This is a genomic window from Parafrankia elaeagni, from assembly GCF_000374165.1.
In the GTDB taxonomy this organism is placed as follows: domain Bacteria; phylum Actinomycetota; class Actinomycetes; order Frankiales; family Frankiaceae; genus Parafrankia; species Parafrankia elaeagni.
Genome location: NZ_KB893745.1, coordinates 1 through 48,991 on the forward strand (window position 1 = coordinate 1; position 48,991 = coordinate 48,991).

Genomic DNA, 48,991 nt, shown 5'->3' on the forward strand with positions numbered 1-48,991 from the left:
CCGCCAGTCTGTCGGACAACGCCCTGGGTATACGGCTACTCGACCAGGTCACAGACACCTACCGGGCGATCTCCAAGACCTGGGTCGACAAAGGCTTCAAGAACACCGTGGTCGAGCACGGGGCCACCCTCGGTGTCGACGTCGAGGTCGTCTCCAGAAACACCGGGGCCCGCGGTTTCCACGTCGTGAAACGGCGTTGGGTCGTCGAGCGGACTCTGGGCTGGCTGATGTTCCACCGCCGTCTGGCCCGTGACTACGAGACCCTGCCCGCCAGCTCCGAAGCAATGATCCACATCGCCATGATCGACAACACGGCCAGGCGCGTAACGGGCGAATCGACACCAACCTGGCGAGATTCTCAATAGAAGAGAAGCCGCAATCAAGTCAAATCAAACATCCAGTTAGCCGCGTCGAGGACGGCCCGCGCGTCCGATGCCGTGAGCGGACGGACCTCGTCGCGGTCGACGGAGGGAGGATCAACCAGCGTCGCGACGTTCCGGGCGACCCGCCCCCCGCCGGTGCGCGGCCTTCAGCGCACGGGAGATGATCCGGTGCATCTGGAGCACCGTCGCCGCAGCGAGGCCTTCCTTCTCACCGCGGTGGTAGAAGGCTTCAAGGTTGGGGTGCGGGCCCACGCCGCGCGACGGCTGCGCGCGGCGACGGCTGCGCGCGGCGCCGGGGCGCCACGCTCGCTGGCGCGTCGACAGCCCACACCCCTCAGAGGCTCAATGGGTGTCCAGGAGCCCCGTCGGCCGACAGCGTTGAGGACGCGAGCCGTGGCCGTCAGAGCCAGACCCGCGCGTCCGCGGGAGGGTCAGTCGCAGAGCCGCTTCCATGTGGTGGCGCCGGGCCGCAGTGTGAAGGTCACGCGATGCCCGGGGTCATCCGTGAAGACGACCTCCGTCTCGCTCACGGGCGTCAGGATTCCGGTCTGGGATGGGTTGCCCCAGCCGTCCGGCGGGTTGAAGTTGCCGTCGTGCAGCGGCGGGACCAGCTCGTAGTAGCGGTCCTGGTAGTGCGCCTCGCTGATGCCGCAGTGCGTGGGGAGCCCGTAAGGCACCGCCGGGCCCAGTTGCTGGGGTTCCGCGGGCGGGGACCCGCAGCCGCCGAGCAGCGCGGTCAGGCAGGCGACGGCGACCGCGCTGGCCGCGTGCGTCTGTGCCGAGGTGAAGGCATACATCTGTCCTCCGTCGGTATCGAAAGGGAAAGGCTTCCCGTTCCGACGCAGCGCGCGCCACCCCGGTTCCCAGGAAGCTGCCGGGAAACAATGTCGGGTCTCGATCCGACTTGAGTCACGTCCCGATGTCACGCGGGCCCCCTCTGCGTCACTCTCGGGTGAGACTGCGCTCAGCTCCCACCAGACTGCTGCGACAGCCCGGCGAGGAGGTCTCGCACCTCCTTCGATTCCCAGCGCTTCACGGCGCACCCACGCCTCGTGGCGCACTCATAGGGCGCCCAGGCGTCGTGGACCACCACCCCATCGAAGTCGGGCAGCACGTCGAGGGCGTCGATCCCCGCGGTTCCCTGGTTCGGGCGGCAGCCGATGAGGGTGTACTTGTCGGTGCGGGCGCAGTGCAGCCAGTGCAGTTTCCCTGCGACCCGCAGCCCGGTCTCATCGGCACCGATCACCTCGGCGGCGGCGAGCAGATCACGCACGGCCTCACGGAAGCCGTCCAGTCCGGCGGCGGAGCGGGTGGTCATCGCGCCGACCGTGCCCGCCGACAGCGGGATCGGCGACCATCCGCGGCGTCGGCCCGGGATGCCCGCTCTGCCCACCGGGCCGCCGGGCGGTCTTCTTCCGCAGCGACTTCGGTGGCGACCTGGGCCTCCAACTCGGCGATCCGTTCCAGCGCCCGCGCGAGATCCGTCTGCAGGCTCACCACCAGCGCCGCGAGCTCGTCATCCGTCGGCACCGACGGTGCCGACGGATCATCAGACACACCCGGACCGTACGGTCCGATCAACCACAACACGCCAACACCCCCGGGCTGGCGAGCCATCGAACAGCCCCAGCCTGCCACGAAACCAAAAACAAGCGGTCTACGAAGCCTGGCCGACATCGGCCTGCTGCGCGCCGAGCCAGAACTGTTCGGAGCGGTGGCGTCGGACCCCACGGTGTCACGGACCGTCGACCGGCTCGCAGCCGATGTCGACCGGGTCCTGGCCGAGGTGTTCGCAGCGGTGGCGGCCGCGCGGGAACGGGTGTGGGCACTCGCCGGGACACACGCCCCGGACCAGACGGTCAGCGCTGACGATCCGCTGGTCGTGGACCTGGACGCGACCCTGGTCCCGGCCCATTCCGAGAAGGAACAGGCGAAGCCGACGTTCAAGAAAGGGTTCGGGTTCCATCCGCTGTGGGCGTTCATCGACCACGGCACCGACGGCACCGGGGAACCCGCCGCCGTCCTGCTGCGCCGGGGCAACGCCGGATCGAACACCGCGGCCGACCGCATCACCGTGGCCACGGCGCTCTCGCGCAGCTACCACGACGGCTACGCCGGAGCAGAAAGGTCCTGATCCGTACCGACGGCGCCGGGGGCACCCACGAGTTCGTCGCCTGGCTGCACCAGCGTCGGGTGGCCTACTCCGTCGGGTTCACCCTCACCGACGACCACGCCGACCTCATCGCCACACTCCCCGCACAGGCGTGGACCCCGGCCTATGACGCCGGCGGGGTGCCCCGGCCCGGGGCATGGGTCGCGGAACTGACCGGGCTGCTCGACCTGTCCGGCTGGCCGCCGGGCATGCGGGTCATCCTGCGCCGTGAACGCCCGCACCCCGGCGCCCAGCTACGCATCACCGACTCCGACGGCAACCGGATCACCGCGTTCGCGACGAACAGCCCCCGCGGCCAGCTCGCCACCCTCGAACTGCGCCACCGCCACCGCGCCCGCTGCGAGGACCGTATCCGCGGCGCGAAAGACACCGGCCTGGCCAACCTGCCCCTGCACGACTTCGCCCAGAACCAGATCTGGTGCGCAGTCGTCGCCCTCGCGCTCACCCTGACCGCCTGGGCCCAGATCCTCGCCCTGACCGGCCACCAAGCCCGCCGCTGGGAACCGAAACGGCTACGCCACCGGCTCTTCCGCCTCGCCGGCCGGATCGCCCACCATGCCCGCCGCACCGTCGTGCACCTACCCGGCCACCATCCCTGGGCATCACTCGCGGTCGAGGCGATCACCCAGCTACGCGCCCTGCCCGCACCCGGATAGCCACCGACCTCCCCGCCCCGCCGACCCGAAGGACCCGCCCCGGAACGTGGACCGGGCGTCCACCTCACGCGACAGTGAGGCAGCCGGCCACGGCCCGACCCAGCCGAACCCACAACTCAACATCAACAAAGCCGGGAGGACAGCCCACGATCAACGAACCCCAGCCCGCGAAAGATCGAGGCTATTCCTGTTGGCCGACAGGTCCTGAACTGTGATGCCAAGCCGCTTGTTCCGTCTGTTTTCGCGCCGCGCCGCGAGTAGATCTGGGTATATTTCGGTTCCGGGTGACGTCCAGGTGCGAGTTTTTGTCTCACCAAGGGGCGATCTAGTGTTTGGCTGCTCCCTTTAGGGGCAACGGGAATCTGTGAAATTCAAGGAGTCGATAGGCGACTCCCTCTGCTCATTGCGTAGCTTGCACGCGCAAAACAAAGAGGCCGTGTCGCTCGTTGCCGCGAACGCCTGCGCTCCGTAAGGTTCGACCTGCCTACCCAGTCGGAAGATTGTTAATCGAGGTCTTCAAGGAGACCTGCTGTGGGTGCGGCTAATGGTTGATGTGCTTAATGTCTAAAGGAGTGGAAATGTCAATTGGAAAGGCTGCGGCGTCGGGAAGTCTCGGAGCGCTGCTCCTCGCGGCGGCACTCGGCGCCACCGCGGGCTCGGCTCAGGCTTCCGTCACACCTGCCACGTACTGGTCTGGTGACAAGTACGAGCAGCCCTACGACAAGTACGAGCAGTCCTACGACAAGGACAAGCACGAGGACAAGGACAAGGGCAAGCACGGTAAGGCTGCTGACAGCCCTGTCGTTTACATCAACATCAACAACGACAGCACGGCTCTGAACGAGGCCAAGGCTGAGGCCGTGGGTGAGGCAGACGCCGAGGCTGAGGCCGAGAACGACGCCGTGGGTGAGGCCGACGCTGGTGCCGACGCCATCGGTGCGGCTGCGGCCGAGGCCGCCGGTGAGGCCGACGCCGAGGCCGAGAACGAGGCCACCGGTGAGGCTGACGCGGACGCTGACGCGGACGCTGAGAACGAGGCCGACGCCGAGAACGAGGCCACCGGTGAGGCTGACGCGGACGCTGACGCGGACGCTGAGAACGAGGCCGACGCGGACGCTGACGCGGACGCTGAGAACGAGGCCGACGCTGAGAACGAGGCCACCGGTGAGGCTGACGCGGACGCTGACGCGGACGCTGAGAACGAGGCCGACGCGGACGCCGAGAACGAGGCTGACGCTGACGCGGACGCCGAGAACGAGGCGGACGCCGAGAACGAGAACCAGAACGAGGCCGACGCCGACGCCGACGCCGACGCCGACGCTGAGGCCGACGCTGAGGCCGACGCCGAGGCCGACGCTGAGGCCGACGCTGAGATCGCGAACATCATCAGGCAGGAGATCGAGAACATCCTCAGGCAGCTCATGGTCGACTTCCTGTGACCTGAGAATGGGCCGAGTCGATCTCGAAACCGGTCTGAACGGACGATGTCGAGTGGGCCAGCACTCTCCGCTGTCATGGCGACCGGCCGCATCGGCGGTCATGACAGCGGAGATTCGAAGTGAGTGACCGGCGGTAGATGATTCCGCCCTGTGGTGGGCGGGATCATCTACCGCCTCGCGGGATAATGAGACTCCCAATCCGATGGATGATCCCCTGAAGTTCTTTACCTAATGTATGGGTCCTGCTTGGGATCTCGGCTCTCGTGGGATCCCAGCGACCGTGTACCCATCGCTGTACCCGAGCCGGTGGACGTCGGTGGACGTCCGTGGACAGTGCTTCGGCACGCTCGTGCTTTGACGGATAGGTCGGGTCGGGCTGGTTCGTGGGGATGGACACGGCCTGACGGCGTGTCGTTCACAGACAAGCAGGCGCGCCGCTTGCAGATCACGGAGATGTCTGAAGTCTGCGTGGTCTGGAGTGCGGCGTGCCTGTGGGCGCCTTGTCGCGCGCCGCGGCTGTGGTGGTGGGAGCCGCGGCGCGCGACGCGCCGACGGTGGCCAGGTCCATTCGCTCGCCGGTCGTCTCCCACGGGCCGGCCGGCTCGTGGGTCAGCGGGAGATCGACGCGAAAAGCAATGAGACCACCGAGTTCCATGAGCTGCTGGAGCCTCTGGACCTGACCGGGGTGACACCCCGCTGGTTGACAGCCCGGCGTCTTCGCCGAGCACCACGTGCTGCGCCCACTCGTAGTCACACCTGCGACGGCCGGCGACGCGCAGGGCGACGAGTTCCCGTTCGCGGTTCGACAGAGTGGACCTGTCGTTGGAGTGGACCCGTCGTTGAGCTCCGGCGACCAGTCCGACTTCGGTAGCGGCGATAACCGGGCTGTGGAACTCAGCCCCCCGCCTTGTCGCCGCCTCGCCCGGCTGGCAGCTCGATCTCGGCGGTGCAGTCAACCAGCACGCCGCCGTCCTGGTTGGTGAGCTTCAGCTTCACCTGGACCAGCGGCACGCCCCACGCCGAGTCCGCCTGCTTGTCGACGACCTCGGCGTCGAAGTAGGTGACGTCGCCTTCGAAGGCGGGGCCGCGGAAGTTGGCCCTGGTGTGGCGGACCAGGCCGTCGTGGCCGGCCCAGTAGGCGAGGTAGTCGGTGCACCAGGCGCCCATGGTGGCGCCGTAGCCGTAGGAGCGGGCCATGCCGACCTCGCTGGCCTTGTCGGCGTCGATGTGGCCGCGTGACGGTCCGACGTAGAGGCCGTCGCGCAGCCTCGGGTCGATCCTGGCACCTTCCTCGTCGAAGCCGAAGCCGTCGACCCAGCCCGGGTCCTGGTTGATCCAGGGGTCCTCGACGCCGGGCGGCGCGGTCCAGTGGGACGTGCCCCAGATGTTGAACAGGAAGGCCCGGTACTCGGTGGTGAAGCTGGCGATGCTGTGCGGGCCGATCACCCGGCGCGGCAGCGTGTCCCCGACCCTGACGTCCGCGAAGTGCGGCGAGACGCCCTCGCGGTTGCTGAGGAGCCAGTCGTGGCGGACCTTCTCGACCGCGCGCAGCTCCTGGTCCGTCCAGCGTTTCACGGCCCCGAGCTGGTTCGCGTACATGCCGCGTTTCTCGGCCTCGGAGGCGAGGTACCGGATCGCGGTCGAGCGCTCGCGGGCCACCAGGGCGCCGCGCTGGTTGGTGTGGACGGTGTCGCCGCGGGAGAACATCGTCGGGCCGGCGAACTTCGTCTCCACGACCTTGTAGTCGTGGAAACGCCGCTCCTGGAACAGCTTGTCGCCCACCCGGACCGGCACGCCGTAGAACCACCACTCCTCGCCACCGAAGATCAGGTGGCTGCCGGGGATGTAACCCACGCATGCCGGCTGGGCGCCGTGGCCGAAGTCCAACGCGACCGCGATGGACTGCGGGGCGGTTATCCCGCCGAACCGCGACGCGCGGGCGAACTGTTCGTCCCAGTGCAACGGGTTCGGGTAGTCCATCGCCATCACCCAGCGACGGACGTCGGAGGAACTGCACGGGTCGTACAACTGCCCGCCGCCGACCAGCTGACCTACCCGGTGGTCGACGTCCGACAGGTCGAGCTCGAGCTTCTCCGGTGCCGCTTTCTCTGGTGCTGCGGACTTTCCACTCATCAGGCGCTCCCGACTGTCGGTCGACGGCTACGACGATGCGCGGGGCCGGGCGCCGAGAGCCCGGGGCGCCCCCGGGGCAGCTCGGACCCAGGAGGTCGTCCCGTCAGTGGACTCCTCATCGCCGACGGCTAGAACCGTATGGTGGATATTGACACCGCAATACGGTCGCGTCCAGAGTGAGCGCGGCGGACGTCGGCCGGCCGCCTCACCGCTGCCGCGGCCGGGCAGCAGCGGTCTCTGGCACTCGCACCGGCTCCGAAGCGAGGAACCCGAATGCAGAACTGCGCTCCTACCGACACGCCTGAGGTCGACCACGATGCCCTCCGGACCAAGTACCTGTTAGAACGCGACAAGCGGCTGCGTCCGGAGGGGCAGCAGCAGTATCTGGTCACCGAGGGGGACTTCGAGGAGTTCTACGAGGCCGACCCGTACACGCCGGTCGTGCCCCGGACACCGATAGTCGAGGACGTCGACGTGGCGATTCTCGGCGGCGGCTGGGCCGGCCTGGTGGCCGCGGTCCGGCTCGCCGAGGCCGGTGTCACGAACTTCCGGATCATCGAGCTGGCCGGTGATTTCGGCGGCGTGTGGTACTGGAACCGCTACCCCGGCATCCAGTGCGACACGGACAGCTACTGCTACCTGCCGCTGCTCGAAGAGACCGACTACGTCCCCAGGGAGAAGTACGCCCGCGGTGACGAGTGCCTCGAGCACGCGCAGCGCATCGGCAAGCACTACGGGCTCTACGAACACGCGATCTTCAGCACGCTGGTGCGGTCGCAAAAGTGGGACGCCGAAGCCAGGCGCTGGAAGCTCGACACGAACCGGGGCGACGAGATCCGGGCTCGGTTCGTGGTCATGTGCCAGGGGCCGTTCAACAAGCCGAAGCTCCCCGGTATCCCCGGTATCAAGGAGTTCACCGGCCACACGATCCACACCGCCCGGTGGGATTACGAGTACTCCGGCGGCGACCTGCACGGCGGGCTGGACAAGCTGGCCGGCAAGAAGATCGCGGTGATCGGTACCGGCGCCAGCGGCGTGCAGGTAATCCCGCACATCGCGCAGACCGCCGAGCACCTCTACGTCTTCCAACGCACCGCGTCGTCGATCGACGAGCGTGGCGACATCCCGACCGACCCGGAATGGGCCGCCTCGCTGCAGCCGGGCTGGCAGAAGGAACGCCGTCGTAACTTCCACACCGCCGCGTACGAGGCGTTCGCGCCGGGCCAGCCGGACCTGATCTGCGACGGCTGGACCGAGATCAGCCGCAACCTGCAGGCGCACCTGGACGCCACCGGCGGCTGGGCCGCCATGGCGGACCCGGCGAAGTTCATGGAGCTGCGCGAACTCGTCGACTACCAGGTGATGGAGCGGCTGCGCGGCCGGATCGACGCGATCGTCGAGGACGCGGACACCGCGGAGATCCTCAAGCCGTACTACCGGTTCCTGTGCAAGCGGCCGTGCTTCAACGACCAGTACCTGCCGACGTTCAACCGCCCGAACGTCACCCTGATCGACGTGTCGGCGACCAGGGGCGTCGAGCGGATCACCGAGAAGGGCATCGTCGCCGACGGTGTCGAGCACGAGGTCGACTGCATCGTGTTCGCCAGCGGCTTCGAGATCACCACCGACCTCGACCGGCGGCTCGCGATCCACCCGTTCGCCGGTCGCGACGGCCGGTCGCTCTACGACCACTGGCGCGAGGGCTACCGCACGCTGCACGGGATCATGACCCACGGCTTCCCGAACCAGTTCTTCACCGGCTATATCCAGGGCGGCATCACGGCGGCGGTGCCCGCGATGTTCGAGCAGCAGGCCGTCCACATCGCCCACGTCATCAGCGAGACCCTCGCCCGCGGCGCGGCGACCGTGGAACCCACGTTCGAGGCGCAGGAGGAGTGGGTCGCCACGATCCGCGCTAACGAGATCGACAACACCAACTTCGCCCGCGAGTGCACGCCCGGCTACTACAACAACGAGGGCGAGCAGCGGATCCGCTCCGTCCTCGGCGACCCCTACTGGCCTGGCTTCTACGCCATGGACGACCTGCTGCAGGCCTGGCGTGACACCGGCGACCTGGCAGGACTCACTCTCGACGGGTAACGGCGAGGGCGGTGCTTCATCTCCAGCCCGGCGCCGTCCAGACCGACGTCTGGCTCGGCCAGGCGGCGGGGATGCGTTCCAGGATGCCGCCGGCGAAGGTGTGGGACAGTCCGAGCGGTTCCAGGTGGACGTAGCCGATGTGGCAGTCGCACCGGGGGACGGGACACGGTCGGGGGCGCAGCGCCGCGCGGAACGAACCGTCGTACAGGTTGCCCAGCACGGCCGGGACGAAGTGGCAGCGCCGAACCGTCCCCTCGCCGTCCACGGACACGACGGTCTCGCCGGTTCGGCAGGGCAGGCCGCGGCTGGGATGCGGGTGGCGGCTGTGGGCGAACAGCGGGTCGATCTCCGCCCAGCCGGCGGCCTCGGCGTCGGTATAGGTACGGCCCTCGGCCGCGTTCACCCACAGGTAGACCTCGCGGGGGAGATCCCCGCGCAGGCGGCGTGCCGCGTCCAGATGCTCGGGCTGCCCCACGACGCCGGCGCTGAAGCGGACTCCCCGTGCGGTCAGGTCCCGGCACCGGGCAAGGAAACGCTCGTACCGCACCTGGCCCGGGTGGTAGGTGCACCACAGAGCGAGCCGGGACGGATCCGCGTCGGCCGTCCAGTCGACCCGGTGACTGAGATTGGTCTGGATCGCGACCCGTTCCACCTGCGGGCAGTGGCTGAGCTCCACCAGCGCCCGCCGGTACCAGGAACGGGCGAGGCCCTCGCCCCACGGCGTGAACAGCACCGAGACACCGTGGCTCTGCTCCCGGACCCAGCCGACGAAACGCTCGAGCGCCGCCCGGTCCGCCCGCAGCTGCGCGGGCGTGTCCCGCCGTTTCGCGAACGGGCAGTAGGGGCAGTCGTAGTCACAGCTGGCCAGCGGGCCGCGATAGAGGATCGTCAGCTGCCGCGGGGCGATGCGGTCGTGGCGCTCGGGCACGGGCTCGGGCACGGGTCCGGGTGCACGTCCGGGTACGGGGCCGGGCGGGAGTGGGAGTGCCATCAGTGCGGGGTGTAGCCGGTCATCAGGGTGCGGACCTGCGGTGAGAACAGGGCGGGGCCCAGAGCGTCGGAACGGGCCAGGCCGTCGGGGGTCAGCCGCAGGGTGGTCGGGGTCTGCTCCAGCCAGCCATGGTCGGCGAAGGCGGTGAGGTCGAAGTCGGTGGCCGCGTCGGTGCCGAAACGTTCCCGGTAGGCGGCCCGGTCCAGGCCGTCGGCCTGCAGCAGTGACTGGATCAGGTGGCGGCGGCGGGGCTCGTCGCCGGTGAGGGCGAAACCGACCCGGGCGCTCGCGAACTCGGTCTCCCGGACGTAGTCATCGATGATCGCGCGCACGTGCCGGGCACCCACCGCGTACTCGAACGAGTAGTGCAGGGCCGAGGTGTAGGAACGGGCGCCGCACCCCAGGCCGACCATCCCGTCGGTCTGGCAGCAGTACTCCGCCCCGGTCGGGTGCCGCCCGGGAACGCGGTTCGCGGCGCCAGCGGTACCGGGGGTGTCAGTGGTGCCGGGGGTGCCGGGGGCGCCAGTGGTGCCGGGGGTGTCAGTGGTGCCGGGGGCGCCAGTGGTGCCGGGGGGCAGGCGGAACATGCGCATGGAGACCTGCTCGTACCCGTTCGCCAGGAGGTGGTCGCGGCCGAGGCGGTACAGCTGCAGGCGCTGGTCGTCCCAGTCGAGCTCGCGCCGGCCCAGGCCGGTCAGCGGGCGGACGTACAGCGGGTACAGGTACAGCTCCTCCGGGCGCCAGGCGAGGGCGGCGTCCAGGGAGTGCAGCCAGGTGGCCGGGGTCTGGCCGCCGATGCCGTAGATCAGGTCGATGTTGAGCGTCGGGAAGCCCGCGGCGCGGATGCGTTCCAGCGCGGACTCGACCTCGGCCCGCCGCTGGGGCCGGCCGGCCGCGCGGGCCTCGCCGTCCAGGAAGCTCTGCACGCCGATCGAGACACGGGTGGTGCCGCGTTCACGCAGGACGGCGAGGCGGTCGGCCGTCGCGGTGGCCGGGGAGGTCTCCACCCCGAGCGGGATGGCGCCCAGCGGGGCGAGGCGGGCGGCGATGTCGCAGAGGCGCCCCAGCTCGGGGGCGGTCAGGTAGGTGGGGGTGCCGCCGCCGAAGGCCGCCGTGGCGAACGCGGCGTCGCCGAGGGCGTCCGCGACACCGGTGGCCTGGCGTTCGAGTGCGTCGAGGTAGGCGCCGGTGAGCTCCTCGGGCGCGCCCGTGCGGGTGAACAGGTTGCAGAAACCGCATCGCATCTCGCAGAACGGGACGTGCAGGTAGAGGAACAGCGCGGAGCGGTCCTGGGCGGCCCATACGTCCCGCAGCGCGGGCCTGGGTGACAGCGGGCGGTAGGCGGTCTTGTGCGGGTACGCGTACACGTACTGCTGGTAGGGCCCGTTCATGAGAGCACGAACTCTCCGTAGGGGACGGTCCAGACGACCTCGTGGCCGAGGCGGTGGCCGGTGTGGCCGTCCTCGCCGTACGCCGTTCCGTGGTCCGAGCAGACGATCACGAGGCAGGGGCGGCGCATCAGGGCGAACAGGCGCCCGAGCTGCCGGTCGACGTGACGCAGCGCCGCGGCGTGGGAGTCGCGCGAGTCACCGTGGCCGCGGGTGGCGCCGGCCAGGTAGAACCAGTTCGGCTGGTGCAGTGCGGCCACGTTGAGCAGCAGGAACAGCCGCCGGTCGGGCGGAAGGCGCCCGACCACCTCGCCGACCCGGTCGATCTGGTGGCTGAGGGAGTCGGGATCGGCGACGCCGAAGCCGGGCTCCCAGTGGCTCTCGGTGAACAGCGACGGCAGCGCTGACCCGAGCGGGCTGAGCTTGTTGAAGAAGCCGACCCCGCCCACGCAGACCGTGTGGTAGCCGATCTCGGCCAGGCCGGTGGGGAGGTCCGCCGCGTCGAAGGTCCAGGTGCCGGGAGCGGTGGTCTCGCTGCCGGGGAACCGCGCGGCGAACAGGCGGGGGTGCGGGCCGGGCCGGGTCGGCGTCGGCAGGAATCCCGCGAGCATGGCGGTGTGCGCCGCGTAGGTGAAGCTGCCGGGGGTGTGGCGCCGTTCCCAGCGCCCACCGGGCAGCAGGCCGCGCAGGGTCGGGGTCTGCTCGGCGGCGGCGAGTTCGGCCGCGACGTCGTAGCGCAGGGTGTCGAGGGTCACCAGCAGCAGGTCGTGGCTGCCGATGACCTCGTTCATGTCGCGCACGCCGCCAGTGCCGCGTCGATCTGGGCGGCGTAGGTGTCCAGGCCTTCCGCCCGGGTGCCGGGCAGGCCGGTGATCCCGGGCAGCAGATCGCCGAAGGCGTTGACCTCGCCGACGGCCACCCGCCGCCAGCCGATCCCGACGAGGAGGTCGACCCCGACCATGAGACTGCCGGGGAAGCACGCGGCGGCCTGGGTGCACACGCCCAGGGCCCGCTCCCAGCCGGCGGGGCCGAACGCGTCACGCACCGCCGCGACCGAACCCCGCAGGCCGCCGAGGTGCAGGTTGGTCATCGGGGTGCGGCTCGTGCGGACAACCACATGAGTCGGCTCCCCGGCGATCACCACCACCCGCAGATCGAGGACACGGCCACCCAGCGCGGCCTTGGGCAGCCACCGCTCCACGTGCAGCCCGTCCGGTGCCAGCAGGTCGATCAGCCTGGCCACCTCGCTCTCGCCCTCGTGGACACGGACCCGCAGCGAGTTCACGAGACCGGTGCCGTTCCCGCCGCGGGAGCCGCCGCCGGTGCCGCTCCCGGTGAGCGCGGCGGAGGTGACGGCCCTGATCCGCCCGGCGGGCGTGGCCCGCAACGCCACGACACCGGACGCGGACGAGCCGTGCGCCGGTTTCACGAACACCTGGTGCAGGCCGGCCCGCACCATCCGGGCGCGCAGCTCGGCGTAGCCGTGCACGGGTGGCAGCGCCTCCGGGACGGGGACACCGGCCGCCGCCAGCCGGGCGTGGCAGAGTCTCTTGTCGCACATCACGGCGATGTCGTCGACGTCGCCCAGCAGGCGGGCACCGGCCCGCTCGGCCGCGGCGGCGACGCGCCCCAGCGCCGCGGTGAAGGCCGCGTACCACCGCGCACCGCCGCCGACCCGGGCCGGATCACCGGGGCCGCGCAGCAGGGCGTCCACCTCGGGATCGTCGCCGGGCGAGTCGATCCGCAGCGGCGTGCCGGGCCCGACCGGCACCTCACCGCCGCGCAGCACCTGAGCCCACGGGACGACACGGGGCGCGGCCAGGCCCGCCGTGCGGCACGCGGCGGCGAACAACCCGGTGCGCCGGTCGCCCGGCGCACCGACCACGGTGAACATCATTCGGAGACCGCGACGTAGAACCAGCCGTCCTCCGGCTTCTCCTGCTGCTCGAGGTCTACCTCGACGCCGGGCAGCGCGGCGCGCACGCGCTCGACCATGGCGTCGCCCAGGAAGTGGTGGTGCAGGTCGAGCCGGGCCAGGTGGGTGAGTGACTGACCGGACAGCAGCGACTCGGCGCCCCGGTCGGTGAGCGCCCCCATGGCGAGGCTGAGCGACGCCAGCCGCGCGACGACCGGCGCGCTCGCGACCACGGCAGCCACCTCGTCCGCGATCCGGGCGTCCTCCAGCCCCAGGTGCGCCAGCGCGGGCAGCCGTTCGCCGCCCAGGACGCCGGCCAGGTCGGCCGCGGTCGCGTCGCCGCCGTAGTCGTCGGTGCCCAGCCACAGATCGAGGTGTTCCAGGGCGGGCAGGTCACTCTCGCCCACGGCCCGCACCACCGCGGCGGGCAGCCCGCCCGACTCGAACCGCAGCCTTCTCAGCGCACGGCTGTGGACGGGACGCAGCCCCAGCCCCTCACTCCCGCGGACCTCCAGCTGCTCCAGCCCGGGGAAGGCTTCGAACAGCGGCGTGACGTCGGACTGCTCGATCCAGGAGATCTCCGACTCCTCGAGCACGATGTCGCCCAGGAACAGCGCGCGGAGCGCGGGCAGCTGCCCGGCGGCCTGCACCAGCCGGCCCACGGGACCGACGGCGTCCGTGGCCTCGTAGGAGGCGCCCCAGTAGCCGATGACCAGATGGGTCACCGTGGCGGTGTCGACCTCGTCGAGGAACGCCTGGAAGACGTCGCCGAAGCTGGGACCGTCGAACCAGGTGGCGACCCGCCAGGCGACATCGCCAGGGGAGGCCGGGGGAGCGGACGTGGCGGACCGATAGTGATCGTCTGACGACTCACCGTCCTGCTCGTACCGGAAGCCCCACACCGGCTTCCCGGCGAACTCGGTGAGATGTTCGTTGATGGTCATCTGGTTCCCTTCGGGACGCCCCCTGCGGAAACCGTCCTATCAGCCGCCACCGACACGACCAGACGGCGCAGGCCTGTCATGAAGCCTGTCATTGGGCGTGGCAGTGCCCGGTCCCGACCTGCCGGCCGCCGTGACCTGCGAGTCCGTCGCCGCGGCCGGTGAGCTGCTGACGGGCGGGTCCCCGGGGCGGCCGACCGCTGTGGCTTCTCGTAGCCTTCTCGGATGACCTGGCGAGCGCTGCATCTCTCCCAGCCCATCGAGCGTGCCCCCGAGGAGGTCGCCGCCTTCGCGGGGAACCCGGAGAACCTTCCGCTGTGGGCCGCGGGACTCAGCAGCGGCATCCGGCGGGAGGAAGGGCGCTGGGTGACGGACTCGCCGATGGGAAAGGTCGAGGTGTCCTTCTCGGGTCCGGTGGAGCACGGTGTGCTCGATCACGACGTGACCCTCCCGGACGGCACGGTGACGCACAACCCGCTCCGCGTGCTCCGCAACGGCGAGGGGAGCGAGGTCGTCTTCACGCTCTTCCAGCCTCCCGGCGTGGCGGATGACGCCTTCGACCGGGACGCGGCGCACGTGCGCGCGGATCTCGCCCGGCTGCGGAACCTCCTGGAGTCCCGGGGGCGGTAGGTACCTCCGGCCGGGACGGAGCCCGTGGCCGGGCCGGGTGTGCAGAGGGCGGTGCGCAGGCATCCCGTCGTCTACCGCCAGCACCGACACCGCCAGCAGTACTGCCCGCTGACCGCACCCGCGGGCCCACGGACGAGCGGCGGGTGTGTCACCGGCTCAGCTGCACTCCTCGGGCTGAACATCGAGATTTCGGTGTTCGTCAGTCTCGTTTGAATGCCTCCCTGCGCAGCATCTGGAACAGTGTCGGGGCGCCTTCGGAGGTGGTCACGGCGACGAACTTCCGTAGGAACCGGATGTCGGTGGCCTGCCCGAGCATGCTGGCGGCGAGGTCCGCGCGGCTGGTGAAGATGCCGGGCGCCTGGTTCTCGTGAAGGTCGTAGCCGGTCACACCGGGCGCGTCGAACAGACCTGACGGCCGCATGATCGTCCAGTCGAGATCGCTGGCACGTGCGAACTCCTCCATGCGGCGCATGTCGGCGTAGGTGGTCCTGCCGATGGTGGCGGTGAGTACTGGCTGGAGAATCCGGTTCAGCAGAAAGCCGCCGTCGGCGTGATGGTGCGGTTCGGTGGCGCTGGAACTCACTGCGACCAGGCGCCTGACCCCGTGCCGGCGCATCGCGGCGTCGATGGTGTGGATGCCGGCGCTGTAGACGTCGACAGACCGGCGGGTGAACGGCACGCCGAGCGTGGACAGCACCGCGTCGGCTCCCTTGACGGCTCGGTCGACGGCCGGCAGATCGTGAACGTCGGCCTCCACGACGTCCAGGCGAAGGTGCGTGATCGGGAACTCCGCCGGTCGCCGGGTCACCGCGGCGACCTCGTGGCCGGCGGCGAGCGCCTGCTCGGTCAGCAGCCGACCGGTGGGCCCGTTGGCTCCGAAGACGGCGATTCTCACTGTGTCGCTCCTCCTCGTTCAGGTGCGCCTGTAGGCATGTGTGGGTCCGGTTGTTCCGGTTGTTCCGGTTGTTCGCGGGGCTCGACGGCGTCGAGTTTCACCGGATCGAGGATCAGGTTGATCTCGACGACAGTGGCGTCGACGACGGTCATTCCGGCGACCGCGATGACGCCGTCCGGCCCTCGAGCGATGATTCCGGCGGCTCCGTTGACCAGCGCCGGGTGACACAGCTGGGCGAAACGCGGTCCCACCGTGGCGGCATGCCTGGCAACTGCTTCGCGGCCGCTGATCAGTCCGGGCAGCGGTATCGGCATGGGGCGGGAGCCGATGTCGATGCGGAAGACCACGTCGGGGTGAAGAATGTCGAGCAGCGCGTGGAAGTCGCCGCCGCGAGCGGCCGCCAGGAACGCCGTCACGACCTCGCGTTGCCGGGCGGGATCGGTCTGCGTCGCGGTCGGGGCCCCGCGGACCCGGCGGCGCGCCCGACTGGCAAGCTGGCGGGCGGTCGCGGGTGTCCGGTCAAGGATCGCCCCGATCTCCTCGAAGGGGACTGCGAAGACGTCGTGCAGGACGAACGCGAGCCGTTCGGCGGGTGTCAGGGTCTCCAGCACGACGAGCAGCGCCATCCCGACGGCGTCGCTGAGTTCGGCCTGCTGCTCGGGCCCGTCCTGGGCGTCGGTGACGACGAGCGGTTCGGGCAGCCAGGTGCCCTGATGGTTCTCCCGGCGAACCCGGCGGGAGCGCAGCATGTCCAGGCAGATCCGTCCGACGACCGTCGTGAGCCAGCCCCGCAGGTCGACGATCGTGCCCGGCGCGCCGCCATTGAGCCGCAGCCACGCATCCTGGACGGCGTCCTCGGCATCTGCGCGCGAACCCAGCATCCGGTAGGCGACCGCGAACAGGTGCTGTCGCTGCGCCTCGAACTGCGCGGTCGTCCACGCCTGGTGCGTCGTCATCGCCGTGAGACCTCCGCCGCCGTTGTTCCTGCCCTGGTGGACGCGCAACGCCGAGCGAATGTGACATGACGTCCGGCTCGGCCGGCCGTGGGGTGATGGCCGGGGCCGCTTGCCGAAACGGCAAAGAAGCTTGGGGGCGAGGGACGTCATGGACGAGAGTGGCCGAATGATCGACAACGCTGCGGCCGGATCGCCCACCTCCCACGCCCCCTCGCCAACCGATGCCTTCCTCGGGGACCCCGCGGTGCAGGAGCAGTGGGACAGGCGGTACGCCGAACGGGAACAGCTGTGGAGCGGCCAGCCCAACGGCGCACTCGTGGCCGAGGTCGCCGGCCTGACACCCGGCCGGGTGCTGGACGTCGGCTGCGGCGAGGGCGCCGACGCCATCTGGCTTGCGAGCCAGGGCTGGGACGTGACCGCGGTCGAGGTCTCGGCCGTGGCGCTGGAACGGGCGACCAGGCACGGGCGGGACGCCGGTGTCACGGTGCGGTGGGTGCATGCCGAACTCACCGAGGCGGCGTTCGCCCCGGCGTCCTTCGACCTGGTCTCCGCCCAGTACCCGGCCCTGCTGCGGACGTCCGACGCCGCGGCCGAGCGGGCGCTGCTCGCGGCTGTCGCACCGGGAGGTGTGCTGCTGTTCGTGCACCACGCCGGTGTGGACACCCTGCCCCAGCACGACGGCGGCTTCGACCCGGCCGACTTCGTGTGGCCCGCGATGATGGCCGCGCTGTTCGACGACGACTGGGTGGTGGAGGTGGACGAGCAGCGGCCGCGCGTCGCGCCGGTGGGCGGAGCCGGCGCCCACCACGTCGACGACGTTGTCCTGCGCGCACGCCGGCTCCGTTGAGGTTTGCCTGAGGCTCCGGGATCCGCCTGGTCTCGGCTGGGATCCGCCTGAGGTTCGCCTGGGTTCGCCGCCCCGGGAAGGGGTCCCGGGGCGGCGGGTTTCTAGAAGGGGGTCAGCCAGAGGGCCGCCGACGTCGGCGCCGTGTCCTGGATGTAGGAGGCGAAGCCGGCGACGTCGTCGAAGGCGAAGCCGTAGGCGCGGCCGTCCTCGGTGTGCTCGTGCAGCGCCCGGGCGTAGTGGTTGGTGGTCGGGTCGCGGTAGAAGCCCGCCGGGTCCGTCGCCGGCTGGACGGCCTGGGTCAGCAGGGTCGACCGGTTGAAGCCGGCGCCCAGCACGGCGGCCACCGGGCCGGTGACCCCGTCGTTGGGCGCCGCGAGCGCGCCGTCGCAGAACAGGACGTCCCGCGTGCTCGGCCTCGCGAACGGCGCGACGCCGCCATCGAAGCGCAGCAGGCCACCGTTCACCGTGCCGGTGTGGGTGCGCGTCCCGATGTCGACGGTGAGCGGACGGGTGGCGGCCTGGCGCCACACCGCGTCGATGTAGCCGTCGTAGTAGGACGCGGGGAAGACGCCGGCTTCCAGACCGTGCCCGGGCGCGATCACCCGGGTGTCGCCGACGACCAGGGGAGCGAACGTCGGATGGGCCCGCAGTGCGTCGAAGACCGCGGCCCGGCCGCCCGCGGCCAGCCGGCCGGTCGTCAGGTCCGTGCCGACGACGTAGAGCCAGATCACCTGACCTCGCGCCACGAAGGTTGTCCGTCGGGGTTCCGCGGGATGCCGGACCGTCCAGCCACCGACCTACGGACCTACGGACCTACGGACCTACGGCGCCCGCGGCGGGGAGCCGGATGTGCTGACGGGTGGCGTCGGTGTCGGGGTGCCGAGCCAGAGAAGGCCGGGCGCGTCGGTGGGAGACGCGTCGGGATCCGAGGGGCTACCGGGGCTCGCCGGGTCGGGCGTGGCGGTGCCGCCGGGTGGGGTGAGGCTCGGGTCCGCCGAGACGGTCGGAGTGGGGTCCGGCGTGGGCGTGACGAGCCCGGTACTGGCCGGGGAAGTGGCCGGCGTCCCCCGCCCGGACGGGTCCGCGGTGGGGGTGGCCCTGAGCTCCTGCTGCTCGTTGAGCTTCTTCGTCGCCTGCTCGACGACGGTGTCGACGATGGCGGCGTTGGACGCGCGCGACGCTGGTAGCGACTCGGGTCGGACGAACACGTAGAGGGCGAACACGCCGGCGAGCGCGACGCTGAGCAGCAGCGTCGAGCGCCGCGCCGGGATCCGGGTCAGGGGGTTGGTCATGAGGCGGTCGGCGGGGCCGCGTCGAGGACGGCGGGGATGCGGATGCCGGCGCGCAGCAGCGCGCCGCTGATCCTGGCCCGCAGGGCCCGCCCGACCTCGAACTGCTTGCCGGGCAGGGTCCGCGCGACGATCTGGACCTTGAACTGGTCGAGGTCGATGCTCTCCACCCCCATCACGGTCGGCTCGTCCAGGAGCAGGCCGCGCAGCGACTCGTCGGCGTAGGCGTTCGCCCCGACCTCGGCGAGCAGCGTGGTGACCGTCGTGACGTCCACACTGGAGGGGATCGGGACGTCGATGACAGCTCGCGCCCAGTCGCGGGAGAGGTTGACGACCTGGATGATCTGCCCGTTCGGCGTGATCACGACCTCGCCGTCGAGCGTGCGGACGCGGGTGATCCGCAGCGTGACCTCCTCCACCGTCCCGGTGATGGCGGTCGGCGAACCGAGCACGATCAGGCGGACGAGGTCACCGAAGCCGTACTGGCGCTCGGTGACCATGAAGAAGCCGGCCAGGACGTCCTGCACGACCCGCTGCGCGCCGAAGCCGAGTGCGACCCCGAGAACGGTCGCCGGCGCGGCGATTCCCGTCAGCGGCACGCCGAGCCGCTGCAGCACCAGCATGACCGCCACGCAGTAGACGAGCGTGAGTGAGACCCAGGTGAGGACCTGCACGAGGGCGTGCCGGTGTTTGGTGGTCTCGGAGCGCACCACCGCGTCGGACTGCTGCGCCTGCGTGTCGATGCGGCGCTCGATGTAGGCACCCGCCCAGGTCGCGAACCGGGTCAGCAGAACCGCGGCCATCACGATCATGACAACCTCGAGCCCGCGCCCGCGGGCCCACTCCGACAGGTCCGTCAGCGGCGCGGCGGCCTCGATCATGAGCGGCAGGCGGCGGCGACACTCGGACGCTGGCCGCACGCCTGGACGTCCATGTAGGCGTGTCGGGTCGGGTATGCCCTCACCTGTCCGAACCTACCCGGGGTGCACAACCGCCGCCGCGCCAGCACGCCGGGAGCCGGCGAACCGCGAAGAGATTCTCAGCGTACTGGCGACGACCGGCGGCAGCGATCAGCTGAGAGCGGGCTGCCGTGGCGTCACGGCCACGGACGGAATGCTGCCCCCGCAGCGCAGGACGGTGTCGACGACCTGGACCAGCTCGGCGACGTCGAGGAGGGAGCCGCCGCCCTGCAGGCCCTGCTTCGCCCAGATCGGGCGGAAGGCGGCCATGGCCTCCATGTCCCACCCGTGGGTGAACTCCGTCCTGGCGTCACCCTCGCCGCCGGCGCAGTCGCCGACGACGACCCGGGTGAAGCCGATGGCGGGGTACTCCGCGCGCAGCGACTCGACGAGCTTGTCCAGCGCGGCCTTGCTGACGTTGTAGGCGGCGAAGCCGGGCCACGGCGAGGTGAGGGAGGCGCTGACCGAGGACAGGTAGGCCGCGACGCCGCCCGAGGCCGCGAGGTGGGGCAGGGCGGCGGCGGTGATGAGGGCCGCCCCGATGACGTTCGTGTCGAAGGCCTGGCGCCAGGTCGCCGCACCGATCTTGTCGAAGGCGACGAGCGGGCCGATGCCGGTGGCGTAGACGAGGCCGTCGATGCCACCGAGGCCGGCGGCCGCCTCCTCGATCGCGTCGGCGCAGGACTGCTCGTCGGTCACGTCGCAGGCGACGGCGAGCGCACCGGGGCCGGCGTCCTTCGTCGCGTCGGCCAGGCGGTCCTTCCGACGGGCTAAGAGGGCGACCTGGTCACCCCGCTGCCCGAGACTGACGCCGATACACCGGCCGAGACCGCTCGAGGCACCGACCACGACAACCTTCATGCTGTTCGCTCCGCTCTCCGACTGAGGGCTCCCTGGCGGCAGAGCCCCGCCGATGGCGCAGCTCTGCCCGTGCGTGCCCGGTCGCCGCCGGTGTGCCGGACGTCCCGTGACCGGAGACACTCCAGGCCCGCCAGCCCATCATCGCTGGCAGAGGCGATGTCGGTCGAGCCTCGGTGGCGGTCGAGCCTCGATGTCGGTCGAGCCTCGGTCAGGGCGCGGGGGTGTCGTCCACCCGCGCCGCCTCGGCCATGGCACGGCCGTAGCGCTCGGCGCCGAACGAGCGCACCGGGCAGGCCGTCATCGGCGGCTGGACGACCGGGCAGAAATGCACGCCGTCCGGGCTGCGGACCGTGACCAGCCCGTCAGCGTCACAGGTCTCGCCGGCCCCGCAGGGCAGTCGCGGAACGAACAGGCCCTTGTCGGTGAGGGTCTGCCCGACCGGGGCCACCCGGACACCCGACCGCATGCTGGCGATGTCGCGCCACAGCCGGTCGAGGGCGGTGAGGCCGTCGGCGTCGACGGCCTGGTCCCTGCGGGGCGGGGCGTCGACCAGGATGACCTCGGTACCGCGCCGGGTGAGGATCTCGACGGCTTCGGTGACGTCGTTGCGGTAGGCGGTGAGCAAATCGCGGTCGCGCATGCACTCCGACCCGGTGTTGCCGGAGAAGGAGAGCACCGCGACGGTCGGTTTCCAGCGGCGGCCCTGTCTGCGCATGTCGTCGAGCCAGTCGCACGGGGCTGTCCCGCCCCAGGTGTGGGCCTGCGCCTGGGTGGAGCCGTCCTGCTGGGCCGCTTCGACGAACGCGTCGCGGGACTCCCAGGCCAGCGAGTCGCCCCAGAGCGCGACCCGCTGCTCGTCAGGGTTGTTCCGGCCGGCGGTCAGCGCGATCACGGCCAGGACGATGGCACCCGCGAACATCCAGCCGATGATGCCCACGCGTGGGACGTTCAGCGTGACTCCTCTCCACGGACGCCGGGCGCGAGCGCCGGGCGTCAGGATCCGACGAGTGCGGAGTCACTCACCGTCGGACCTCTCACGATCGAACCACCAGCCATCAGACACAGACAGGCCACGGATACGGACACGGGCATGCCACAGACACCATCGGGCTGCGCCGGCCCGGCCCGGCCCGACATGGCCCACGCCCAGGGTAGGACCGCGGCGGACGCCCGAGGTGGCGCGCAGGCGCGCGGCGGACGTCCGCCGCCGTCCCGCGGGTTCCCTGGCCGGGTGCCGGGTGCCGGGTGCCGGGTGCTGGTGCCGTGCCGGGATCGGGTGGCCTTGTCGGTGTTACGTGCTGACAGCGGGCTGCCCCCGCCTGCTCACCAGGTGTTGTCGCCTACCAGGTGTTGTCGCCGCGCATGCGGCGCGGACGGCCGTCCGGGTCGTAGACGGCGTGGTAGAGCGGGCCGGCCCAGGCACGGGTGAGCCGGTTCAGGCGCTGCGGCTGGTGCGGCCGGACCCGCCCGGGCGGGCGGGGGCCCACCTGGCCCCCCTGGTGCCAGGCCTCCAGCTCCTCGGCGCGGCGCCGGAACGCCTTGAAGCCGGCCTCGGGGTCGAGAAGCTCGGCGTCCTCCCCGTCCCAGTCGAGGTGCTCGCGCCAGAGCTGGAGCCGCAGCTCGCGGGCGAACACCCGTGCCCCGTCGCCGAGCCCGCCCGGATCGGCGGGCTCGCGCGGGTCGAGGGTGGTGTCGACCGTGGCGACGGCGAGCTCCGAGTCGTGGCTCCACGAGCGCCGGTTCAGGTTGTCCGAACCGACCGATGCCCAGACGTCGTCGACGGTCACAGCCTTCGAATGGACGTACACGGGCGTGCCAGCGTGGTTCTCCACGTCGTAGACGCCGACGCGGTCACCGCCGGCGGTGCGGCAGATCTCCAGCGCCTGCTCCCGGCCGACGAGGTTCGGCGGCAGCGCGAACCGGCCCCCCTGCGTCGGGAACCGCGGGACGACGATCACCAGGTGCAGCTCCGGCTCGCGGCGCAGCGCCTCCGCGAACAGCCGGGCGACCTCGGTGGACCACATGTACTGGTCCTCCAGGTAGATCAGCCGCCGGGCCCGGCGCAGCACCTTCCGGTACGCCCGCGCGATCGACCGCTCGCCGTGGCGCGCGAACGGGTAGTGGGGGCGCCGCCGCGGGTAGGTACGCAGGATCTGGACGGCGTGCGGCCCCACCGGCGCCGGGTCCTCCTCCTGCGGCGGCAGCCGGTCCGGATCGGTCTCCACCGGGCGGAGGCGGTAGTACGCCTGCCGCAGTGGATTCGGGTTGTTGAGGCTGGCCGGGTCGTTCCAGCGTTCGCGGAACGTCCGTTCCAGATCGCCGACGGCCGGCCCGCGCACCTCGACCTGGATGTCGTGCCAGGGCGGCGCCTGTCCGTAGGCGTCGGCGATCGGCTGGCTCTGCGGATCGCCGGCGTGCGCGGCGTCGTCCCGCCGGCTGTAACACAGGTCGATGCCGCCGGCGAAGGCCACCGCATCGTCACCGGTCCTGTCCGTGCTGTCCGTACTATCCGAAGTGCCCTTGTTGCCTGGAGTGCCCGTGCCGCTCGCGCTGCCGGTCCCACCGGTGCCGGCGGAGCGGCGGACGACGACCAGTTTCTGGTGGTGCGACCCGTTGCGGTGCACCCGGTGGTCGAGCACCACCTGGGCTCCCGAGAGGTTCAGCTCCTCGGCGAGCCGCCGGTTCGGCCGCGAGCTGAAGGACAACAGTTCCAGGTGGGAGCGCCACATCAGCCCGCGGACGGTGACGCCCCGCCCGGCCGCCCGCCCGAGCACCCGGCCCACCTCCGAGCCGGCACCGTCGAGCCGCTCGTCGAGGTCACCGCGCCAGTCGGTGAACAGCAGCAGATCGCCCGCGCGCAGGCCCTCGACGACCTCCAGCAGCCGGGAGAAGTAGGCCCGGCCGTGTACCAGGGGGCGGACCAGGTTGCCCGTCGTCCAGGCCTGCCCGTCGGGGTGGCGGCTGTCCAGATCGGTGTCCGGATTGCCGCGTTCCTCGGCAGTGAGGAACCACTGGTCGAGCATCTGCCGGTCCTCCTTCTCACGGGCCGTGCGGACCGGCGCGGGCGCGACAGGTCGCCACGTCGCCGCGTGCTACACGCAGGAAACACAGGAAACACAGGAAACGCATGAAGCCGAAACGTCGGGTGTCAGGCGAAGATCCGGGAACCTCCCGGAAGGGTGTGTTCCCACCCGGGACCGGTCTGAACCAGGTCGTTCGCCCCACAGCGACATACGTCGGGACGTCCCGCGGGACGCGCGTCGAGGCCTCGCGGGACGCGGGGTGAAGGCTCTCCTCGGGATGGCGCACGCCTCTGGCGGTGCGGGGCGCGGCGGCCGGCCGGGAGAGGAGGTACGAAGCGGTGACCAGCAGCGACGGTGTGGCAAAGTGTCCGTCATGACGGGCGGAGCACAGGCGCGGCCGGGGGGCGCGGCGGGTGGATCGTCGGGCCTGGCGGTGGGCGGGCTCGTCGTCACGGCGGCCGTGCTGGCCCATGGGCTGCCGTCGCTGATGACACTGCGCCGGCTGCGCACCGTGGTCGCCCCGCGTCTCGCCGGGGTCGGCCGGGTCGACCACGTCGCGCTGACCTTCGACGACGGGCCGGACCCGGCGTCCACACCGCGGTTTCTCGAGGTGCTCGACGAGCTTGCCGTCCGGGCGACGTTCTTCGTGCTCGGCAGCATGGTGCGCAGGTCGCCGGGCCTGACACGGGAGATGGCGGCAGCCGGCCACGAGCTGGCCGTGCACGGCTGGGACCACCGGCCGATGCTGCTTCGCGGGCCGATGTCCAGCTACGACCAGCTCGCCCGCACCCGCGATCTGGTGGCCGAGACGACCGGGCAGGTGCCGGCGCATGTCCGGCCGCCGCACGGGGTGCTGTCCTCGGGGGTGCTCGCCGCCGCGCGCCGCCTAGACCTCGCACCCGTCCTGTGGACAGCATGGGGCCGGGACTGGACGGCGACGGCGACCCCGCGGACGGTACTGGCCACGCTCGCGCCCGACCTGCGCGGCGGTGCCACCGTGCTGCTGCACGACAGCGACTGCACCTCCGCGCCTGGCGCCTGGCGCAGCGCCCTCGGCGCCCTGCCGGAACTGGCCGCCCGCTGCGACGACGCCGGCCTGGTGCTCGGCCCGCTCGCCGAGCATGGCCTGCGCCCCCGCCGGGCCCACGTCTCCGGGTGACGGGCCTACGTCTCCGGGTAGAGCGAGTAGGACGGGAAGTTGCCGTAGAGGCGTTCGTGGCTGTCGGCCCCGACGGTGACGGCGTGGACGAGGTGTTCGCCGCCGACGAAGGCACCCTTCCAGGACGCGCCGCGGCCGCCGAACGGCTCGGCGCGGTCGCCGCGGGAGCGGGGCTTGTTGACGCCGACCTTGAACGCGGCCAGCTCGCCGGACAGGCGCCGGGCGGTGGATTCGTCGTCGCAGGCGAGGGAGGCGACGAGCGCGCCGTTGGAGGCGTTCATCGCGGCGAGCAGTTCGGCTTCGGAGTCGACGATGACGATGCTGTCGATCGGCCCGAACGGTTCGGCGTGGTGCAGTGCGGCCGCCGGTGGCGGGTTGAGGATCGCGACGGGTGGGACGTAGGCGGAGCGGTCCTGGTCGGGCAGGAACCGGCCGTCGGCCAGGTCGCCGCGGTAGAGCGGCAGGCCGCCCTTGCTGATCGCCTCGTCGACCTTGGCGGCGAGTTCGGTGGCCTTCTCGGCGGTGATGACCGGGCCGTAGTCGAGGTCGGGCAGCGGGTCGGCGTCGTGCTCGACGGCGAGGGGGTGCCCGAATCGGACCGAGGAGACCACCGGCAGGTACATCTGGAGGAACTGGTCGAACAGCTGTCGCTGGACGACGTAGCGCGGGTAGGCGGTGCAGCGCTGCTTGCCGTACTCGAAGCCCTTGCGCAGGTGACCGGCGAGCAGGTCCCACTGGGAGAAGTCCCAGATGCCCCAGGCGTTGAGGCCCTCCTGCTCGAGGAAGTGCCGCTTCCCGGTGTCGACGAGCGCGGCGGCGACCTGGCCGCCGGCGGAGCGGCCGCCGACGAAGGCCAGGCAGCCGATCTCGGGGGCGCGCACCAGCGCGGAGGAAAGCCGTGACCCCGAGCCGGAGACCAGTGAGACGGGCAGTCCGGCCCGGCGGGCCAGCGCGCAGGCCAGGGTGAGGCACGCGGCGCCGCCGTCGGTCGGTGTCTTCGCGATGGCCGCGTTGCCGGCGAGCATCTGCACCAGCATGGCGTGCATCAGCACGCTCATCGGGTAGTTCCAGCTCGCGATGTTGCTCACCGGGCCGGGCAGTGACGTCCGGCCGGCGATCATGCTGTCGACCTCGTCGATGTACCAGCGGACGCCGTCCAGGGCCCGGTCGACGTCGGTGCGGGCCAGCCGCCAGGGCTTGCCGATCTCCCAGACGAGGAGCAGCGCGAGGAGCTCACGGTGCTCCTCCATGGCCTCGACCGCGGCGGTGACCCGGGCCTTGCGGTCGGCCAGCGGGACGTCGCGCCACTCCTTGTGGTCGTCGAGCGTGGCTCGGATGGCCTCACGGGCCTCGTCGGGGTCGATCATCGGCGGACCGGCGATCGGGGACCCGTCGACGGGTGACAGGCTGTGGAGTGGATTGCCGGTTCGGTGCCACCGACCGCCCCAGAGGTTGAGCAGGCGGTCCTCGTCGAAGGCCTCAGGTGCGACCTGGCGGGCGCGGGCGTAGGCGTCGGCCCAGGAGGTACCCGGCTTCAGGTGCAGTCGGGGCGGGGGCGTGCTGGCTGCGGCGTCCATCTCCCGAGGGTCTCTCTGATCCGATCGTGGCGCCACCAAACTGACGTCAATGACGTCGCTCATCCCGTACATCCAGTCGCCTTCGATAGCTGGTTATGAAGCGGCGGTTACCGGGGTGGGGGGCTGCTGGGCGTTGTTGACCGCTTCTGCCGCGCGGTGAAGCACCTGCCCGTGAATGCTCTGTCCGAGACGGCCCGGGTCGGCCCGGGCCGACCCGGTGGCGTCCGTGCAGGTGCAACGCCCGGCCGGCACGTCGGCGAGCGAAGCCGAGGCGGTACGGAAACGGGCAGGAAGACTGAACTCGACCCAAAAGCGCGTACTATTTCCCCTATGTCGGATGTGTTAAGGACATGGAAGCGGGGGGTGACTTCAGCGCGCCTGCGACCTCGTGTGTGTAGTGCATCACGTAGAGTGGGCAGGTGTCCGAACCGGCTTTCGCACGCGGCAGAGAAGCTGCTTGGCGGAGAAACCGAACCCGATTTCCGGATGTGTGATGACGGCCAGTGTGGTGCCGCCGTCGGCCGCTGATGCCGACCCGACCCGTGACGCGACGCCCATCCGGGTTCTCGTCGTGGACGATCACGAACTCTTCCTCCAGGGCCTGCAGGTGGTCCTGGAGACCGAGGAGGACATCGCGGTGGTGGGGCGCGCCGCCGACGGGCAGGAGGCGCTCGTCCTCGCGTCCGGCACCGCGCCCGACATCGTCCTGATGGACGTGCGCATGCCCGGGCGCGACGGCATCGCCGCCGCGAGCGCCATCAAGCGCGCGGTGCCGCGCGTGCGCATCGTGATGCTGACCGTGTCGGACGAGGAGTCCGACCTCTTCGAAGCGATCAAGGCGGGTGCGGTCGGCTATCTGCTGAAGTCGATCCCGCCGCACGAGGTGGCCGACGCGGTGCGCGCCGTGCACAACGGCCAGAGCCTGATCAGCCCGTCGATGGCCTCGAAGCTCATGGTCGAGTTCGCGACCATGGCGCGCGGCGGCGGTGGCGGCGGTGAGGACCGACCGCGCGCCCACGCCCCGCATCTGACTGCGCGTGAGCTGGAGGTCCTCAAGCTCGTCGCCGAGGGGCGGGCCAACCGCGAGATCGCCCGCAAGCTCTTCATCAGCGAGAACACGGTGAAGAACCACGTGCGCAACATCCTCGACAAGCTCCAGCTCCACTCGCGGATGGAGGCCGTCATGTACGCCGTCCGCCAGGGCCTGTTCGACATCGAGTAGGCACCAGCCCCGTCCAGCCCCCGAGCCCCCGAGGCACCAGCCCGCCGCTGCCCGGCCGCCGCTGCCCGGCCGCCGACGGGCGGGCGGCCACGGCGGGCCGCTCTCGACGGAGCCGTGCCGTCGCGCTCGGCGAAGCCAGGTGTGCCGGGCCGGCAGCGTGGCTGGAAAGGCCCCGGTGGGCTGTTGTTGGCCCACGGCCGGAACGTGCCAGAAAGAGGGGCACTGTCGGGCGTTCGCCGGTGAGATCCACCTCTCAGCCGGTCTCGTGCAGAACTCCGGGCAGATCCAAATGCTTTTGCGGCTTTATGGCCAGCTTGTCCGTTATGCAGGCTGTGCTGGACGGTGGCGGGGATTGCCACTCGGGAAACCGACGGCGGGCGCGCTGAATGGCGTCGCCCGTGCCGTGCGGGGGAAGAGGCACAGGTGGGCGGCCCTGGAACGGCTGCCAGGCAAGACCTCCAAGCGCCGGAACGGCGTGCCGGAACTGATCGCCGCAGAGTCAGGACGGATCCGGCTTCCGACCCGTAGCCGGCCGTGAACACACATCTGGTCGCATCGGATTCCCGGAGGCGGCCGCGGCGAGCAGAGTTGTGCGGCCCTTTGCTGCATTCCACCCCATACGATGTCGATGATGGCTAGCGTCATCGGTCGACCAGCCTGCTCGGCTGCCCGGCGAGACCGTCCGGCCAGCCCGACCGGGGACTGCATCCGTCGGGGAGGTGAGTACACCGGTGACCACAGCGGAGCAACCGTCCGGGGCTGACACGACCCCGGGCCGTGCGAGCATCATCAACCAGATCTGCCTGACCTGCCGTGGGGGTCGGGCGGTATTCGAGCTCCGCGCCGCGGACCAGGGCGGCACCGCGCCGCACCTGGAACCGTGCCGCCACTGCGCGGGCAAAGGCCGGCATGTCGGCCTCATCCCGCCCGTATGAGCATGCTCCGGTAGCGCCCGGCTACCCAGCCCACCCGCCCGGCGAGCCCGGCGGTCACGGTTCGTCGGCACCCCGACGCCGGACTGCCGGGCACCGCCGGCGAACTCGGCCGGGGGCACTACGGCCGCGCCCGGACGGGCGAACGGAAGCGCAGGCCCGGAAGCCAGGCCCGGTCGGGAGGGATGTCGGGAAAAGAAGTGTGCCACCCACGGAAAGGTGAGTGGCACCGCTACCGCGTGGGGTGAGTGACGGGATTCGAACCCGCGACCCCCGGGACCACAACCCGGTGCTCTGCCAACTGAGCTACACCCACCACGAACCGATCTGAAGCAGACCCGATCTGAACCTCAACCGGGCTGAGCCATAGTACCGGTAGAACGGGCCGCTGTGACAGCCGGGTCGCGAGTGAAGCGCGCGGACGCCCTTCGGTCAGGAGGCCCGCACGGCGGCGGCCGCGGCCCGGGCGGTCTCGGTCGTCGGGCCGGGCTGCGGCACGAACAGCACCTCGCGGTAGTAACGCAGCTCCTCGATGCTCTCCCGGATGTCCGCCAGCGCCCGGTGGCCGCCGGACTTCGCCGGGGCCGCGTAGTAGGCCCGCGGGTACCAGCGGCGCGCCAGCTCCTTGATCGACGAGACGTCGATCATCCGGTAGTGCAGGAACTCGTCGAGCTGGGGGAGGTAGCGGGTGATGAAGGTGCGGTCGGTCGCGATCGAGTTGCCGCACAGCGGGGCCTTGCGTGCGTCCGGGACGAAGCGCCGGATGTAGGCGAGGAGCTGGCGCTCCGCCTCGTCGACCTTGAGGTCGGCGGCGCGGACAGCGGTGGTCAGCCCGGAGGCCTCGTGCATCTCCCTGACGATGGGGAGCATCTGGTCGAGCGCCGCGTCCGGTGCGCCGAGAACGAGGTCGATGCCGTCGTCCAGGACGGTGAGCTCGCTGTCGGTCACCAGGCAGGCGACTTCGAGCAGCAGGTCGGAACCGGCGTCAAGACCGGTCATCTCGCAGTCGATCCAAACCAGACGATCCATCCCGTTCACATTAGGGAATTCCGCCGCTGTCGTCACCTACGTCCCTCCGCTTCCCGTGCCGCCCTCCCCGCGCTGGCCGGGGCGGGCAAGCTCTGACCGTAGCCACGGTGGCACGCAGGGGTGGACGCGGGGGGTGTGGGGGTGGACGCCGGGGGCGCCGTCGCCCGGCTCGCGGCGGCGACCGGGTCCGCTACCGGCCGGCGGTGGGTGCCGGGTGGTTGGCGACCCGGAAACGAACGGTGGTGACCGGTGTGCGGCCTGATCCGTCCACGACAGCTTCCAGGAAGTAGACCCCGTCGACGACCTCGGTGGTCTGCCAGCCGGAGTCGTGCGGGGCGAAGACGTACGGCGGACCAGCTGAGGGGACGTCGTAATGACGCCCGGTCGGCCCGGTGAGGACAAAGGTGACCCGCCCGACCGAACCGCTGGTCTGCAAGGTGATCCGCCGGAAGCCGCTGATGGTCTCGCCTTCGACCACCCCCGCGAACCCCACCGGGGTGCTCGGGGAGGAGGGCGTGCTCGTGGGAGTGGAGACCGTGGGAGTGGAGACCGTGGCGAGGGGGCTCGGCCCGGCTCCGGTGTCCGGTTCGGGCCTGGAACCGCTTCCGGGCCTGGCGGCGGGGCTGGTGCCGGCCGCGGGCACGCCCGGGGCGATCCCGGGATACTCCGCCGCGGCGAGGCCGGCAGTGTCGCGGGCACCGTTCTGGTACTCGACGACGAGCAACGGCATCAGGAGGAGTGCGGAGAAGAACAGGGCCAGGCCAATCCAGCCCCGCCGAAAGGCGTTCACGTGGGCCGTACCCTTCATCACCGCTGCGGGTAAGTGCCCACTCTAGGCGGTATGCGGCGGCCTGCCCGCGCCGGGGTGATCAGCGTGGTCGACGGCCCGGCGGTCTGGTCGGCCGCCGGCCCGGGCCTCGGTTGTCCCGAGGGCGCTGGCGTCCGCGTAGTCGACTCACTGCCAGGATGCGCTCCTGTGCGACGCGCTCCTGCCGAAGGCACCGGCCACGATCCACACTCCGAAGGTAGCCTCCAGAGCCCCGTTCCGGCGATGGCGTCACATGCTGTTAACCGAACTCCCGGCGTGTCGCCCGTGTCGGCCGTTGCGTGTCCCACGCTGCTCCGGGGTGATTCCGTTGCTGGTGGACACCGCCGCCACACGTGACGGCGGTGTCCACCAGCGGCCTGCCGGCCTGGTGTGGCTCAGGCCGCGACGGCCTTGGGGAGCTTGGTGTCAAAGGCCGGTTCGAGCGCGAGCTCCAGCACCTCGCGGACGTCTGCCACCAGGTGCACTGTCAGCGCCTCCCGGACAGCGGCCGGGACGTCGTCCAGGTCGGGCCCGTTCCGCGTGGGCAGCAGCACGGTGGTGAGGCCGGCCCGGTGGGCGGCGAGCAGTTTCTGCTTGACCCCACCAATGGGCAGTACCCGGCCGGTCAGCGAGACCTCCCCGGTCATCGCCACCTCCGCCCGCACGGGACGTCCGGAGAGCAACGACGCCAGTGCGGTGGTCATCGTGACCCCGGCGCTGGGCCCGTCCTTGGGCACCGCGCCGGCCGGGACGTGGATGTGGATGCCGCGTTCGCGCAGGTCCCCGACCGGCAGCTCCAGCTCCACCCCGCGCGAACGCAGGTAGGACAGCGCGATCTGCGCCGACTCCTTCATGACGTCGCCGAGCTGCCCGGTGAGCGTCACGCCGCTGGCACCGGTCTCCGGGTCGGCGAGCGAGGCCTCGACGAAGAGGACGTCACCGCCGGCGCCGGTGACGGCGAGCCCGGTCGCCACGCCCGGCAGCGCGGTGCGCTCGGCGGACTCCGGGGTGTGCCGTGGCCGGCCCAGGTAGCTGGTCAGGTCCCCGGCGCCGATCGTGACAGGCAGCGTCGTCTCACCCAGCGCGACCTTCGCGACGACCTTGCGCAGCACCCGTGCCGTGGCCCGGTCCAGGTCACGGACGCCGGCCTCGCGGGTGTACTCGCCGGCGAGCTGGCGCAGCGCCTCGTCCTCGACGACGACGTCCGCCGGGGTCAGGCCGGCGCGCTCGACCTGCCGGGGCAGCAGGTGGTCGCGGGCGATGGTGACCTTCTCCTCCTCGGTGTAGCCGTCGAGCCGGATCAGCTCCATCCGGTCCAGCAGCGGTGCCGGGATGGCCTCCAGCACGTTCGCGGTCGCCAGGAACAGGACGTCGGACAGGTCGAGCTCCACCTCCAGGTAGTGGTCGCGGAAGGTGTGGTTCTGTGCCGGGTCGAGCACCTCGAGCAGGGCGGCGGTCGGGTCGCCGCGGTAGTCGGAGCCGACCTTGTCGACCTCGTCCAGCAGGATCACCGGGTTCATCGAGCCGGCCTCGCGGATCGCGCGCACGATCCGTCCCGGCTGGGCGCCGACGTAGGTGCGCCGGTGGCCGCGGATCTCCGCCTCGTCGCGGACCCCGCCGAGTGCCACCCGGGCGAACTTCCGGCCCATCGCCCGCGCGACCGACTCGCCCAGCGAGGTCTTGCCCACCCCGGGCGGGCCGGCGAGCGCGAGGACCGCGCCACTGCGGCGGCCGCCGACGACCCCGAGCCCGGCGTCCGCGCGGCGGCGGCGCACGGCCAGGTACTCCACGATCCGGTCCTTGACGTCGTCGAGGCCGGCGTGGTCGGCGTCCAGGACGGCCCGGGCGGCGGTGATGTCGTACGTGTCCTCGACGTGGGAGTTCCACGGCAGTTCCAGGACGGTGTCGAGCCAGGTGCGGATCCAGCCGCCCTCCGGGGAGGAGTCGGTCGTCCGCTCCAGCTTGTCGACCTCCTTCAGCGCGGCGGTGCGCACCTTCTCCGGCAGGTCGGCGGCCTCGACCCGGGCCCGGTAGTCCTCCTTGCCGGCGTCCTCGGTGGAGCCGTCGAGCTCGGCCAGCTCCTTGCGGACGGCGTCGAGCTGGCGGCGCAGCAGGAACTCGCGCTGCTGGCGGTCCACCCCCTCCTGGACGTCACGCCGGATGGTCTCGGCGACCTCGACCTCGGCGGCGTGCTCCTTCGTCCAGGGGATCAGCTTCTCCAGCCGGGCCGTGACGTCCAGAGTGCGCAGCAGCTCCAGCTTCTGCGCGGTCGACAGGTAGGACGAGTAGCCGGCGGTGTCGGCCAGGGTGCTGGGGTTCTCCAGCGCCGCGACCGTGTCGGCGACCTGGTCGACGCCCCGGGTGCGCAGCAGGCCGGTCACCAGGCCGCGGTACTCCAGTGCGAGCGTGACCAGGCGCGCGACGGCGCCGTCCGGGTTGTCGGGGTCGGTGGCGGCGTCGCCGTCGCGGTGCGGGGCGCTGAGCGTGCCCGAGAAGCCGGGCGGGACGACCGCCTCCACGACCGTCGCCTCCACCCACCTGACGTCGTCGCTCGACGCGGCAGTGTCAGCCGGGCCGGGGGCCGCCGGCGGGGGCGCCTGCAGGCGGGCGCGGGCGGCGGCGCGCACGACGGCGGCGCTGGTGCCGTTCGGCAGCCGCCCGATCTGCTCGACAACCGCCACGACCCCGATGTCGGCGAGCTCGCCCTCCACGCGGGGAACCAGCAGGATCTCGGCCTTGCGCTGGTGGGAACGGCTGGAGATGCCCGGCGCGCGGGCCTCGGGTATGGAATCGGGCCGGCCGCCCCGGGCCGCGTCCACGGCGGTGCGGGTCCGGTCGTCCGACAGATCGAGCGGAACCACCATGCCGGGCAGCAGCACCGTGTCGTCCAGCGGCAGCAGCGGCAGGAGCCTGGTCTGTGACATGCGACCTTCATCCCTCGTGTCGAGCGGGTCAGGCCCAGTCATCTTGAGCCTGACCTACTCAAGCGATCGCAGTGGACCGGTGTTCCCGAACCTGATCGCTCTGGGTGAACACCATTCGTCGCCGGTGCCCGTGGGAGGCCCGTGGGAGGGTGGTCTGTGGCGGGAAGTCTCCGGGGTGCCGGCTGGTTGCACGGAGATAGTTGAATCGACAACCGTAGGAACCGGGTCGCCCGGGGCTCCGCGCCCCACGGCCCCGGGCCGGGCGGTTGCCGCCGTGAAGGTCAGCACGCTTCCTGGGAGGTCACCATGCCAGCCGTCACCGCCGACACCCTCACCCTGCCGAGGTTGTCCGCGCCCGGGCTCGGCGACGTCGAGCGCCCGGTGAAGAAGGTCGTGACCGCCCCGTCCGGCTTCGAGGGGGAGGGCTTCCCCGTCCGCCGGATGTTCGCCGGCGTGAGCCTCGCCGACCTCGACCCGTTCGTCCACGCCGACCAGATGGGCGCCGTCGACTACGCCGCCGGTGAGCCCAAGGGCACCCCGTGGCACCCGCACCGCGGGTTCGAGACCGTGACCTACATGATCGACGGTACTTTCCAGCACCAGGACTCGCACGGTGGCGGTGGCCTCATCGCCGACGGCGCGACCCAGTGGATGACGGCCGGCGCCGGCATCCTGCACATCGAGACGCCGCCCGAGGAGCTCGTCATCAGCGGTGGTCTCTTCCATGGGGTCCAGCTCTGGGTGAACCTGCCCGCCCGGGACAAGTTCAGCCCGCCGCGCTACCAGAGCATCGAGGGTGAGCAGGTCTCGCTGGTCGCCTCGCCGGACGGCGGGAGCCTCGTCCGGATCATCGCCGGGGACGTCGGCGGCTTCCGCGGGCCCGGCTCCACCCACACGCCGATCGCGGTCGTGCACGCCACCGTCAGCCCGGGGGCACGGGTGAGCGTGCCGTGGAAGCCGGAGTACAACGGCCTGGTCTACGTCCTGGCCGGTGCCGGAACCGTCGGTGCGAAGGACACTCCCGTCCATCTCGGCCAGACGGCCGTGCTCGGTGCCGGTGACCGGATCAGCCTCGCCGCGGCTCCCCGCCAGGACGCGGACGCCCCGAACCTGGAGGTGCTGCTGCTCGGCGGCCAGCCCATCCGCGAGCACGTGGAGATGTACGGGCCGTTCGTGATGAACACCCGTCAGGAGCTCCAGCAGGCCGTCGAGGACTTCCAGGCCGGCCGCCTCGGTGTGATCCCGGAGAACGCCCTGATGCCGCACCGGGCGTGACCCCGGCACGCTCCGACCGTGCCCGGCCCGGCCCGGCCCGGCCCGGCCCGGGCCGGGCCTGTGCTGTGATGGTTTGCGCAGCGCGCCCGATCCTTCACGCAAGGCCGCTGACGTGGTGGTATCAACCTTTAGTCAGAACGCGTGGTGCCGCGCCGGTTCCGGTGGCCCGCGGCACCACCCGACAGTTGGTCGCGCCCGGCTCAGCGGTGCCCGGCGCAGAAGGAGCAGATCATGGTTCGGCCTGGTGGCGGCGCTGGTCCGGACCGCCAGCGTCCGCGGCGGCTGGACTGGCCGGCCAAGAGCCTGCTGGGCCGGCTGCCGGAGCCGATCCGCACGGAGTTCGTCGCGCTCGGCGCCTACCGGGAGTTCACCAGCGACGAGGTGCTGCTGCGGGAGGGCGAGGAGACGAACTTCGTCGTGCTGCTGCTGAGCGGCTGGGTCAAGGTGACCGCGTCGACCGAGAACGGCGGCTTCGCCCTGCTGGCGATCCGGCACGGCGGCGACCTCGTCGGCGAGCAGGCCGGGCTGGACGGTGAGCCGCGCTCGGCGACAGTGACGGCGGCCGGTGCCGTCCTCGCGAAGGTCATCGCGCTGGAGGCCTTTCTGGACTTCCTGCGGCGCGCCCCCGAGGCGAACACCCCCGTGCTCCAGTCCGTCAGTGCCAAGCTGCGCAACTCGACCCGGCGCCGGGTCGAGTTCGGCGGGTGCACGGTCGCGATGCGCCTGGCCCGCGTGGTCTGTGAGCTGGAGCACGCCTACGGCGCCGACGCGACGGACGGGACCGGCCGCCGCGTGCAGATCTCCCTCACCCAGCCGGAACTCGCCGGCCTCGTCGGCGCCGCCGAGCCGACCGTGCACAAGGTTCTGCGCGAGCTGCGCCAGCAGGGCGTGGTGGACACCCGCTACCGGGCGATCGTGATCCGTGATGTCGACGCGCTCTACACTGCCGCCGGCATACCCCGCCGCCGCTGACCTGCGGATCGCAGGTGCCGACCCGCCTCCCGCGCCGGCACCCCTGCCTGCTGGCGCCCCTGCCCGCCGTCACGCTTCCCTGCCCGCCGTCACGCTTCCCTGCCGGCGCAGCGACCGACCCCGCTGGGGAACCGGTGCCGGTGCCACATCGTTGTCCAGTCGGCTTCGCTCGGTGAAAACCATCGCAGGAGGATGTTCTCGTCCTCCCGCGGGTGAACAGTGGCTCTCAGCGAAACGTCCTTCTCGGAGGCTGAGCGTGAACGAAGCGGCTCCCGGCATCCGGCGGCTCTGCATCGCCATCGCCACGGACGCCCCTACCCTCCTCCCCGGCCACCGGCCGGATGGTCCGGAAGCCCGGGGAGGGCTCGCCGCGTTGCCGGGCGGCCCATCGCCGGCCTCGCCGGCCTTACTGGCCTCGCCGGCCTTACTGGGCGCGGTCCTCGACGAGGCCTGCGGCGCCGCGGGTGTGCAGCGTGTGCACTGGGTCCCCTGGCCGGAAGGCGGCGAGCTGGGGGTCTTTCCGCCTGGGATCGACGAGGGCCGGGTGGTCGCCGCGTTCACCCGGGAGCTGTGCCGTGCGGTCGCCCGGGCCAACGACACCCGGGCCAACGACACCCGGGCCGGCGGCGACCGGGCCGGCGGCGACCGGGCCGGCGGCGACCGGGCCGGCGGCGACCGGGCCGGCGGCGCTACGGTGCGGCTGCGGCTTCGGGTCGCGCTGCACCAGGGGATCACCCGCTGCGACGAGGGGGGCTACAGCGGGCGGGCGGTGGTGAAGGCCTGCCAGCTGCTCGATGCCGAGGTGCTCCGCCGGGAGCTGGCGGCCAGCCCGGGAGCCGACCTGGCGTTCATCGTGTCCGCGGAACTGTTCGACGACGTCGCCGGCGAGGACCACACCGATCTGCGCCGCAGCGAGTTCCGGCAGGTCACCGTGCCCGGGCCGCCGGCGGGCCCCGCCCTGCTGGCCTGGGTTGCCACGCGCCGGTCGCCCGCGCCGGTCGGAGGCACCGCCGCGCCCTGGTGACCTGGCGGCGGCCGGAAGGCTCGTTGCCCAGCTGAGCCGTTTTCCAGCTGAGCCGTTGCCAGGCGAGCGGAGAACGCCCCACTGCTCGCGGGCCGGCGGTGGGCGGCCCGCCCGGCTGCCTGGCCCCGCCTGCCGCGGAGGGCCGGCCGGCAGGCATGCTGGGGGCGTGCTGCGTCATGTCCGCGCGATCCGCTACGCCACGCCCCTGCGGGAGGGCGGCAGTCTGCCCGGTCTGATGGAAGGTGACGATCTCGGGACCTGGGTGGTCAAGTTCACCGGCGCGGGCCAGGGCCCGAAGGCGCTGGTCGCCGAGGTGGTCGTCGGTGAGCTCGCGCGCGGCCTGGGGTTCGCGGTGCCCGAGCTGGTCGTGGTGGACGTGGATCCCGACCTCGGTCGCACCGAGCCCGACCAGGAGGTCCAGGAGCTGCTGCGGGCCAGCCCGGGCAGCAACCTCGGCATGGACTACCTGCCGGGTTCGATCACCTACGATCCGCTGGCCTTCGACGTCGAGCGGGAGCTCGCCGCCCGGGTGGTGTGGCTCGACGCCCTCACCCTGAACGTGGACCGTTCCTGGCGGAACCCGAACCTGCTGGTGTGGGGCGGCCGGCTGTGGCTGATCGATCACGGCGCGGCGCTGTACCCGCACCATGACTGGGCGGGTGCCGGGGCGGCCGTCGACCGGCCGCTGCCCCGCTTCGCCGAGCATGTGCTGCTGCCGGTGCTCGGTCCCGGCGCCGCCGAGCTGCTCGCCGCGGCCGACGCGGAGCTGGCGCCCGCGGTCACGGCCGCGCTGCTGTCCCGGGTGCTCGAGCTGGTGCCGGGGGAGTGGGCTGATGCTCCGGGATCGGCCTACATCGACTGGCTGCTGGCCCGGGTGGGCGGAGCCCGGCCCTGGCTGGAGCCGATGCTCGTCCCGGCGGCGCAGGGACCCCCGGCGGGGGAGCGGGTCGCTGATCGGCCCTCGGCGCGTCCCGGCTGGCTCACGGGAGGGCGCGGTGCCTGACCTGTTCGAGTACGCGATGGTCCGGGTGGTGCCCCGGATCGAGCGCGGCGAATGCGTCAACGTCGGGGTGCTGTTGTGGTGCCAGCGGGCTGCCTTTCTCGGCTCGCGGTGCGTCCTCGACCGGGAGCGGCTGGTCAGCCTCGATCCGTTCCTCGACCTGGCCGCGGTGGCGGCGCATCTCGCCGCGCTGCGCCGGGTCTGCGCGGGCGGCCCGGAGGCCGGACCCGCCGGCCAGCTCTCCGGGGGGGAGCGGTTCCGCTGGCTGACCGCGCCGCGCAGCACCGTCGTCCAGGCCTCGGCCGTACACAGCGGCCTCACCGAGGATCCGGCGGCCGAACTGGACCGGCTGGTGGCCCTGCTCGTCGACCGCCCCGGCCCGCTCACGGGCTGACGCCCCCCGGGCCGGCGGCCGGAATCTGATCGGCCGGAATCTGATCGGCCGGAGCCTGATCGGCCCCGGACAGGTGGCGGCGTCGCTCGCGGGTCCCCCACGTACCCGCGAGCGACGCGCCGGTCATGCGCCTCCCGCTACGGGTTGCTCCACAGCTGGGTGTAGAGCTGGGCGGACGCGTTGTTGGCGAACAGACAGTGCTGATCGATGGGCCGGTAGAGGTTCGAACCGATGTTGGGCGGTTCGCAGGTGTTGTAGTAGTTCTCGTAGTACAGACCGGCGTTGGCCCTGGCCTCCATCCAGTCACGCATGAAGCGGATGAAGTTCGGGTTGTCGCCGGCGCCGTTCTCGTTGCGCCCGCTCACGACGCCCCACTCGCCGATTCCGAAGAGCTTGTTGTTCGCCCGGGCGAAGTTGTAGAGCCAGGTTATTCCGCCGACGGCGTTCGCCTGGTTGTTGAACTCCGCCAGGGTCCGGGAGGGCGGGTAGTGGTCGTAGGCGTCGATGCCGATGATGTCCACCCATTCGTTACCCGGGTAGAGATCGAGCGGATTGTGGCTGGGCGGGTTCTGCGAGTAGTGCGCGTTGATGGTCCAGTCGAGCAGCGGGTCGGGCTCCGCGGTGGAGTTGATGGCATCGGCGATGTGCCGCCAGCAGCCCACATAGGCGGAGGGGTTGCTGCCCGACCACTGGTACCAGTTGCCGTTCGCCTCCCAGGCGATCCGGATGATGGAGTTCTGCCTCCCGGTGCTGTTCAGGGTGTGGCCGAAGGTGCGCCACTGCGAGTCGTAGGCACCCGCGGCGCAGGCGGTGAGTGTGTGCCCCGAGTTCTCGGGGAAGGGAGGTACCGAGATGACGAGACGGCCCGGCCAACCCGCGAAGTTGGCCTGGGTCCAGGACGGCTGCACGATGTTCTGCCAGTTGTTGCGGCTGACGAAGACATGCGCCAGGTCGCACGGTCTGCCACGGAGGGAGCAGAACGCATCCACATTGGGTGCGTTCTGAATGGGGTCGCCGTTCGCCCCGGAGAGCCAGCGTTGACCCGGTGGCGGACCGGAGTCGACATAGACCTGCGCCCGGTCGAAAGTGACCTGAATGCCGCCGGACGCCGGGTCGTGCCAACCGACGTTCACCAGCACCGCGGTGTGGACGCCGGCGTTGAGGAGGCCGGACTGGTAGATGCGGGCCACGCTCGCGGACGAGGCGAAGGTGTTCACCGCGGTCGGAGTCTGGCCGTCCACACTGATGGTCGTGATACCGCCGTCGGGCCCGAGAAGCCCGTAGATGTCCAGCTGCACCCCGGTGAAGCGCAGCACGGCGCCGCTGGATGCCTGGGTCGAACGGCGGTAGCTCCCGTTGGGTGTGGCCGGTGCGCCGCCTGTGACGGCCGTCCAGTCACCGAAGTAACTGACCTGGTTGACACCGGAGCCCACCGCGCCGTCCTCGATGAGGACGCCCGGCACAGGAACGGCGTCGGCGCCCGCGCCGGTGATCGCCGTCCCGGTGAACAGGACTGGCGCGAGGACGGCGAGCCGCAGCAGCGCCGTCCGTCGCGGTGATCTGCGCGGCGGACGGCGTCGGTGCCTGGGCGGACCGCCACGCCCGATCCGTCTGCCCGTGGCGTCGTTACCGCCGGTTTCTCCGCTCGCCGAATAGTGACTCCCCCCGTCTTGCTGTGCTGTGCCGCGTGCTCGACCGGTCCGGATCCGCCAGGCGGTGGATCTCCGGCGCTGTCGATGTTTCGCATGCCTCGGGTTGTGCTCGCCGCAGTCGATGACCTCCTGTGGCGAAATCCCCCGATCCGAAGTGGTTGCGTGTGGCACCCCCGCGCCTCATCCCTTCGTCAGGACCCGTGGTCGGTGCACTCCTCGACCAGAGCCGCTTCTAGCAGATGACGCGGCGATGCTATACGGAGAGTAAGCGGAGACTACTCTCCGTTACGTTTGGGTCGGAGATTCGACCGGCCGTACCCGGACTTGCGCTGGCCGGAACCGGCGTGGCCACCTTGGCCACGCCGGTTGGACGCCGCTGTGCGGCGGGGTGCGATCAGGAGCCGGCCCGGCGGCGGGTCGCCACGGTGAGGACGGCCTCGGCGGCCAGCAGCAGGACGGCCAGCCAGGACAGCGTGGCCACCCGGTCGAACGAGGAGACCCAGGAGCCGTCGGCGGGCAGGTCGTGCCGCGCCTGCGCCTGCAGCACATAGAGAGCACTCACCGCCAGGCAGACGGCCGGAGCGGCTCGCAGAACCACCCGCGCCTTCGGTACCCGGGCCGCCGCGCCCGTCAGCAGTGCGACGAGCAGCCCGGCCACCGGGTTGACCAGCACGACACTGACCGCGCCGGTTGCCAGCGCCAGCAGTATCGCCGACCGCACCGAGGCCGTCACGGCCCCGCCCCGCCACGGCTCGGCGGTCGGGAGCTCGGCCCTGGGGGGCGGCGCCGACGAGACCCGTACCGGCGCTGCCGTGAGGCCGGGCGCCGAGCCGGCCACGCCGCCCAGGCCTGCGGCGCCTCCCGCCGGGGCGAGGTCGAGGTCACGCCAGGTGCGCCCGCGCCGCCGCCGGTAGGTGCCGGCGAACAGCACGACCGCGGTCAGGAGGCCGGCCGCCACGGACGCCCTCAGGACACGCTCGACGGTCCGCTGCGGGACCCAGTCGAGGTCGATCGTGAAGCTGCCGCTGGTCGGGCTGACCCGCCAGCCATTGGCGTAGGCGTCGATCAGGCGGGACTCGCCGAGGTCGCGGCCGTCGACGTCCGCCTTCCACCCGGCCGATCGGCTCTGACCCAGAACCAGCCAGAACGGAGTGCCCGGTGTGGCGCCGGTGACGTCCACCCGGAACGAGGTGTCGCTGGTCGCCTCCACCTTCAGCGTGGGCAGGCCCGCGCCCGCGCCCGCGTCGGTGCCGGTGCCGCCGGTCGTGCCGGAGGCCTCGCCCGTGATCGCGTCGACGCCGGTGGCGTCGAGCCAGGCGCCGCCGCCGGCCTCGGAGGCGAGCAGCAGGCGGTCGATGTCGAGGCCGGTCAGGGCACCGTTCGCAGTGCGGACGACATGGTCGCCCGCACTGAGCGTGATCGGCGTGCCACAGGTTCGCACCTCCAGGCCCTGGCGATCGGCGGCGTCCTGGATGCTCCCGGTGATCTGCAGGCCGACGGGCGCGCCGTCGATGGTCATCAGATCGGTGCGGCACGGTGCCGGGATGTCCCGCGGGCCGGTCGCGGCCAGCGCGGGGGTCCCGGCCTGCACGGTTGCCGCAGACTGCGCGGTGATCGTGCCGTTCGCGGCGCTGGCGGTCGCTCCGGGCGTGCCGGCGGCGCCGGGCGCGGTGGTGGCCGCCTCCCTGCGCCCCGTCCCGCCGGCCGAGCCGTCCAGGCCGGGAACGGCGATCTCCGCGATGCCGACCGGCAGGTTGGTGATCAGGCCACTGATCGTGTCCTTGCTGGTGACGGTGCGGACCTCCTCGACGACCAGCCGGATCGTGTTCCCGGTGACCGCGGGGAAGGAGAGGGCGACGGTCTGGGTGGCGTCTCGGGTGCCGGAGCTCACCGGGGTGTCGGTGACGGGCGGGACGTCGACCGCGCCGACCCGCCGCCCGTCCACCACGATCCCGAGCCTTGTCGGCACCGAGTGCCGTCCGTCGGCGACCAGGGCGAGGTTCATCGTCGAGAACGTGACCGGCGTCGGCGTGCTGGCCTGGACGTAGGTGCCGACCTGCTCGCCGAGCCCCGGGCTCCAGGCAGTGCCCGGGTCGCCGTCGAACGCGCTTGATCCGCGAGCGTCCAGATCACCGGGCAGACGTCCGGACGAGGTGATCGTCGGCGCGGCCCCGGCCCGGCCGAGCGTCGCGTCGATCAGCTGGTCGCCGGCGTAGGCGGAGACCCGTGCCGTTCCGGTGAGGGCGAACGTGCGGTCGGTGGGAAGGGCGAACGTACGCCGCATCGTGCTTTCCGGGTCGCTGCGGAACGGTTCCGCCGGGTTGGCGCGGTCCCGCGACATCTGCAGGCTCAGGCGGTGCTCCAGTGAGTCGGCGCCGGCGGCGTCGAGGGTGTCGGTGGGCAGCCGCAGCACCTCCTCGGCGATCATCGGCCTGCCGTCCACGCCCGGGATCTCCACCTCGGCGAGGCCGACGCCGGACAGGCCGTCGTACTCCCGCTGCTCGCCGAAGTTCGTGGCGTCGATGTGCACTCGCAGGGTGGTGAACGTCCGCTGCGGGAAGGTGATCGTCTGCCCGATCTGGGTGCGGGACGAGTCGCTCAGGTCGACGGTGACGGGGGAGCCGCCGTCGAACGTGAGCGTGAGGCGGGTGATCCACCGGTTGCGCGGGCCGTTGATCGGCTGGACCACGCGGATGTGGTCGGTGGTCGTCGGCTTCGCGAGCTCGACCTGCCAGTCGTCGCCGGTCGGGTCCTTGAACGCGCCGACCCGCCAGGCGGACTGCAGGTCGCCGTCGATCGCCCCGACGGGCCGGTCGGCGACTCCGTAGGAGAAGGTGTTGCCGTAGTCGGAGGCCCGCACGTTCTCGACCTGCGCCTCGGAACCGGGCGCGTGCGTCTGCATGATCGTTTCAGACGCGTGGCCGGCGTCGGGGAAGACCTCCAGCCGGTTGTCGTTCACGTCGTCGGCCAGCGGGGTCACCCCGGGCTGTTCCACATAGCCGAAGTTCTCCCGCAGGCCCGTCCAGCGCTCGGCTCGCAGCCGGTTGGTGTCGCTGACAAGCAGTTCGGCCCCGTCGTTGAGGGCCTGGCGCAGCCGGTCGGGCTGGCCGACGAGGCTGCCGGCATAGAGGATGGTGCGCCCGCCGTCGAGGACGGGAGCGAGCTGACCGGTGGCCGCCGCGTCGACGAGCGCCTCTCCGTTGCCGCTGACGAGCAGCGGGGCCCGGGTGCTCTGGGCGCGCACGATCGAGTGCGGGTCGGCGACGGTGAAGTCGGCCAGTGCGGGCGGGTCGATGACCTCCGAGTCCGTGCCCAGGGTGATCTCGTCGGTGTACGGGATGCCCGGGTCCTCCAGGACAGGGGGACCGAAGGTGCGCGGCTCGCTCAGCCCGGCCGGGCGCTGGCCCGCGATCAGGTCCCAGGTCGCCCGGGGGCGCGGGGTCCGGAACCGCTCGTAGGCAAGATTGCTGCGCAGCACGACGTCACCGGCGCTCATCAACCGGGCGATGCCCGGGATCGAGGCCGGGTCGAGCACGCCCTCCTGCAGCCGGCGGTCCAGCGCACGCAGCAGGTCCACCGAGCTGGCGTCGCCGTAGGGGATGAGCTCGCGGACGACCTCAGCCCGGTCCATCAGCCCGTGGGTGACCGGGTCGAGGACGGTTCCCCACCGGTAGTGGAAGAAGTCGGAGCCGGGCAGCTCCAGCACCCGGGTCTGCTCGCCGGTCGCGTCGGGGGGGACGGCGTCCAGCGCGCTGGCGAGCTCCAGCTCGTAGCTGGGGAGGTCCTCCGGGCGGTCCAGCAGCGGTTCGATGAAGTGGCCCCGGTACAGGGGAGACATGTTCAGCACCAGCAGCAGCGCGACGCCCCCGAAGGCCAGCGTTCCCGCCACCGACGGCCGCAGCCACGACGTACCCGACGTACCCGACGTACCCGACGTACCCGACGTACCCGGCGCGCCTGACGTACGCGGCGCGCCCGAGGCCGCCGGCACCGGCGCGGGGAGGGCGCGGCGGGCCGCCAGCCGCTGGTCGAGAACGGCCAGCCCGCCCGCGAGCAGCACCGACAGCCCGAGGACGACCAGGGGAACCGCGCGGGGCATCGATCGCAGCGCGAGGCCCGCCGTCGACCCCTCGGCGATGGCGCGGAACAGCCGGCCGAACGGCGACGGGTTGTCGTACGGGTACACGCCGACCGCGATCGTCGTGCCCACTGCGATCAGGGCGACGAAGTAGGCGCGGTGCCCCCAGCGCACGCAGGCCGCGGCGGCCAGCGCGAGGATCGGCACCGCGAAGCTGATCGCCATCACGACCAGGTTGCCGGTGTAGTCGGTCGCCGGCCCGATCCAGGGGCCGAGGGCGTCCTGACCGTAGAAGAACCAGTTGCCCAGGCCGCGCAGTACTTCGGAGGCCTGTGAGCTGCTCGCGACGGTCTTCACCGTCTCGCTGTACGAGAGTACGTTCAGCCCGTAGCCGGCCTGCGTGTAGAGCCCCACGATCCACCAGGCGGACGTCACGAGGATCAGCACCGCCGCCCGCACGCTCAGCGTCAGGGCGGTGCCGAGCCGCACCTCGCGGGTGCCCCACACCGCGAACGGCACCCACAGCATCGGCGCCACCAGAATGAAGATCAGGCTGGACGCGTTGATGCTGCCGACCAGCGTCACCATCAGGGCGAACGCCGCCGGCCATCGCCAGCCGGAGCGCCATCGCACCAGCCGGGAAGTGCCCGGGTCGCGGGCCAGCTCGTCCACGCCGGCCTCGCGCAGGCCCCGCACGGTGATGCCGATGAACCAGCCCAGGCCGGCGTAGGGCAGCAGGATCGCCGAGATCCGCGCCTCGTACTCCAGCGTGTACGGGGTGAGCATGTAGCCCAGCGCGGCGATGAACGCGTACCGGTCGGGCCAGCGGAACGTGCGCAGCAGGAACAGGACGCCGGTGCCGGCGCCGAACAGGATCGAGCCCGTCCACAGCCGCTGCGCCACCCAGTCGGGCAGGCCGGCGATCTCGGCGAGCCAGTAGAAGAGGCCCTGCGGGAACAGGTAGCCGATGTTCTGGTGGGTGACTGTGCCCATCCCGACGTCGGGATCCCACATCGACGAGACCCGGGACATCATCCGGCCCGGGTCGAGGTAGAGGTAGGCCTTCGTGTCGGCGCCGACCCGGCCCGGCGAGGTCGCCAGCAACGGGATGTAGGCCAGCGCGGCCAGCACGAGCACCGGCCAGGACGGCAGCAGGCGGCGCAGGCGGCTCGTCGTGCCCGGGCGGCTGTCCGGGACCGCGGCACCGGGGCCCGTCGTGGCGTCCTGGCCGGGCCCGCTCGGGTGGGCCGGGCCGGACGCCGGCACGGTCAAGGTCACCGGGGCGCACCCGGCTGCGCGCTCGGAGCCGGGCGGCGGACGAGACGCCGGCGGGCGGCCTCGTTGACCAGCGCGAGGTACGTCATGCGAGCGGTCTGCTCCCAGGTGAACGTCGCCGCGTGGGCCATCGCACCGGTGGACAGCCGCAACCGCAGCTCACTGTCGGAGAGCACGCCCGCGAGGGTCTTCCCGAGGTCATGCGGGTTCTCGACGAGCAGGCCGGACGCGCCGTCCACCACGGCGTCGGTATGCCCGGCGATCTTCGTCGCGACGGCGGGAGTTCCGCAAGCGGCCGCCTCGGTGATCGTCATGCCCCACCCTTCTCTGGCCGAGGCCGAGGTGAGCACCCAGGCGCGTCGGTACAGACCGAGAAGTGTGTCATCGTCCACCCGGCCGACGAGACGCAGCCAGGACGAAGCCCCCGCGGCCGCGATGCGGGCCTCGAGCTCCGGCCGCTTGTAGCCCTCGCCGACAATCACCGCCTCCATCGACGGATGCTCGTCGTGCGCGCGGATCAGTGCGTCGATCAGGACGTCGAACCGCTTCACCGGAACCAGCCGGCCCACGGCGAGCACCAGCGGGTGCGGCGACCGCTCACCGGCCGGGCTGAACGTCGGGTCGATCCCCGGCGGGATCACCGAGATGTTGCGGGCCGGCAGGCCCAGCAGCTCGATGATCTCGTCGCGGGACGACTGCGAGAGGGTGAGGATCCTGGTCCGGCGGTACAGCGGCGGCGCCATCCGGAACTCGATGGTCTCGCCGATGGGGGCGAGGCGGCGGGAGAGCACCATCCGCCACATCTCGGCGTGCACATGGTGCAGGAACACCACCCGCGGGCAGCGGGCCCAGACGGGGGAGAAGAACGGCATGCCGTTCCAGATCTCGACCAGCCCGTCCCACGGCCCGGAGCGCCCGAGCGCGCCGGAGACCGCGGTCCGTGGGAACACCGAGTACCGGCCGGCCTTGCGTACGACCTGGTAGCCGTGCCGGTTTGCCGACTCGGGATGGCCGGGGGCCAGCGCCGTGCGCATGCTGACGTCGACCCCGGCGGCGGCCCACTGCTCGGCGACCTTGTCGGCGTGCAGCTCGGAGCCGCCGGACTCGGGGTCGTCGAGGTCACGCCACGCGAGCATGTGGATGCGGCGCAGCCCCGAGGTCTCGACCAGCTCGGCCAGGCTGGGTACCGGGCCCGCCAGCTCCGCCAGTTCCAGCCGCGACGCCGCGGCGGTCTCGTTTCGGGCCGGCAGCGCGGCCACGCGCAGCGGAGTCGGAGTGCGCGGCGCGGCCGCTCCCCGCGCTCCGGGCACGGGCGGCCAGGCGTCGAGCGAGGCGGCGTCGAGCGGGGCGGCGTCGAGCTGCGGCGAGCGGTCCGGGAGCGTGCTCACGCGCGGGCCGTCCGGCGCGCGGCGGCCAGGACCATCAGACCGGTGACGACGGCCAACACCGCCTGGCAGCCGAAGTTCGCCCGGGCGGTGGAGACAGGGGAGCCCTGTGCCCAGACCATCAGCGACACGGCCGCGCCGGTCGCGACGGCGAGAACGGCGAGGACGGCCCGCTCGCCGAGGGCGAGCAGGTAGTGGGAGAACAACACAGTCGCTCCGAGACAGGTCATCGCTCCGGCCAGGGGGAACAGGGCGCCGGAGGCATTGGTGAAGCGTGGCCCGAAGGCCAGCGACAGCAGTGTGTCGGGTGCGATCGCGGCGACGGAGAGCAGTCCGGCCGCGGGCACGGCGAGTATCGCCAGGGTCGCACCGAGCTGGTGCAGGGCGTGCTGCCCGAGATGGTTGCGGTCGGCCGCCTCCGGCAGGAGGAAACCGGCGAGCACCACCGCGGCCAGCACAATCACCTTCGCCGCGACCGACACGGCCGCGTAGGAGCCGGACTCGTCCGGAGCGAGCCGGCCCTGGAGCAGGACGTCGATGTTCTGCAGGACACCCAGGAACCCCAGTGTCACCAGGGCCGCGCCGACCTCCACGGCCAGGCGCCGGGGCTCCGCGACGGACGCGGGCCCGGCGACCGGCAGGGGCAGCGTCGTCGCCGCCGTGTCGGCACCAGGCGCCCGCAGCCGGATGGCGGACGCCGGCAGCGACTCCCGCGCGCCCGCCGGGCCCACCGGGCCCGCCGGGCCCTGGGGCAGCGGGACCACCGGGGCCGGAGGCGGCTGCCAGTCCACCGGCCCGCCGTGCCGCACAGCGGACGGGTGTCGGCGCAGGCACCAGCGGGTGTGCGCCAGCGCCGCGAGTACCCCGAACAGCACCGCCATCGCCGCGCCCGCCTCGTCCAGGCCGGCCAGGACGAGGGCGATCGTGGCGCCGCTCTTCACCACCGCGTCGACGAGCAGGTTCGCGGCGAGCGACGGGTAGAGCCGCCCGCACTGCATGAGCCCGCGGTCCACGCAGAGCAGGCACCAGGCGGCGCCGGCGATGATGATCTCCGCCACGCCGCCGGGACCCGGCAGCGACAGCTCGGTGGCGACGAAGTCGCGGGCCAGGATCGCCAGTACCGCGACGGTGAGGACCACCGCGACGCCGGCTCGGCGCACCCGGGTGATCCATTCGTCGATCAGGTCGGCCTGCCCGGTGTGCTGCCAGTTCGTGATCCGCCGGACGACGCCGACGAGCAGGGCGTTCCCCGGCATCGACACGACGAAGAAGATGGCGACGAGCTGGGCGACGGCCCCGTAGGAACGGGTGCTCAGAGCCCGCGCGATGACCAGGGTGACCCCCAGGTTCGCCGCGTTGGCGATCAGTCCGGCGAACGCGAGGGGGATGGCGCCCCGCATCGCGGCCCGGATCCGGTCGCTCTGGCCGCGCAGCCGCCGCGGGGTGAGGTTCGCCAGCCTCGGGGAGGCCGCGAGGCCTGGATGCTCCCGGCCAGCACGCCCTGCCGGCGCCGCCGTGTCCGCCCCGGCCGGACCCGACGCCTCAGCCGACGCCTTGGCACTCGGCGTAACGGTGGGCACCGAGGCAGGCTCGGACGGCCTGGCCAGGCGGGCTGGCGTACCGGGCGTACCGGGCGTACCGGAGCGGCCGCGGGTTGCGCCGGCGGCCCCCGGTGCCGAGGGGCGCTCCGACGCCCGGTGACCGAGTCGATGCCGCCCGCGGGACTGCGGCGGGAGAGACCCGGTGGCAGGGCCGGTATTCATTGGGTGTCCCCCGGAGTCACGCACGCGCGTACCCTCCCCATCACAGGACGTGACATGCGCCCGGCTGCCAACTCACCCGCGCCGGGTCTGCGCGGCGAGCGCGCGCGGCACGTGACGAGGGTCCGGGAAATGTCGGTCACCGGTCGGTCAGTGTCTGTCCCGCAGCAGCGGCCTCGGTGGCGAGGTCGGCGTCCACCATCATCTCCACCAGCTCCCGAAAACCCACCCGCGGCTTCCACCCGAGCACCTCCCGGGCCTTCGACGCATCACCTACCAGCACATCGACCTCCGCCGGCCGGAAGAACCGGGGATCGGTTCGCACATAACCCGACCAGTCCTCGATCCCGACCCGGGCGAACGCCACGTCCAACAGCTCGCGAATACTGTGCGTCTCGCCCGTCGCCACCACGAAGTCATCCGGCGAGTCCTGCTGCAGCATCCGCCACATCGCATCCACGTAATCCCCCGCGAAACCCCAGTCCCGCCGCGACTCGAGATTCCCCAGCGACACCGACTCCTGCAACCCCAACGAAATCCGCGACACCGCCCGCGAAATCTTTCGCGTCACGAACTCGATCCCCCGCCGCGGCGACTCGTGGTTGAACAGCAGTCCCGAACACGCGAACAACCCGTACGACTCCCGGTAGTTCACCGTCAGATAATGCCCGAACGTCTTCGCCACCCCGTACGGCGACCGCGGATGAAACGGCGTCGTCTCCCGCTGCGGCGTCTCCCGCACCTTCCCGAACATCTCCGACGACGACGCCTGGTAGAAACGCACCCGCGACAGATCGTTACCGCCCGCGATCCGCAACGCCTCCAACACCCGCAGCACACCCATACCNGTCGTCTCGCCGGTCAGCTCCGCCTGTTTCCACGACAGCCCCACAAACGAGATCGCGCCCAGGTTGTACACCTCGTCCGGCTGCGAGATCTCCACCGC

General features: G+C 71.7%; 38 protein-coding genes, 1 tRNA gene and 2 pseudogenes. 13 read left to right on the forward strand and 28 right to left on the reverse strand.

The window, feature by feature from the left end; translation table 11 throughout:
* The coding region (locus B207_RS0122400) for a transposase (protein WP_018637615.1) at positions 1-365 on the forward strand (365 nt) is incomplete at its 5' end.
* A 449-nt stretch (positions 366-814) separates the two neighbouring features.
* On the opposite strand, the gene B207_RS0122405 is transcribed toward B207_RS0122400, so the two are convergent.
* The 3 genes from B207_RS0122405 to B207_RS41780 form a co-directional block, all read right to left on the reverse strand.
* Positions 815-1,180, reverse strand: coding sequence for a hypothetical protein (locus tag B207_RS0122405; protein ID WP_018638843.1), 366 nt, complete (start codon positions 1,178-1,180; stop codon positions 815-817).
* A gap of 167 nt (positions 1,181-1,347) precedes the next feature.
* On the reverse strand, positions 1,348-1,701 hold the full coding sequence (locus tag B207_RS41775; protein ID WP_051102620.1) for an IS66 family transposase: 354 nt from the start codon (positions 1,699-1,701) through the stop codon (positions 1,348-1,350).
* The gene (locus B207_RS41780) at positions 1,698-1,940 is read right to left on the reverse strand and encodes a hypothetical protein (protein WP_230205173.1); all 243 of its coding nucleotides are present in this window, start codon (positions 1,938-1,940) and stop codon (positions 1,698-1,700) included. Before B207_RS41780 ends, B207_RS41775 begins: the two co-directional genes overlap by 4 nt.
* Between B207_RS41780 and B207_RS38765 the strand changes: the two are divergent.
* Both B207_RS38765 and B207_RS34995 read left to right on the forward strand, forming a co-directional pair.
* Positions 1,840-3,212: pseudogene (locus B207_RS38765) on the forward strand (IS1380 family transposase). The gene B207_RS41780 and the pseudogene B207_RS38765 sit on opposite strands and share 101 nt — an antisense overlap.
* 578 nt (positions 3,213-3,790) lie before the next feature.
* Positions 3,791-4,651, forward strand: a complete 861-nt coding sequence (locus B207_RS34995) for a hypothetical protein (protein WP_018638845.1) — start codon at positions 3,791-3,793, stop codon at positions 4,649-4,651.
* Between the two features lie 224 nt (positions 4,652-4,875).
* On the opposite strand, the gene B207_RS42980 is transcribed toward B207_RS34995, so the two are convergent.
* Together B207_RS42980 and B207_RS0122425 are read right to left on the reverse strand one after the other, a co-directional pair.
* Complete coding sequence (locus tag B207_RS42980) at positions 4,876-5,607, reverse strand: carboxymuconolactone decarboxylase family protein (protein WP_230205170.1); 732 nt, start codon at positions 5,605-5,607, stop codon at positions 4,876-4,878.
* On the reverse strand, positions 5,546-6,784 hold the full coding sequence (locus B207_RS0122425; RefSeq protein ID WP_018638846.1) for an FAS1-like dehydratase domain-containing protein: 1,239 nt from the start codon (positions 6,782-6,784) through the stop codon (positions 5,546-5,548). The genes B207_RS42980 and B207_RS0122425 overlap by 62 nt, the downstream gene beginning before the upstream one ends.
* Before the next feature lie 273 nt (positions 6,785-7,057).
* On the opposite strand from B207_RS0122425, the gene B207_RS0122430 reads away from it, so the two are divergent.
* Positions 7,058-8,884 (forward strand): flavin-containing monooxygenase, encoded by a 1,827-nt coding sequence (locus tag B207_RS0122430; protein WP_018638847.1) that lies wholly within the window; start codon positions 7,058-7,060, stop codon positions 8,882-8,884.
* 16 nt (positions 8,885-8,900) lie between these two features.
* Here B207_RS0122430 and B207_RS0122435 read toward each other — a convergent pair whose 3' ends face one another.
* Genes B207_RS0122435 through B207_RS0122455 form a run of 5 tightly spaced genes read right to left on the reverse strand, consistent with a single transcriptional unit; the run spans position 8,901 to position 14,122 of the window.
* On the reverse strand, positions 8,901-9,824 hold the full coding sequence (locus B207_RS0122435; protein ID WP_018638848.1) for an STM4011 family radical SAM protein: 924 nt from the start codon (positions 9,822-9,824) through the stop codon (positions 8,901-8,903).
* A 50-nt stretch (positions 9,825-9,874) separates the two neighbouring features.
* Complete coding sequence (locus B207_RS0122440; protein WP_018638849.1) at positions 9,875-11,266, reverse strand: STM4012 family radical SAM protein; 1,392 nt, start codon at positions 11,264-11,266, stop codon at positions 9,875-9,877.
* Positions 11,263-12,054, reverse strand: coding sequence for an STM4013/SEN3800 family hydrolase (locus B207_RS0122445; RefSeq protein WP_051102624.1), 792 nt, complete (start codon positions 12,052-12,054; stop codon positions 11,263-11,265). The genes B207_RS0122440 and B207_RS0122445 overlap by 4 nt, the downstream gene beginning before the upstream one ends.
* Complete coding sequence (locus B207_RS0122450; RefSeq protein ID WP_018638851.1) at positions 12,051-13,160, reverse strand: STM4014 family protein; 1,110 nt, start codon at positions 13,158-13,160, stop codon at positions 12,051-12,053. Before B207_RS0122450 ends, B207_RS0122445 begins: the two co-directional genes overlap by 4 nt.
* Positions 13,157-14,122, reverse strand: a complete 966-nt coding sequence (locus B207_RS0122455; RefSeq protein WP_018638852.1) for an STM4015 family protein — start codon at positions 14,120-14,122, stop codon at positions 13,157-13,159. Before B207_RS0122455 ends, B207_RS0122450 begins: the two co-directional genes overlap by 4 nt.
* A gap of 222 nt (positions 14,123-14,344) precedes the next feature.
* Between B207_RS0122455 and B207_RS0122460 the strand changes: the two genes are divergently transcribed.
* The gene (locus B207_RS0122460; RefSeq protein WP_018638853.1) at positions 14,345-14,749 is read left to right on the forward strand and encodes an SRPBCC family protein; all 405 of its coding nucleotides are present in this window, start codon (positions 14,345-14,347) and stop codon (positions 14,747-14,749) included.
* 199 nt (positions 14,750-14,948) lie between these two features.
* Here B207_RS0122460 and B207_RS0122465 read toward each other — a convergent pair whose 3' ends face one another.
* Positions 14,949-15,644: an NAD(P)-dependent oxidoreductase gene (locus B207_RS0122465; RefSeq protein WP_018638854.1), complete on the reverse strand. Its 696-nt coding sequence runs from the start codon at positions 15,642-15,644 to the stop codon at positions 14,949-14,951.
* Positions 15,641-16,600: an RNA polymerase sigma factor SigJ gene (gene sigJ / locus B207_RS0122470; RefSeq protein ID WP_018638855.1), complete on the reverse strand. Its 960-nt coding sequence runs from the start codon at positions 16,598-16,600 to the stop codon at positions 15,641-15,643. Before sigJ ends, B207_RS0122465 begins: the two co-directional genes overlap by 4 nt.
* 166 nt (positions 16,601-16,766) lie before the next feature.
* Here sigJ and B207_RS0122475 point away from each other — a divergent pair, with 166 nt between their 5' ends.
* The gene (locus B207_RS0122475) at positions 16,767-17,447 is read left to right on the forward strand and encodes a class I SAM-dependent methyltransferase (protein ID WP_018638856.1); all 681 of its coding nucleotides are present in this window, start codon (positions 16,767-16,769) and stop codon (positions 17,445-17,447) included.
* Between the two features lie 101 nt (positions 17,448-17,548).
* Here the strand turns inward: B207_RS0122475 and B207_RS35000 are convergent.
* The 6 genes and pseudogenes from B207_RS35000 to B207_RS0122505 all read right to left on the reverse strand — a co-directional run.
* A pseudogene (locus B207_RS35000) lies at positions 17,549-18,151 on the reverse strand (beta-1,3-glucanase family protein); the annotation flags it as partial.
* A 117-nt stretch (positions 18,152-18,268) separates the two neighbouring features.
* On the reverse strand, positions 18,269-18,739 hold the full coding sequence (locus B207_RS0122485) for a hypothetical protein (RefSeq protein WP_018638858.1): 471 nt from the start codon (positions 18,737-18,739) through the stop codon (positions 18,269-18,271).
* Positions 18,736-19,617 carry a mechanosensitive ion channel family protein gene (locus B207_RS0122490; protein WP_026311329.1) on the reverse strand — a complete coding sequence of 294 codons (882 nt, stop codon included), beginning with the start codon at positions 19,615-19,617 and terminating at the stop codon, positions 18,736-18,738. Before B207_RS0122490 ends, B207_RS0122485 begins: the two co-directional genes overlap by 4 nt.
* A gap of 189 nt (positions 19,618-19,806) precedes the next feature.
* On the reverse strand, positions 19,807-20,556 hold the full coding sequence (locus B207_RS0122495) for an SDR family oxidoreductase (RefSeq protein ID WP_018638860.1): 750 nt from the start codon (positions 20,554-20,556) through the stop codon (positions 19,807-19,809).
* Between the two features lie 208 nt (positions 20,557-20,764).
* Positions 20,765-21,493 (reverse strand): DUF459 domain-containing protein, encoded by a 729-nt coding sequence (locus B207_RS0122500; RefSeq protein ID WP_018638861.1) that lies wholly within the window; start codon positions 21,491-21,493, stop codon positions 20,765-20,767.
* 403 nt (positions 21,494-21,896) lie between these two features.
* On the reverse strand, positions 21,897-23,579 hold the full coding sequence (locus tag B207_RS0122505) for a phospholipase D-like domain-containing protein (RefSeq protein WP_018638862.1): 1,683 nt from the start codon (positions 23,577-23,579) through the stop codon (positions 21,897-21,899).
* A gap of 373 nt (positions 23,580-23,952) precedes the next feature.
* Between B207_RS0122505 and B207_RS0122510 the strand changes: the two genes are divergently transcribed.
* A complete protein-coding gene (locus B207_RS0122510) occupies positions 23,953-24,738 on the forward strand; it encodes a polysaccharide deacetylase family protein (RefSeq protein WP_026311330.1) in 786 nt (261 codons plus the stop codon).
* A gap of 5 nt (positions 24,739-24,743) precedes the next feature.
* Here B207_RS0122510 and B207_RS0122515 read toward each other — a convergent pair whose 3' ends face one another.
* Positions 24,744-26,315: an aldehyde dehydrogenase family protein gene (locus tag B207_RS0122515; protein WP_018638864.1), complete on the reverse strand. Its 1,572-nt coding sequence runs from the start codon at positions 26,313-26,315 to the stop codon at positions 24,744-24,746.
* A gap of 493 nt (positions 26,316-26,808) precedes the next feature.
* On the opposite strand from B207_RS0122515, the gene B207_RS0122520 reads away from it, so the two are divergent.
* Complete coding sequence (locus tag B207_RS0122520; protein ID WP_018638865.1) at positions 26,809-27,537, forward strand: response regulator; 729 nt, start codon at positions 26,809-26,811, stop codon at positions 27,535-27,537.
* A gap of 1,172 nt (positions 27,538-28,709) precedes the next feature.
* On the opposite strand, the gene B207_RS0122530 is transcribed toward B207_RS0122520, so the two are convergent.
* The 4 genes from B207_RS0122530 to lon all read right to left on the reverse strand — a co-directional run bounded on the left by B207_RS0122530 (position 28,710) and on the right by lon (position 33,230).
* A tRNA-His gene (locus B207_RS0122530) sits at positions 28,710-28,785 on the reverse strand.
* 116 nt (positions 28,786-28,901) lie between these two features.
* Positions 28,902-29,498 (reverse strand): oligoribonuclease, encoded by a 597-nt coding sequence (gene orn, locus B207_RS0122535; RefSeq protein WP_018638867.1) that lies wholly within the window; start codon positions 29,496-29,498, stop codon positions 28,902-28,904.
* A gap of 190 nt (positions 29,499-29,688) precedes the next feature.
* A complete protein-coding gene (locus B207_RS0122540) occupies positions 29,689-30,288 on the reverse strand; it encodes a hypothetical protein (protein ID WP_018638868.1) in 600 nt (199 codons plus the stop codon).
* Between the two features lie 413 nt (positions 30,289-30,701).
* Positions 30,702-33,230, reverse strand: coding sequence for an endopeptidase La (gene lon, locus B207_RS0122545; protein ID WP_018638869.1), 2,529 nt, complete (start codon positions 33,228-33,230; stop codon positions 30,702-30,704).
* Between the two features lie 306 nt (positions 33,231-33,536).
* Here lon and B207_RS0122550 point away from each other — a divergent pair, with 306 nt between their 5' ends.
* The 5 genes from B207_RS0122550 to B207_RS0122570 all read left to right on the forward strand — a co-directional run bounded on the left by B207_RS0122550 (position 33,537) and on the right by B207_RS0122570 (position 37,895).
* Positions 33,537-34,505, forward strand: a complete 969-nt coding sequence (locus B207_RS0122550) for a pirin family protein (protein WP_018638870.1) — start codon at positions 33,537-33,539, stop codon at positions 34,503-34,505.
* Between the two features lie 231 nt (positions 34,506-34,736).
* The gene (locus tag B207_RS0122555) at positions 34,737-35,477 is read left to right on the forward strand and encodes a Crp/Fnr family transcriptional regulator (protein ID WP_018638871.1); all 741 of its coding nucleotides are present in this window, start codon (positions 34,737-34,739) and stop codon (positions 35,475-35,477) included.
* Between the two features lie 256 nt (positions 35,478-35,733).
* Positions 35,734-36,501: a hypothetical protein gene (locus B207_RS40035; protein ID WP_018638872.1), complete on the forward strand. Its 768-nt coding sequence runs from the start codon at positions 35,734-35,736 to the stop codon at positions 36,499-36,501.
* 166 nt (positions 36,502-36,667) lie between these two features.
* Positions 36,668-37,504, forward strand: a complete 837-nt coding sequence (locus tag B207_RS0122565; RefSeq protein ID WP_018638873.1) for a HipA family kinase — start codon at positions 36,668-36,670, stop codon at positions 37,502-37,504.
* Positions 37,497-37,895 (forward strand): DUF3037 domain-containing protein, encoded by a 399-nt coding sequence (locus B207_RS0122570; RefSeq protein ID WP_018638874.1) that lies wholly within the window; start codon positions 37,497-37,499, stop codon positions 37,893-37,895. The genes B207_RS0122565 and B207_RS0122570 overlap by 8 nt, the downstream gene beginning before the upstream one ends.
* Positions 37,896-38,032: 137 nt before the next feature.
* Here the strand turns inward: B207_RS0122570 and B207_RS0122580 are convergent, their stop codons facing one another.
* The 5 genes from B207_RS0122580 to B207_RS35010 all read right to left on the reverse strand — a co-directional run.
* Positions 38,033-39,358, reverse strand: coding sequence for a glycoside hydrolase family 26 protein (locus B207_RS0122580; protein ID WP_018638876.1), 1,326 nt, complete (start codon positions 39,356-39,358; stop codon positions 38,033-38,035).
* A 583-nt stretch (positions 39,359-39,941) separates the two neighbouring features.
* Positions 39,942-44,903: an alpha-(1->3)-arabinofuranosyltransferase domain-containing protein gene (locus tag B207_RS0122585; RefSeq protein ID WP_018638877.1), complete on the reverse strand. Its 4,962-nt coding sequence runs from the start codon at positions 44,901-44,903 to the stop codon at positions 39,942-39,944.
* The gene (locus tag B207_RS0122590) at positions 44,900-46,150 is read right to left on the reverse strand and encodes a glycosyltransferase family 4 protein (RefSeq protein WP_407671450.1); all 1,251 of its coding nucleotides are present in this window, start codon (positions 46,148-46,150) and stop codon (positions 44,900-44,902) included. Before B207_RS0122590 ends, B207_RS0122585 begins: the two co-directional genes overlap by 4 nt.
* Before the next feature lie 134 nt (positions 46,151-46,284).
* The gene (locus tag B207_RS0122595; protein WP_026311333.1) at positions 46,285-48,048 is read right to left on the reverse strand and encodes a lipopolysaccharide biosynthesis protein; all 1,764 of its coding nucleotides are present in this window, start codon (positions 48,046-48,048) and stop codon (positions 46,285-46,287) included.
* 136 nt (positions 48,049-48,184) lie between these two features.
* Positions 48,185-48,991 (reverse strand): GDP-mannose 4,6-dehydratase (locus tag B207_RS35010; protein ID WP_018638880.1); only part of this gene is annotated, 807 nt, incomplete at its 5' end.

Bases quoted from the DNA above. Each gene is read 5' to 3' on its own strand.
- B207_RS0122440 (WP_018638849.1), bottom strand. From the start codon at position 11,266: ATGAACGGGCCCTACCAGCAGTACGTGTACGCGTACCCGCACAAGACC.
- B207_RS0122450 (WP_018638851.1), bottom strand. From the start codon at position 13,160: ATGATGTTCACCGTGGTCGGTGCGCCGGGCGACCGGCGCACCGGGTTG.
- B207_RS41775 (WP_051102620.1), bottom strand. From the start codon at position 1,701: ATGACCACCCGCTCCGCCGCCGGACTGGACGGCTTCCGTGAGGCCGTG.
- B207_RS0122425 (WP_018638846.1), bottom strand. From the start codon at position 6,784: ATGAGTGGAAAGTCCGCAGCACCAGAGAAAGCGGCACCGGAGAAGCTC.
- B207_RS0122485 (WP_018638858.1), bottom strand. From the start codon at position 18,739: ATGACCAACCCCCTGACCCGGATCCCGGCGCGGCGCTCGACGCTGCTG.
- B207_RS0122595 (WP_026311333.1), bottom strand. From the start codon at position 48,048: ATGAATACCGGCCCTGCCACCGGGTCTCTCCCGCCGCAGTCCCGCGGG.
- B207_RS0122515 (WP_018638864.1), bottom strand. From the start codon at position 26,315: ATGGACGCCGCAGCCAGCACGCCCCCGCCCCGACTGCACCTGAAGCCG.
- sigJ (WP_018638855.1), bottom strand. From the start codon at position 16,600: ATGACGACGCACCAGGCGTGGACGACCGCGCAGTTCGAGGCGCAGCGA.
- B207_RS0122460 (WP_018638853.1), top strand. From the start codon at position 14,345: ATGACCTGGCGAGCGCTGCATCTCTCCCAGCCCATCGAGCGTGCCCCC.
- orn (WP_018638867.1), bottom strand. From the start codon at position 29,498: ATGGATCGTCTGGTTTGGATCGACTGCGAGATGACCGGTCTTGACGCC.
- B207_RS0122445 (WP_051102624.1), bottom strand. From the start codon at position 12,054: ATGAACGAGGTCATCGGCAGCCACGACCTGCTGCTGGTGACCCTCGAC.
- lon (WP_018638869.1), bottom strand. From the start codon at position 33,230: ATGTCACAGACCAGGCTCCTGCCGCTGCTGCCGCTGGACGACACGGTG.
- B207_RS0122550 (WP_018638870.1), top strand. From the start codon at position 33,537: ATGCCAGCCGTCACCGCCGACACCCTCACCCTGCCGAGGTTGTCCGCG.
- B207_RS0122495 (WP_018638860.1), bottom strand. From the start codon at position 20,556: ATGAAGGTTGTCGTGGTCGGTGCCTCGAGCGGTCTCGGCCGGTGTATC.
- B207_RS0122520 (WP_018638865.1), top strand. From the start codon at position 26,809: ATGACGGCCAGTGTGGTGCCGCCGTCGGCCGCTGATGCCGACCCGACC.
- B207_RS0122455 (WP_018638852.1), bottom strand. From the start codon at position 14,122: ATGACCATCAACGAACATCTCACCGAGTTCGCCGGGAAGCCGGTGTGG.
- B207_RS0122510 (WP_026311330.1), top strand. From the start codon at position 23,953: ATGACGGGCGGAGCACAGGCGCGGCCGGGGGGCGCGGCGGGTGGATCG.
- B207_RS0122405 (WP_018638843.1), bottom strand. From the start codon at position 1,180: ATGTATGCCTTCACCTCGGCACAGACGCACGCGGCCAGCGCGGTCGCC.
- B207_RS0122490 (WP_026311329.1), bottom strand. From the start codon at position 19,617: ATGATCGAGGCCGCCGCGCCGCTGACGGACCTGTCGGAGTGGGCCCGC.
- B207_RS0122555 (WP_018638871.1), top strand. From the start codon at position 34,737: ATGGTTCGGCCTGGTGGCGGCGCTGGTCCGGACCGCCAGCGTCCGCGG.
- B207_RS0122475 (WP_018638856.1), top strand. From the start codon at position 16,767: ATGATCGACAACGCTGCGGCCGGATCGCCCACCTCCCACGCCCCCTCG.
- B207_RS34995 (WP_018638845.1), top strand. From the start codon at position 3,791: ATGTCAATTGGAAAGGCTGCGGCGTCGGGAAGTCTCGGAGCGCTGCTC.
- B207_RS0122430 (WP_018638847.1), top strand. From the start codon at position 7,058: ATGCAGAACTGCGCTCCTACCGACACGCCTGAGGTCGACCACGATGCC.
- B207_RS0122505 (WP_018638862.1), bottom strand. From the start codon at position 23,579: ATGCTCGACCAGTGGTTCCTCACTGCCGAGGAACGCGGCAATCCGGAC.